The following is a 56,557-nucleotide window of genomic DNA, read 5'->3' as shown; positions in this document are numbered from 1 at the left end:
ATCCGGCTCGCGATGGCAGGAAAGAAGGTCACGCTCGTCGAAACCAAAGGAAAATCCCGGGGGATCGGCGGGCAGTGCCTCCATTTTGGCTGCATGCCGGTCTGTGCCCTCAATGACGTGGCCCGCATCCTGTGTTCGGCACGCAGGTTTTACGAGCTCGGGATGACCGATGCCCTCCCGGCGCTCCGTTTTTCAAACGTGATGGACGAGACGTTCGCCATCCAGCAGAAGATCGCCGGGATCCTTGACGAAGAGACGAGAAACGCCTGCGTGGACGTGGTCTATGGCAAGGCGGGCCGGGTGGATGGTGCGCAGATCTTTATCGGCGATGAGCCGGTTGATGCGGAGGCCACGATTATTGCCACCGGTTCCCGGCCGAACGTCCCTGATGTCCCGGGGGTCGCCCTGCCCGGAGTCTGCACGCCGCATACAATCTGGGGGCTCCGCAAGCTGCCGGAACACCTTACCATCATCGGCGGGAGCGTGATGGCGGCGGAGTTTGCGTATATTTTCCAGGCCTTCGGAAGCAAGGTCACCATTCTTTCCCGCAGCGGTTTTTTGAAAAATCTCGACAGGCACCTCCGCACCATTGCACTCAGGGAACTGGAGGGGGTGGACATCCGGGAGGGAACCGCCATGACCGGTATTTCCGGCACGTCTCGGGTCACGGCCGTCCGGTTCCGGTCAGGGGGCGCCAGTGCCGGTATCGGTGCCGATGCCGTGCTGCTCGCCACCGGACTCGTCCCTAACTCAGGGATGGTGAACGGTGTCGAGAAGGGGCCGGGCGGGGAGATCGTGGTGAACGACCGGATGCAGACGAGCGTTCCCGGTGTCTACGCCTGCGGTGACGTGACCGGGGCCCCCTTCCTCACCCCGGTCGCCCGGCACGAGGGGATCGTAGCGGCCGACAACATCCTCGGGAAAACGCGGCACATGGATTATACCCATGTCCCGCAGGCCATCTTCCTCGCCCATGAACTTGCCTTCTGCGGCGCCAGCGGCGAGGGTGGCGCATCGCTTGCCCTGCCCGGGCCGGCCGGGCCGGGGACGTACTGGTCGGTGCCGTATGGCGATACCGGGCTTGCAAAGATCTTCGCCGATCCGACATCAGGGGAGATCACCGGTATGTGCGCCGCGGGACCGGCGGGCGGCGTCATCGCCGGGTACCTCGCGTTTCTCATGCAGCGACATTCCTCCGTGCACGACTTCGAGGATTTCATTGAGGTCCACCCGTCATCAGACGGGATCTATAGCCTTGCGAAGTACACCTCGGAACTGTTCAGGAAACATAACCCCTCCTGATCCCGCAGGGTTTCCCGGACGCGTATTTTTGATCTCCCCCATATCGGGGACATTTCCATGATTGCGACAGCGGCCATTTTTTACCGTTCTACCGGTTTTTCCAAGGACGTGGCCGTCCGCCGCTGTAGGTATTATTATGCAAGAGGTCGAAGGTATGAGGTACAGTTTAACCACCTGCCCCGGAGCGCCCTGATGACTGATCTCTCTGAAACCCTTGCATTTGACCAGACCCGGCTCGACAAAGTCCGTGCACTGCGGGAAAAAGGCATCGACCTCTATCCGGCCACCTTTGAGCGGAAGGATACGATTGCGGACATCAGGACGAAGTTTGCGGACATCACCCATGACAAGAGCGAAGAGAGCGTGGCAACGGCCGGGCGGCTGTATATCATCCGCAACCATGGCAAGACCATCTTCGCTGACCTCGGGGACGAGAGCGGCAGGATCCAGCTCTACCTGCGCAAAGCGGATCTCGGGGACGAGGCGTTTGGTTTCTTCAACCAGTACATCGAGCGGGGCGACTTTATCGGCGTGACGGGGCACGTCTTCCGGACGAAACTGGGCGAGATCACCATCTGGGTGGACACCATCACGCTGCTCTCGAAGGCGGTCTGTCCCCTGCCGGAGAAATTCCACGGCCTCACCGATGTGGAGAAACGCTACCGGCAGCGGTACGTCGACCTGATCGTGAACGAGGAGAGCAGGCAGGGGTTCCGGGACCGGAGCCGGATCATATCCTCGATCCGGCGGTTCCTCGCCGACCGGGACTTCCTCGAGTTCGAAACCCCGATCCTCCAGCCGGTTTACGGTGGGGCAAATGCCCGGCCGTTCACCACGTTCCACAACTGCCTGGGCCAGAAACTCTTCCTGAGGATAGCCCCCGAACTCTATCTCAAGCGCCTCGTGGTCGGCGGTTTCGAGCGGGTCTTTGAGATTGCACGCAACTTCCGGAACGAGGATATCGATACCCACCACAACCCCGAGTTCACGATGGTGGAGATCTACTGGGCGTACCACGATGTCTACGACATGATGGACCTCACCGAGGACTTCCTTGCATCACTCGTGCGGGAGATCCACGGCTCGCAGGAGATCAAATTCGAGGATACTACGATCTCGTTTAAGAAGCCGTTGCACAGGCTCTCGATGGCGGACGCGGTCAGGGAGTATGCCGGCATCGACATCTTCGCGCATACGGTCGAAGAGCTCCGGACGCTCGCCGTGCAGCACCGGCTCAAAGAAACGGAGAAGCCCCAGACCCAGCGGGAGTTCCTCGTCTATTTCTTCGAGAACATGGTCGAGGAAAAACTGGTACAGCCGACGTTCATCTTCGACTTCCCGGTCGAGAACTCGCCGCTTGCAAAGCGCCACCGGGAGAAAGAGGGCTTCACCGAGCGCTTTGAGCTCTTCATCTGCGGGATGGAGATCGCGAACGGCTTCTCGGAGCTCAACGACCCGCTCGACCAGAAGGAGCGTTTCGAGGCGCAGGACAAAAAGCGGCAGCTCGGCGACCTCGAAGCCCAGATGATCGATTACGATTACATCAACGCGCTCGGCTACGGCATGCCGCCGACCGGGGGCGTGGGCATCGGCATCGACCGGCTCGTGATGCTCCTCACCGGTAACAATTCCATCAAGGAAGTGATCCTCTTCCCATCCATGAAGAGCATGCAGGTGGAAGGGGACGAGGCTGCCGGGAAAGAATCTCCCGCGGCAGAGCCGGCACCGAAGAACTAAAGGGGACGTAGCGGCAAAAGGGCCGCTTACCCCATGTCAGGCCCATCCCACGGGCGGCGCAGTTTCTCCTTATCTTTTTTGAAAAACGAGAGAGTTACCTGATCGTCAGCCTTTTTCAGGGCTCGTGATACCGCCGCTTCATCCAGGGAACCGGCACGATCCGGCACCTTTTCTGCGGGAGGATCGGGATCTTCCCCGGGCTGCAGCGGAGGCATCTCGATCATCGTTGCCGGTTCATCGAGGTCAGCCCTCCCGTACGGGGAGAGCGGGGTCGCATCATCGGCAACAAAATCCTGCTCCTCCGGATAGGGCCGGTCGACCCTGAAGACATGGGGAAACGGATCGTCATCCGCATCCGGAAGCATGGAAGATCATGGGCGCCCCCTGCAGGCATCAACATTATGATCGCACGAAAATGGTGGCTGCCTGCGACCCGGCACACCGAAAAAACAAGAGAGATTTCAGGCCCTGTTCACGGTCGTCGTATAGTACTGCTGGAGGATGAGATCCACATCGTCCGGGCAGGTGTCGCATACTACCTTTGGGGACTGGACGACCATCTTAAAGAGGACGGCATTGCCCGGGTCCGGGGTGAGTGGGATATCGACATCCTTCTGGATGATGTACCGGTACGGGTCGAGCCCGCCGAAGTAGTACGCCTTGAACTGGTGGCGCTGGTCAGCGGTCGCATTGTAGGACCAGTCCGCCGTTTCCGCCGCGGTCACATCGACCGGCACCCAGCCGTAGCCTTCGAGGTAATACTCCGCCCAGAAGTGAGTGCCCGCACTGCCCGGCACGAGCTGGTAGCCACCTACGGAACGGGCAGGGATCCCCAGCGACCGGCAGAGTGCGGCAAAGTACATGCTCTGGCTCCCGCAGTCGCCGATGCCGGTATCGAGGACATACACGGACTCCGGGGTGCCTGAAGCGTCAAGCCAGATATGGGGAGCGTGGCTGTACGGGAGCGTGTCCATGATGTACCAGTAGATCTTCTGGGCCTCGAGATACGGGTTGGTCTCGTTTCCCACGATCTCCTGCGCTTTTGCCTTCATCGCGGGGGTGACAACGATATTTTTGCCGGATGCTGTATACTTCAGGTACTCCGGGCTGGTCGTGTTGTAGGGCTGCACCTTTGCCGGGTCGATAACAAAACGCTGGTCGTGCTGGACGAACCGGAAGGTGGCGGTGACGTTCAGGAACGATCCATTGACGTCCGCCAAGGGGATCTCGAGGTAGGCAAGCCCGAGATCGGCGCCGGTGCCGGTCTCGGATTTGACGTACTGGGCCGGTTCGACCGAGAGGATCGTCACATTGGTCTGGGAGCCGGTCTCAATGGGCTGCGGGAACCAGAGCCGGAGCGTGCCGTTTGCCGGGAGCTGGTCGCGGGGGACGGAGAGCACTTCGGTTCCCTCCCAGGCAACCGGTCCCCCATACGGTCCGGAGGTTGCATTCACCGCGGCAAATGCGTAGTGCGTGAGGGGGTCGTAGAGCGGAGTCTGGTTCATGGCAGCGGTCATGTTCTGCATCAGGTCGAGGTTGTGGTACCGCATGTTTCCCACATTGTCGGCATAATACCAAGTCTCGCCGTCGCTTTGCATGGTGGCGATCATGCTGCCGTTGAGCCAGCCGGCCCGTCGGTCGGCCGGGACAGCCGGGTAGGCATCTGCGATGGCCTGTGCCATGGCGCTCTTGTTGTAGGGAAATTCAATAGTCATGCGTACAGATACAAACCCCCGGTCCCGGGCGGAAAGGGCGTCGGTCGTATCGCCGGCGGCGGTGTAGTTCTCCTGCGCGAGAGCGTAGAGCGTTTCCGCTGCATGATAGTTTCCGGCGGTAAATGCCGTGTCTGCCTGCGCACGTGCGGCATCAGCTGCGGCTTTCGGGGACGATCCGGTTGCCTGCATCGTGCAGCCTGCCACAAGGAGAGTAGCGGCGATAAGGACGATCAGGATATATGCAAGAGGTCGTTGAAATGTCATCGGTCACCTTGGTAAACTAAAAAGGGAACCCGAGGGGGATTAAACTTCGGAAATGCATGGCGGGAACAATGAGGGGGGGGCCGGATCACCGGAACTCCCAGGCGCCCATCCCGAGGTTGCCCCAGTACCAGCTCTGGTGGAGGACCGTGCCTGTGCTCCTCTTTCCCGCAGCCCCGCAGGCCACGAGCAGCGGCATGAAATGATCGGGATAGTGCTGGGCGTGCTCTGCGGCAGGGGCGAGCGACCGGTACGCCGCGAGACTTTTTGTGTCCCCTGTGGCCAGGACGCGGGTGAGCCAGTCGTTGAAGGCAATCGCCCAGTCACTGGTCGGAACCCCGGGGCCGAGCGATACCGTTGGGTCGCCGAGCGGGTGGACCGCCCCGCCGCTGCCAAGGATGAGGACGCCTTCCTTTCGTAAAGGGGCGATCGCTTCCCCGAGTGCGAGGTGCCGCCCCGGGTCGAGGTGCCCCTGGATCGAGAGCTGGACGACCGGCACACCGGCCTCCGGGTACATCAGCATGAGGGGCACCCAGGTCCCGTGGTCGAGCCCCCGTCCCGGATCGCGGTCGCAGGGGAGGCCGGCCGATTCGACAAGATCCGCCGCCCGGGTGGCGAGCTCCTCCGATCCGGGTGCGGGATACGTTATCCGGTACAGGTCGGAAGGGAAGCCCCAGAAGTCGTGGATGGTCTGCGGGTATTCCGCGAGATTGACCGCCGGTCGGGGCGTGTTCCAGTGCGCAGAGACGCAGAGGACTGCCCTGACGCCGGTATAGCGTCCCCCGAGTGTCGTGAGGAATTCCCGGGCCGGCTCGCCCTGTTCGAGAGGCAGGGTCGGCGCACCGTGCGAGACAAAAACGGTGGGAAGGATTGCCGGAGCCATGCAGGGGAGTTGGATGTCCGGGAATAAAGGATTCGGGGTGGGGGCAATGGGGGGCGACCACTACCCGAGGTCAGGCCCATCCCATGGGCGGCGCAGTTTCTCCTTATCCTTTTTGAAAAACGAAAGGGTTACCTGCTCATCAGCTTTTTTCATATCTCTTGACACTGCAGGTTCGTCCAGCGGACCGGCACGACCAGCCACCTTCTCTGCGGGAGGATCGGGATCTTCCCCGGGCAGCAGCGCAGGCAGGTCGATCTTCGTTGCCGGTTCATCGAGATCTGCCATCTCGTACGGGGAGAGCGGGGATATATCATCGGCAACAAAATCCTGCTCTTCGGGATACAGCCGGTCAACCTTAACGACGTGGGGAAACGGATCCTCATCCGCATCCGGAATCATAGAGGATGATGGGCGCCCTGCGGGCAAGAGTTTTGTGATGGGGGAAAATTCCAACTTTACAAAAAAATCCGACACAGTTGCCGGACTTTTACAAAAAAGTTCGTTGCCAGCTGCAAACTTTTTGCGGAAAAGTCTGATGGCAGTGGAGAACACTCTTGAAAAAGTCCCCTGAGGGTACACCTTGGAAACACGATCCTTTTTCTGCGTGAATACTTTCATGCCGGAAATTGTTGCGCTGTACGGGCTTTCGCGCCCAAAAATTCCAAAAAGATCGCCGTGAAAGCCGGAAAAATCTCTCATAACCGCGGGTCTCACAACGGAGGGGCAACATACCTCCGGAAAAATTCCGGCCGATCACGTTCCGCTCGTACGGTACAAAAATTTTTCCGGCCAAAAATGTTCGGCCCGAAAGTTGTACGGCCGGATCGTTTTTGCCGCGAAATTTTTTTGGCCGGATTTTTTCCGGTTCGAAATTTGAAAAACCAAAAAAATTTCCTGTTCGAAAGTTGAAAAATCCAAAAAAATCTGGCGTGAAAGTTGGAAAAAAGGGTGTAAGTTCGGCAACTAACTCACTATTCCGTCGTAAATCACGGGACATGGCCTGGGTCATGGGATCAGAAAACCCGTCCTTTTTTTGGCCGTGAAATTTCCCGGGCCGGAAAATCTTTGCCGCGAAAGTTGAAACTCGGATAAATTTTTGGATTGAAATTTTTCCGGCCGTATTTTTTTTGGTTTGAAAGTTGAAAAACCGGAAATTTTTCCAGCCGAAAGTCCGGACGGCCCGGATTTTTCCGGACTGAATTCTGTTTTGCCGGAAAATTTTGGAAACAAATGAACTTGGGGCAGGAAAACTGCGTGGCTGACAGAAACAATCCAATTCCCAAGTGTCCGCAGCCCCCCTTACGCCATCCCTGCCCCCAAGGGGGCGGGGGCGTATGCGATGTCCCGGTAGTACATTTACAACTATTTTTCATTATTCTGTACAGGTAATACGGCGTCATCGCAACCGGGGGATGCCCACGCGGCGGGGGCGGCAGCACCCAAGAGCGTCTGCTGAGTTAAAACCGTCGGGATTCTATAGTTACCCTATCTCCGACGTGAGAAAATACCCACATTCCGCGTTTTTCCGGCTAAAATAACCCCGTAAAACGGCCGGTTTCCGACCCTGCGATTAAAGGCCCGCCATGGCCCTTTTCTGGGCGGATCGGCACCCTGATGGGCAAAAGTATGCGGGAAATGAAAACACACCCAGATCTTGGGGGTCTTTTTTGAGCGATATAATCAGGTATTTTTCAAATCGGGGCCATTATAAGAGGATTTTCCGGCACCTCCAAATCCGGGCGTTTTACGGGGTTTTCCGGGAGGGGGCCGGGGGGAATCCGGGGCCGATACGGGCCCGGATTTGAGGGGGGAGGAGGCCACTAATTGATCGCGTATGCACCTATTAAAAGGTAATAACATTAAGTGTAGTTCAGTTGTGTATCTTTACAAATCTTTGAAAAGCGACAACCGTTACATAATTTTACTGAAGGATTGGGCAGATAACTTTCAAAATCATATGTTTCATTCATTTTCTTAAAATCTTCAATAATTAACGATTTAGTTTGCTCTAATTCGTCATCGGTAAAATCATACGACCTCATGTTTCCTGTCGACAAATAGATCAATTCGCTATGAATTTTTTCAGCATCTAACGCAAATTTTTCTTTGGCCCACAAAACATAAGTGGCGATTTGGAGATCATTTTCATAATTTTCATTATCTGCACCGGTTTTCCAATCAGAAATCACAAGATGTCCATCAGATTCAGTAACGTAATCTGGCTTTACAGTTACAGGGACATCATCTATTCTAAAATGTTCAAACTCTTCGTGGGCTCAATATTCCAAATCTTTTAAATTGGGCCAGATGACAGAGAAAAATGTCTTTATCTGAGCAACCCCATCTGTTTTGATTTTTCCAAAAAATGCTGTATCAATAGATTCCCCATTCAAAACCTCAACAATATATGCATCTGCAAAGGTTTGCTTTTCATCAACCAATTTCAGATACTGATTAATTGCACTTTCCTCATTAAGCGGTCTTTTAAGTTTATGCTGTCCAAGTTGATTTTTTATAATTTCGTGTACTAGGGATCCTTGAAGGAAAATTTTGGAATTATACTTTTTCAAATCCCAAAGTCGTAAACTGTCATATTCTTTTTTCCCGGTGTAATACGTTCCCATATATTGAAAAAAATAGGCTCTTTTGCATTGCGTCCAAAGGCTATGACGAGAAAATGACCATTCATTTTTCTCAAAAAAGCGTGAATCCAATAAAGAGCTCATTAACATCCACTATAATGGCAGGATATTTATAATTTTGGTTTTTCTAGATTGAAGGACGATTCCACATTTCTCGAATCATTCTGCATTTTTCAATTGCTGCCAAAATTTTGTCTTTGTATTCATCATTTTTTGTGTAAATTGCATCTATTTTCAGAGAGGAATTGGCGAGTTGCTTGATAATTAGCGATTCATCATTAATTAGAAATTTGGGGATATTATTTTCTCCTTCTATGAGAATACTTTCCCCTTTATCTCTTGGACTAATTGGGATTAAGGGACTGATATTTGTAACAGATGTGCTTACTTCTGAAGGAATACACCAATATTTTTCAATATTCGCAGATTCGACAATTTCATCTATTACAGTTGGATTCGTTAGGCAAAGATCAAAATCCAATGAAAGTTCTGGTTCGTTTTTATTCAATATTCGCTGTTTTTCCACTACCAATTTCAACGGCTTGCGCTTGATTATTTTTTCACAGCACCCTTTAATCAGATCTGCATTATAAGTATACTGATCACTATCGACAAGATTATCATTTTTCGCTACAGAGCGAATTTTTTGGAGAAGTGTCAAGTCATTAAAATTATAAAAACTTTCGAGGTCATTAGTGTCAAAATATCTTATTATATCGCAATAAGATGCAATTTCTCCCCGCTCTAGCAAACCCTCATAGATAATATGTGCCATTTTTTGAAATCCAATTGAGGCTTTCTGATAAATCACAGTGCTATATAAGAAATATCGAGCGAGTAAATAATCTTCAACGGCTTTTGCCCCTTTTTTCCGAATAAACAGTCCAGTAGATCCTTCAGGTGCATCAAAAGAAAAATCCAAATTTCGAATTATTTGATCCAAATCAAATAGACCATATGTCACCCCGGTCTGTTTCGAGTCTCGTAATAAATAATCAAATCTATCAGCATCTAGCTCTGAATGGATCAATGCTTTTTCCAAGCAAGGAGTGGTTCCTGCAATAACTTGAGATATTTTTTTTATTTGATCCGGTGAAAAGGAGTCCATTAAAATATCTTTAATTTCTGTTTTTTCGATTACAATACTTGCCAATCTCTCATGATGAGCAAAATCTAATGAGTCATTCCTTGATTCATTAAACGTTTTATTTATAGCGTGACTCTCACTGTTTTCTAGTTGAGTGATTAGGTCATTTCCCCTAGATCCTCTTGAATCGGTCACTATTTGGGTTCCAGAAGTTAAAACAATCTTATCTTCACGTTGAGGCAATGATCGAATTTTTTTCTTTAAGTCCCCAATAACCACAGATTCTGTAACATGTGACCAAGGATAATGACCTATGTCATGTAACAATCCAATCAATCGTATGATTTGGCGATTATCTTGGTTATCCAATAGATACCCCTTCCTTTGAAGGGACTTGACCATTTTATCCACAACATACAATACTCCAAGGGAATGATTGAATCTAGTATGTAAGGCACCAGGGAAAATGTAGTCTAACAATCCCAATTGACGAATATTTCTGAGTCGTTGGAATTCTTGGGTACCAATTATTCGATATTCAATTGCCGTCAGAGGGATAAATCCATGAACGTTATCAAAGATCGTTTGTTGAAATTCTAAATGTTGGGGTTGTTGCGTAGTGGGGGACATTTCTAAGAGGTAAAATAGGAAATTAATTTGGACGCTTTGCTAAAAGCTGATTCAAATTCAGAATTTTCCCCCAATTTTGGTTTTAATTTTAACAATTCCAATTTTAATTTTTCATCACGATTATCGCCATCAATACTTATCGATTTTTGAATAAACACGATTGAGGCTAATATTTCTAAGAATAGATAATTATGGAACTCCCCTTCAAGAATATTCTTGAAAGTAGCAATTTTTTCGATAATTTTTTCATTATCCTTATACACAAACCCACCACTTTCAGCAAAAACAGTAGGGGTGATATTAAAAAGGGTTTTCGCGAGATCAGGAGAATAAGGTCCTTTGACATACCAACTATAGCCATAACCAAGAGATAAACCAAAGTTTTGCATTAAATAAATTACTTTTTGATAGATTAGCCGATTATTGAAATTGTCCATATCCACCCGATCGAACCCAACAAGTTGAAGGGTACGACATAATATTTGCTCCCTTTCATTATCCGGCATGTTCCTAACTCACTTTTTGATTTAGGTAGAGGATTAATCTTTTGATATATATTTTATTGGAGCGCGCTCCGTGAAAGTGAAAAATTCACTCTTTAAATCACTATTTCCCCCACAACCCATATCACCCCCTCCTCTCAACATTCCATAATGATCTCCAGCGAAAAACCCCACAAACACCACGAAGTTTTCTCCGCTGAGAACGCCACCCACCTCGACACCCCGCTCCGGCATTTCCTCTACCGCCCCGACCGGCTTGCCGAGCAGTACGTGAAACCCGGCGACCGGGTCCTCGACTTTGGCTGCGGCCCGGGGTTCTTTACCCGGGAATTTGCAAAACGTGTGGGCGATAACGGCCTTGTGATCGCTGCCGACCTGCAGGAGGAGATGCTTGAGATCCTCCGCGGAAAACTGGGCCCGGATGGCCTGCTGCCCCGGGTAAGGACGCACCGCTGCGAGCCGGATTCTCTCGCCCTCACCCCGGAGCGTGACGGGCAGGTCGATGTCACCTTTGCCATCTTTGTCGTCCACGAAGTCCCGGACCGGGAGAAGCTCTTCCGGGAGATCGCTGCGATGCTCGTGCCCGGCGGACTCTTCTTTTACGCCGAACCCCCGTTCATCGTTTCCGGCAGCGAATTCAGGGAGAGCCTTGCACTTGCAGAAAAAGCAGGGCTCCGGCTCGTTGAGACCCGGTTCTTCTTTGTGAACCGGGCGGCCGTGCTCAAAAAAGTGTAGGAGGGGTGGGGGCCCACCCCCCACCCACTCAGGCTCGTGGCAGGGAGGTACCCCCTACCCTTTGATGGGGGCGACCCTTGTTTAAAACATTTAAAAAAAGAGCGGAGCGGAAAAAATATCCCCCTCCGGTTCAGCTAACCCGCCGGCACTTACTTCGCATGAGCCGGTTTTTCATCCTTGTGGATCAGCCGGCACTTGTTCACGCATTCCCAGTTCTCGGGCAGGAACTTCCCGTCTGACCCGGCTTTCATCGTGGTATGGTATTTTTCGCCGCAGACAAGGCATTCCATCAGGCCGGTCTTCTCATCGACCACTTTCGTGGTGTGTTCCTTGGTACTCATGGGAATAATTTTTCTCCGGAAAGGCTGATATAGGTGCGGATCGGGAACCGCAGGGTCGTCTCCCTGCACCGGGAAACGGGGATGAAGATATCCTCCGGGCAACCCGCCGTTCTCACACCGGACAGGATCCTGTACCAGTACAGACCGCACGGTTATTTATGGTAGGGTTCGCCGCTGTTGATCCGGCAGGCCCGGTAGATCTGCTCGAGAAGGATCAGGCGCACCATCTGGTGAGTAAAGGTCATGGGCGAGATCGAAAGGCAGAGCGCGGCCCGGGCGAGCACAGCCTCGGAAAGCCCGAGATCCCCTCCGATGATTATCGTTATGACGTTCGTCCCCGCCATCTGCCAGTCGTGCATCCGGGCGGCGAGCCCCTCGCTCGACAGCTGGCGGCCCCGCACATCGAGCGCCACCACGTGCGCCCCCTCCGGGATCGCGGCAAGGATCCGGTCACCTTCCCGGTCTTTTATGAGCTGTTCCTGACCGGCCGAAGAATGCACGCCCCGCCTTTCATCGGCGACCTCTACCACGGTAAGTTTCAGGTACGGGGAAAGGCGGCGTTCGTACTCGGCGATACCTTCCGCGAGGAAACGCTCCTTGATCTTTCCGACTGCGATAATGCGTACCTGCATACCGGGTCACTTACAAAACAGGGAGGTGGACGAGCCGGACGCAGGGCTCATAAACGATTCTGGCAGTGATGCAATTGTGGTACTTACGGATTACTATTGCGTTCTTTCGGATCGATCTTCTGGGTCGAGAGCACATCCAGCAATACTTCCTTCATCATATTTTTCATGAGTTCCCGGCCTTCATCTGATGTCATGTAATCCTTAAGGAGCTCTTTGAACTGCCCCATATCGTGGTGATTATCGACGAAAGATAATAAAGCTTGTGTGATGCAATCCGAGACCGTGGAGAACTTCTTTTCCTCATAGACGAGATTATAGACCTTTTCATAGATATTGGGAGGCATTTTGTAGGAGATTGCCACCCGTTCGCCCCGGCTTGCCGGTATTTTCTCCACCATTCTCTATTAGGTGGGTCAAAATCCTATAAATAGCCTGTTGATGCAATTTTCGTAATACCGATATTCCCAACTTATTCCTTATGTGATACTTATGGAATACTATTTATAGCGCGGCCGGTAATAGGAGATTATAACGAGGTGCGTTGGCGTGAACGAACTTCTGCTGTTTATGCTCGGGATTGCCGGGGTGTTCTCCGTTCCCTGCAGCGGAGCACTCCTGTTCCTGGGAAACCTGATCGACCGTTATCCCACGGAGTACGAAGAAAAACGGACCCGGAGTCTGTCAAGCCCTATCGAGTCCACCCGGATTTCCGTGATCGTTTTCTGGGTTCTCTTCCTGTTCGGGACATGGGCCGTCCTGCAGGAGGATCGGTTACTGTTGATCGTCGGGATAACAACGATCTTTGCCATCTGCCTGTTCATGTTCACGGCCATCGCCTTCTCGTTTGCCGTGCTCTGTGCCCTCAGGCGGAAACATGAGGCCGTCCTCACGCTCGAGCGCGAGGTTGCCATCGAGACGGCCCGGGTCCGGCTGGAAACGATCTCCGGGGTGAAGGTGCCGTCGCCGGTTGTACCGGTGGCACAACCCGTCCGGCGTATCCCTTCGTCCGCCATCGAAACCCTGCTCCGGCAGTATTAGCCTTTTTTTTCGGCTCCGCAGAAATCCTTGTTTTTTCACCAAAGGATCCTGCACAGATTGACGGAAGGGACAGTGCCTGTCCCCCCGAACCGCCTCTCCGCTTTTGCGATGACGTCGCATTACATTCACAGGGGTTATCGCTCCATGGGGGATGCCACAAGCATGCGGGGGCGAAGGCATAAAAATGCTGTAACCCGGAAAAAAGCGTTAAGAGAAATATTTTTTAGGATTTCTCCAGAGCGCTTTTTTTGAGAGATTCAGTCCCCCTTACGCCAGCCCAAGAAGAGCGTACGTACAAAACTCATTTTAGGATTTCTCCGGAGCCGATTTTCCCTAAAAACGGGAACCGATCAAAAAGAGGGCGGGTTATTTACCCGAAGATCTTATAGGACTCTTCCAGCGCTTCCACCGCCGGGAGCTTTTTCCCGGTCAAAAACTCGATACAGGCCCCGCCGCCGGTAGAGATGTGGGTAAAATCGTTTTCGATCCCGAGTTTCTCGATCACGGCTGCGGTATGCCCGCCGCCCACGACCGAGAACTCGACCCGGGACGCGGCACGGAGCAGTTCGAAGGTGCCCGTGGCAAAATCCGGCTCTTCAAAAACGCCGGCAGGGCCGTTGAAGACTACGGTCCCGGACTTCTTCAGGGTCGAGACGAGCGCCGCAAGTGCATCCATGCCGAGATCCATCACCGGGGTATCAGCCGGGATCCTGTCGATCGGGTACTCGGCCCGGTGGCCGTTCTGGCGGACGGCAACTGCTGATGGCATGATCACCCGGTCGCCGAACTTTGCAAGGATATCCTGTGCCCTTTTGATCTCGCCCTGGTACTTGAGTTGCCCGACGAGCTGGGTGGAGGGTCTGCCGATATCGTACCCGGCGGCAAGGTAAAAGACATTGGCCACGACACCGATCACGATCACGGTATCGGCAATACCGTTTTCAAGCACATGGGCCGCAACCTCGATCGAGTCGTCGACCTTGGTGCCTCCGAGCACCATGCAGACCGGGCGGGGTGCTCCCGAAAAAACCTTCGAGAGGGTGGAGACCTCTTTTTCCATGAGAAGGCCGGCCGCAGATTTCATCGCGAGCGGAAGGCCCACGACCGTCGGCTGGGACCGGTGGGCAGTCCCGAACGCATCGTTGACGAAAAAATCTGCCATCGCGGAGAGTCTTTTTACGAGGTGGGTCTTTTTGGCCTCCTCAGGTTTCATGGAAAGGTTCTCTTCTGCTGCAAACCGCACGTTCTCGAGCATCAGGATGTCGCCGGGTTTCATCGAATGCACGGCTTCCTTTGCATGCCTCCCGAAAATACTGTCGATGTACGTGACCGGTGTGCCAAGGAGCTCTTCGAGTTTTTCGGCATGGGCCTCAAGCGTGGTGAAATCCTTCTTTCCCGGCCGGCTCTGGTGGGTGACGATCACGACCCGGCTGTCCGAAAGGGCACGAATAGTCGGGAGGTGCTCGCGGAACCGTTTGTCATCGAGAATAAGGTGGGTGGTGGGGTCAATGGGGGAGTTTAAGTCAAGACGGAGAAGTACCGTTTTTTTGCTGCACCCCAGGCCCCCGAGGGTACCGATCGGCATGTGCCACACCCCCGGGGTTACGCCGAACCCCGGGCCTTAATCTTCTTCATCCGGAAAAGTTCCTCGCGTTCCATCTCGTCAAGGCGCATCTTGATGAAATCCCGGGCAGCGGTGAGTTCGGGAATGACCTTGAACTCGAGCGCATTGACCCGGCGCTTGGTCTTTTCAATTTCGTCGAGGAGACGCTTCATCGTGGTCTCGATCTCGGCGCTCTCGATAATCGCTTCAACAAGGTCCTCGAACGCCGATGCGGTTTCATCGATGACCGGTGACGTGCCGAGAACCCCGTATCCCCGGTCGGTGAGACTCTTTTTCACTTTCGATGATTCGATCTCCGGCACGACCACGCCCATGATGTTCTTGCTCCTGAGCGTAATCTCCGGGGTTTCTTTTACCGAGAGGGCTGCGGCCTTGACACCGATCGCTCCTTCGACCGTGTTTGCCACCGCCATCATGTCAACGGCATGCTGGTATTTTCTCAGGAGCTCCCCGCGGCTGTCCTTAGCCTCGGAGAGGATCTTGAAAAATTCTAAGATCAGTCCATCGCGCTTCATCTTGAGGATCTTATAGCCGCGTTCGGATAGCTGGATCTTCCGCTTTAAGTTGATCAGTTCGGAACGGGTTGGCTTGATATCACGCAGCGCCATGGATTCTCTTACTCCTTCTTTGCACCGGCACGGAACTTCGGGTGGTACTTGTTGATCAGGTCGCGATCGATACGGGTGAGCTGTTCCACCGGCAGCGTGGAGAGCAGTTCCCAACCAAGGTTTAAGGTGTCCTCGATGGTACGGTCCTCATCATAACCCTGCCGGACGAAACGGTTCTCGAAAAGGTCGGCGAACTCCAGCAGCAGGCGGTCGCGCTCTGAGAGGGCGTCCTTACCGACGATGGCAACGAGGCCGCGGAGGTCGTTACCTTCCGCATACCCGGCATACATCTGGTCGGAGACCTTCTTGTGGTCCTCACGGGTGTGTCCCTTGCCGATACCCAGGTTCATCAGCCGGGAGAGCGAGGGCAGCACGTTGATGGGCGGGTAGATACCCTTCCGGTGCAGTTCACGGTTGACTACGATCTGGCCTTCCGTGATGTACCCGGTCAGGTCCGGGATCGGGTGGGTGATATCGTCACCGGGCATCGTTAAGATCGGGATCTGGGTGACCGAGCCCTTCTGGCCCTTGATCATACCGGCACGCTCGTAGATGCAGGCGAGGTCCGTGTACATGTACCCGGGATAGCCACGCCGGCCGGGCACCTCTTCACGTGCGGCACCGATCTGGCGGAGCGCTTCGCAGTAGTTGGTCATATCCGTCAGGATGACCAGCACGTGCATGCCCAGTTCGAAAGCGAGGTACTCTGCAGTGGTGAGGGCAAGACGCGGGGTGATAATACGCTCGACGGCCGGGTCATCCGCAAGGTTGAGGAAGACGACAGCACGTTCGAGAGCTCCGGTGCGCTCGAAGTCCTGCATGAAGTAGTTCGCTTCTTCTTTGGTGATACCCATCGCGGCAAAGACCACGGCGAAACTCTCGGTCGAGCCGGGCACCTTTGCCTGCCGGGCGATCTGCAGCGCCACGTTGTTGTGCGGGAGACCTGCACCCGAGAAGATCGGGAGCTTCTGGCCGCGGACAAGGGTATTGGTGCCATCGATGGTGGAGACACCGGTCTGGATGAAATCGGCCGGCATGCCCCGGGCGTACGGGTTGATCGCAGCGCCGGTGATGTCGAGGCGCTTCTCCGGGACAATCTCCGGGCCGCCATCGATCGGCTTGCCGCCTCCCGACAGGATGCGGCCGAGCATTTCGCGGCCGACCGGCATCTTGATGGTCTCACCGGTGAACCGGACGCCGCTGTCCCTGCCGATACCGGTCGTGGTCTCGAAGATCTGGACTACGACCAGTTCGTCGCTCGTGTCCAGCACCTGGCCACGCTTGGTGGTGCCGTCGAAAAGGACAATGTTGACGAGTTCGCCGTAGGCAATCGGCTCGGTCTTCTCGACGAAAACGAGGGGACCGGCAATCTTTGTGATCGTCCTGTATTCCTTCATGCTGCCGACCTCAGTGTGTTGAACTCAGCGTCCATATCCTTCTCGATCTTCGCCAGGGGCTGCTTGTAGTCCTTGATGAACTTGATCTGGGGCAGCTCGTTCTTCGACTTGACACCGTTGATCTGCGCCGGGCTGACGCCGGCCAGCTGGGCGGAATAGGCCAGCTCCGCGAAGAGCTTGATCGCCTTCATCATGTCGTACTGCTTTTTCATGTCGCAGAAGGTGTCGACCGCGTCGTACGCGTTCTGCTGGAGGAAGATCTCACGAATCATGCGGGCGACCTCAATCGTCACCTGCTCCGATTCGGGCAGGGCGTCGGATCCGACGAGCTGCACGATCTCCTGGAGTTCTGCTTCTTTCTGGAGGACTTCCATGGCCCAGGACCGGATCTTGTTCCAGTCGGGAGAGACCTCCTTATCGTACCAGTCGTGGAGGGCGTCAAGGTACAGGGAGTACGAGTTGAGCCAGTTGATCGCCGGGAAATGCCGGCGCTGGGATAACTTTGCATCCAGTGCCCAGAAGACTTTGACGATACGTAGCGTATTCTGGGTGACCGGTTCCGAGAAGTCCCCGCCGGGCGGTGAGACCGCACCAATGACCGAGACCGACCCGGATGCTCCGTTTAAGGTCTCGACAAGACCGGCACGCTCGTAGAACTCGGAGAGCCGGGCTGCAAGGTAGGCCGGGTATCCTTCTTCACCGGGCATCTCTTCAAGACGGGACGAGATTTCTCTCATCGCTTCTGCCCAGCGGGAGGTCGAGTCTGCCATTAAGGAGACATCGTATCCCATATCACGGAAGTACTCCGCGATGGTGATACCGGTGTATACCGATGCTTCACGGGCGGCGACCGGCATGTTCGAGGTGTTTGCAATGAGCACCGTCCGCTCCATGAGGGGTTTCCCGGATTTCGGGTCTTCAAGGTGCGGGAATTCGGTGAGCACTTCGGTCATCTCGTTACCGCGTTCACCGCAGCCGATATAGACCACGATCTCGGCATCCGACCACTTTGCGAGCTGCTGCTGGGTAACGGTCTTGCCGCTCCCGAACGGGCCGGGGATTGCGGCAGTGCCACCTTTTGCGATCGGGAAGAGACCGTCGAGGATACGCTGACCGGTGATCAGCGGGATCGTCGGGTTCTTCTTCTCCTTTACCGGGCGGGGGACACGGACCGGCCAGCGCTGGATCATCGGGTACTCGCGGCCGTCTTCGAGGATACAGATGATCTCGTCGACGGTGAAGTCACCGCTCCTGATAGTCTTGACGATGCCTGCCTTTACGTTGGGCGGGAGCATGACCCGGTGGACGATGTTGGTCTCCTGGACCTCGCCAAGGATTGCGCCCGGCTCGACCTTGTCGCCGGCCTTTACCAGCGGTTTGAACGTCCACTTCTTCTCGTGGGAAAGACCGGGTGCGGACACCCCGCGCTCAATGAAATTTCCCATCTTTTCCACAAGGACAGAGAGCGGGCGCTGGATACCGTCATAGATACTGGTGAGGAGCCCGGGACCGAGTTCAACGGCAAGCGAGAGACCGGTGTTGACGACCGGCTCGCCGGGCCTGATACCCGACGTGTCCTCGTATACCTGGATGATGGTATTATTGCCCTGGATCTTGATGACCTCACCCATCAGCGCTTCTTTTCCGACCTTGACCACATCGTACATGTGGGCGTCAAGATTGACTGCCGTAACGACGGGGCCGGCGATCCTTTTGAGAACGCCCTGTTTTCCCTCTTTGGTTTTTTCGGTTTTCATTTCCACAGATCAACACCCACCGATCTCTTGATTTTCTCTCTCATGGACAGGCCCCCTTCCTCGCCGCCAAGGGCGATTACGGTCGGCTTGACGGAATTTTCGAGCGTGGCGCGGAGCCGGCGCGGGAGCCGTTCCATATCGCTGCTGTTCAGGACCAGGATACCGACCTGCCCGTCCGACAGGGCGCTGGCGATGCATTCGTTGAGTTTCTCGTCGTTCTCCGCGGTGTAGGTCTTGCGGATGCCCGCTAAGCGGAACCCGAGGATGAACTCGCTGTTGCCGATGACTGCAATCTCCATCTTTACATCACCAGGTATTTCCCAATCATCTCCGAGGGGAGCTTGGATTCCTTGCCCCTCGCCAGTGCCCGAAGGTTGAACACTTCGTACTTCTTCTTCTCGAGATACACGAGGATTGGGTAGATGGAGAAGGGGTTGCGTTTGGAGAGTTTCTCCATCTGTTCCATCTGCACCCGCACAAGAAGCGATGCAATTTCATGAACCGGCCGTTCCGTTTCCAGTCCTTTTAAGAGTTCAACCACCGGCTCGGTGCGGACCTTTGCCCTGAGCTGGTCGGTAAACTCCCGGTAGTCCCGGATCGTGTTCAGTGCGGCAAAGTCCGCCGCAGAGAGCGTGCCGCCGGCGATATACATCTCCTTTGTATCTTCCTGGATCTTATCAGCCCGCAACCGGAAGAGCGTCAGGATGTTTTTCACGTCTATATCCAGCCGGATGAACGCGAGGAAGAGCCGGCCGCCGGCATCCCCGCCGCCGGATTCTGCGATGATCTCCGCATAGAACTGCTTGTACAGCTCGTTTTCCATCCGGGCAAAAGACCCGGTCTCCTTTGCTGCCGGGTACTCGCGGGCGAGTACCGGGTAGAGCCGCCTTCCTTTGAGGGCTTCGATAACGCGGTCCGGGCTGTCCTCGGCAAGGAGCCGGTCGAGCACGATCTTGTCAAGGCTCCCGGCGGGAACAAGGACTTCCTTGATCTTACCGGTCTTTTCACCCTGCGACTTCCCGCGGAGGATAGTGAGCACGTTCTGGATGTCCCAGTAGCGGAGGTACGCACGGGTGAACTGCTTGAGCGTCCCGGGCGTGATTTCCTGGATCCGCTGGTACTCCTTTGCAAGATTCCAGCTTAAGGCCACCTCGAGGAGGTCTATTCCCTTGAACGTGGGGCTCAGCTCGTCAATCTCCTGCTTGTAGTTTGTCTCTTCGATGACACGGGTGATCTCGGGGAGGCTCATATTGAGCATCCGCAGGTACTCTTCTCTGGGGAGAAGCTTGGACTTCCTCACCCGCATCCTTGTACAGACATAGATAGTGGGCGCTGAAATTCCTTTCATCCCTGCCATACCTGTACCACCCTATCCGAAGAGGAGATCAGATGCATCCTTGAGCCCGGATTCCCATACTTTGTTCATGAAGGTGCGATAGCTGTAATCTATCTGCAGCTCGTTGCCTTCTCCTTCGATCAGGATCCCGCCGTCGATATCGACCGGTTCACCCAGCGTAAAGCCCGAGAATTCCTTCTCGGAAAGGACGGCTTTCGCTGCCGCGACATCCCGTGCGTTGCAGCGGATACTGCCCTGGGGGATCTCCTTTTTTGCTTCCGAAAGGAGTTTTTTGATGGCTTCCCGATGGAAGCTTTCAGGGAGCCGGGCAATTTCCGAACGGGTGCTCTCGTACACATCGTCGAGAAGCCCTTTCTGCGTGTTTAAGATCTCGCGCTTGACCAGAAGGTTTGCGGCAGAGATATCCTGGGCGATGATCCGGGACTCCTGTTTTGTTGAGGCTTCCTCGGCATCGGTCTTGATCTCCGCGACTTTCCGGTTTGCTTCTGCAAGAATCCTGTCAGAATCCTGTTGCGATTCGGCACGGATCGCTTCCGCTTCTTTTTTGCCTTTTTCCCTGATCTCTGCCAGTACTGCATCCAGTCCCATTGTTCTGCCTCACTTTAGAACAGGAGCAGAAGTGCAATGACAAGACCGAAGATGACGATGGTTTCCGGAATGACCGTAAAGAGCAGGCCAAGCCCGAAGAAGTCCTTGTTCTCCGCGATTGCGCCAACGGCTGCGGCTCCGATACCCATCTCGGCGACACCGGTACCGACACCGGTGAGGCCGACTGCAAGACCGGCTCCGATTGCCTTCATTCCAACCTGCGATGCCTGTACCATTTCAAGAGTCATGTTAACGTCTGCCATAATCTAATCCTCCGTAAATCTTCGTTTCATTCCAAATGGAATATACTTCCTGCCTCCACCCTTATAGAACTTGGTGAAGAATTCGACGTAGTGCAACCTGATTGAGTGGAGTCCGCCACCCAGAATGCCCAGTGCCAGATTGAGTGCGTGACCCAGCAAAAAGACCACAACACCCACAATGATCAGGACAACACTTATGATTGAGAAATTTTTCAATGCGGGGCCGATGAACATCCCGATGGACATATAGTTGACGACCATCGCGATGGCCACGGATGAAAGGCCGACAGCCACCAGACGTGCATACGACAGCACGTGCGAAATAATGGTTGGGAGTTCCACGATCTCAAGGACCGAGTCCCGTGCGATGAAGATGACACCCATCACGATGAGCACGATGGCGGCCACCAGACCCAGCGAGAGCCCCGCTGCGACCACCGGGAGCCCGGTTAAATCCGGCATGAGCGGCATCGCAAACATCGACCAGATGGCGATGATGATACCCCACATTACGGTAATCCAGCCGAAATTCGAGAGCACTGCTTTTACCCGGTGCTTTCCGTGGTCCTGGCGTGCGTGGTTGATCATGCCCAGCACCCGCCCGAGCGTGATATGCAGGATTCCGATCCAGATAGCGACAACCATCAGTTCGGCGATGGCGGGTCCGTGCCCGGCCACCTCGGCACCCCCGATGTTGAGGTGCCGGGAAAAGATGATCGGCTGCCAGGGAAGTTCGAATCCCAGGAATTCGCTGAACAGGATACCAAAGATGATAGTCGACAGGCTTGCGTTTCGGAGAACCACAAGGAACTGACGGGCGTCGTCGCCCTTGAACACTCTCCGGAGTGCAAAGCACATGGCAAGGAGCAGAAGACCGTACCCGACATCCCCGAGGATAAACCCGAAAAAGATCGGGAACACGATAGAGAGCAGCAGGGTGGGGTCCACTTCCGTGTACATCGGGCGGGAGTAGATATCCATGAGCATCTGTGCGGGCTTTGCAAACGACGGATTGTTGTATTCCACCGGTACTGAATCGTGCAATGGATCCACCGGTAGTTCCGAGACAAAAACTTTCCCGCCGGTCACCTTGTCCAGCGCCGCACCGATCTCCTGAGTGCGGTCTGCCGGCACCCATCCTTCTGCCACAAATACCTTTGATGTCGTGGCAAACCGCAGGGGGGCTTCCGTCTGCTCGATCGTTGCCCGGAATGCTTCCTCGCAGGCGACCAGGAGCCCGGTATGAGCCTCCTTGATCTTTGCCAGTTTTTCGTTGATTGCATCCATCTCTTTTTTGAGCGATGCGATCTGCTCTGCGTAATACGCGGTGCGTGCCGGGGCAGTGCCGTTCTCTTCGGGAATGGTTACTGCCTGGAACTGCGCATCCTGCAGGAGGCGCTCAACCTCTGCCCGGTTCTTTTCCGGGACGATGACAAGGACAAACGACCGGTCCTTGCCCTTTACAACCTGCATTTCGTGCGGGACGGTAATGGAAACGTCATGGGTCACGTAGCCGGCAAACACAGAGAAATGCCGGAACCCGCGTAAAAGAGCGAGATCCACCGGGATCTCCAGGAACGGTTCAAGTTCTGCGATCTTCTGCTCGTACTCCTTTACTTTCGTGTCGAGCTTCGAGCGTGCGCCTGTCAGTTCCCCGACTTCTTTTTCGATACCGGGAAGATCCTGTTCGATCCGTAAACGGATCTGCGGCAGGCTCAGTTTCTGTTTTGCATCGATATCCTCGCCACGGATTGCAAAGACATTCTCGATGGCCCTGACCTTGACAAGCTCGGTTGATGCTTCGGTCGCCCCCTCGAGCGGCGTACCGATCTTAAAACCCTCGTATCCCTCGCGTCCCTGTTCCACGTAGTCTTCAATATGGAACAGGTTCTCGCGGTACAGCTCCTGTACGATCGGTACTGCCTGGTCACGGGAGGCAACGATGAGCACCCGGCTCATCGGTTTAGGCGCCAACATGCAGCTGCTCCTTAAACCGAGATACCAGCAGCTGCACTGCCTTTGAAAGGTTCTTTTTGCCCTTCTCCTTCAATGCCGCTGAACGCTGGTTGCCTTCCTTTATGATCTCAGCGTGCTTTTGTGCTGCCTGGTGCCGTGCTTCTTCCAGTTTCAGCTTCCTGTACTGTTCAGCATTGCTCTGCGCCTTTGCGATAAGGTTATCAGCTTCCAGCTCGGCCTGGGCGTGTCTCTTCTTTTTTTCTTCCTGCGCCGTACTGATCATCGACTGATACTCAGATTCAGTTTTCTTGATGTCGTTTAAGACCTCAGTTTTCATCCAACCCTCCACTCACGGCAGTACAATACTTGGTGAAAATCACAATATATGTATTGTTATTTACGATTTCGGGTCTGTTTTAAAAACAGGAAATTCCCCGGGGACACGTATTTTTGAAAATCGGCAGTGCCCCATGGATTTTATCCATTCCCGGGTGAGCGTACCGGGAAGCGGCGAGACCGTAATGCCGTCCCGGGTCCCGCTGACGGTCAGACCGGCAAGTTCGTCGGAGGAACAGATCAGGTGCTGCTCCGGGTGAGTCCCCCGGACGATAGAACAGCTGGTCAGAATTTCCGGTGCTACCGAGACCACATAGGGAATCCGTTTCGATCCCGGGTGGTTGCGGGGAAGGACCATGAGCGGCAGGTGGTATGTCCTGACCAGTTCGAGGAGCATGAGGGCGGGTTCGACCGGGCCCGCTTCAGGAGCGGAGACCACCACCAGATCCCCGGCATGGACTCCCTGGAAGTATTCTTCATGAACGGATTCGATGCACAGGGCAAAATTCTCACGGACGGGTGCCGCGAGCAGAAAAGAATGGGTGCCCTTCACGAGCAGGACATCATTGCAGCCGGAAACGGTCATATCTCAGCAACGTCTTCCGACTGGCACGAAGGGCACATGGGCCGTTTGCCGATCCCTTTGAACCGTTCGCCGCACTCCTTGCACCGGTAATCTTTTGCCGCGACCCGGTCTGCAGGGAGATCGATATCCGTTGGTCCTCCAACACTGCACATGTTCCAATCACCTCACTACTCTAATCTCCCCATGGTATTATTTATGCTTGTTTACGCTTGCCGGGGCTGGCCCTGCCACGTTCAGCGGGGCCTCCCGGTTTTGCCGCTATACTGCAATGAGGAAATTGAAGGTGAATAGTGAGATAATCAGCAGGATACAGGAATGCTTTACACCGGCGGCAAGTGACGATTCTCCCATCAGCCCGGCGATGAGTCCGGAGAAGAGCGCCTGTACCAGGCACGCGTGATAAAGGAGACGATCCAACGTCCTGACCGGCACTGATCCGACACCTGAAAGCGACCCGACTGACGAGAACCCGGTGGTCCCGATATGGGAAAGGACCGGGAGGAACTGGGTGGTGAGCACGGCAACAACGAAGAGAAACACAAAAAACGAGAGATATACAATCGCCGTGTAGATAAACATCTCCGCAAGGCGCTCTTTTTTAAGAGTCTCGCTCATCTTTGCGTCACTCGCAGCAATGGCAAGCACCTCCCCGATCTGCCCGCTCATCTCACTTGCTTTTGTAATGAGCGTGACCGTCCGGGCAATGGCAGGTGTACTGATCCGCTGCTCAAACCGTACCAGGGCTTCGGTAAAATTTACCCCCCAGTCCATATCGCGTTTTATCCGGCGGATCTCATAGCTGAGGAGCCCGAGATTGGTGTTGACCATGATCCCGATAGCCTGCGCGACCGTGAGGCCGACCCGGTTGATACCGGCCAACCTGTCAAGGAAATCCGGTATGAGCGCCTGGATCCCGTTGACCTTCCGCGCCCAGAGCTCATAGAAAATTGCGTAGGGGATGAGCACGATCAGCCCGGCGATGATGATATGGTCGTCCACAACGTCGATAAAGAGTTCAGGATCGGCGTAGTGGGGAACGTTCAATAACACGGCAGTTATGTAGAGGATTGCAATAGGAACCGTTATGTACAGGGTATTATTGACGTTGCTGATAAAACTCTCAAACGGGTGATGGAGGTAATGTACCAGGTTCCGGATCCGATCGTATTTTCTGAGCTGTTCGAAATACTGCTCTTCACCGGCTTTTTTGGCGATCTCCACATCAGCATAGGTATTGAGCATGACTGCCCGGGTGTACCGCTCGGCCTTCTCTGTCCTTGTGGAGATAAGATCGATGAACAGGATAAACATAAACGATCCGATTGGCAGGACGAGATAGACCACAACCGAGAGCTGGAGAACGGCCGCGCCGCCCATCAGCCCCATGACCACCATGATGATGATCAAAAAAAGTGGGCCGGCAACAAAGAGCGTGACATAGGATTCCGCCACCATGGAAAGGACGGTAAGGAACTGCTTCTGTTCAAACCGTGCCTCTTCCTGGTACAATCGAACCCGGGTGGCGAGGAACCCGGTCATGTCCCCCCCGCTCTCGATCACGGAAAGCAGGTCTTCGAGAAAATCCTTGAATTTTTCCGAAGGGGTGGTTTCAGCGAGGTGGTGGATTGCCGTGATGACATCGTTCCCGAAAAAGTCCACGTCCCTTGTTACCTGCCGGAATTCAAGGGCAACCTCGCCGTAAATATGGGCATTTTCGGACAGGGCGGAAAATATGGTCATCAGCTGCGCACCGCCCCGGCGCATCGCGTACATGTACGCGACGGCATTATGAAGCGTCAGGTTGATCGTGACAGCCCGGCTTTTCTTCTCTGTGGCGGGAAACCTGAGCAGGAGAAGGTACGTGAGATATGTCCCGAATGCAAACGAGACCGCGATGCTGATACCTTCGACTATCAGTGCGTTCGACAAGAGCCCCAGTATTCCCGGTACCTGGAAGTTCAGCACATTGTAGACGCCTCTGCCTGACTGGATATCCGTGCTGAGAAACTGGCTTGCAAAAAAGCCGGATATGCCAAAGAGAAGACCGGCAAGAATGGAAATTTTCAGAGAGCGCCAAAGGAACTGTTCAAGGGTCAGGCCGGACCGCGAGGAGATCAGGTCGGCATGGAGTCCGCGGTAACGTATCGGATCGCGCACCATCCAACCCGTGAGCGCGTTCCTGATATTCATCTCAATACCTGTCTGAGATCCGCGCTGTTGGCCAGGACTTCCTCACGCCTGATATGGTAGTTGTGGAAAATCGATGCGACGGAGATGTAATCGATGATCTTCTGTTTTTTCATCTCTTCGAGGAGGTTTTTCCGCACGGCGATCTCGGCATCCAGTTGGTCCCGGGTCCATCCGCGTTTCTCGGCGATCTCGTTATATATCCGGGATCTCCCGGTGAAGGCTGCGCGGTCGCGGATCGGATCGTATATGAATACATTATTGACCTGGAGGTTCCCGGTCGTCTGGTCGATACCGGCAACTTCGACGATCTCCTGGGCGCGGCGGACCCGTTCTGTTCCCCGGTAGATGAGCGCCTGCACGCTGACGATGTTCAATGCCTGCACCATGTTACGCGGGACGTTCAGCGGTTCACTTTCCAGCCGGTGTATGGCCGCGTCGACACTCCCGGCATGCATGGTGGAAAACGTCGTGTGCCCGGTGTTCATTGCCTGGAAGAGCGTCTGCGCCTCGGCACCCCGGACTTCACCGACAATGATGAATTCCGGCCGCTGGCGCATAGCGGCCCGCAGGAGATCGAACATATCGATCGCATTTCCTCCTTCGGTCAGGGCCTCGCGGGTCACGCTTGCGATCCAGTTGTCGTGGTAGAGCGTAATCTCCCGCGTATCCTCGATACTGACCACCTTCGCCGAGGGCGGGATAAACAGGGAGACCGCGTTCAGCGACGTGGTTTTACCGGATGCGGTTCCCCCGATAAAGAGCATACTCATGTTGTTTTCTATCGCCAGCCAGAAATAAGCCAGTTCGTCGCTGGAAAACGTACCATACTCCAGGAGTTCGATGGGAGAGAACGGCTCTTCACGGAATTTCCGGATGGTAAACGAGGTCCCCCGGGTCGTCACCTCGGTCCCAAGGGTCAGCTGAAGCCGGGAGCCGTCAGGAAGGGTGGCGTCCAGCATCGGCGAGCCGGTTGAGATGTGTTTTCCTGAACGCTGGGCAAGCGTTATCGCGAGCGAGTTGAGGACTTCGCTCTCAAACGCAATGTTGGTCCGGATGTTCCGGTATTTCCGGTGGTATAAAAAAATCGGGATCCTGCTTCCGTCACAGGAAATATCTTCGAGCTGCGTGTCTTTCATCAGCGGATCGATACGCGACCAGCCGATGAAATTACGGATAAGATAATACTGGAGTTTAAAGAGCGTGGCGTCTCCGAGAGCAAAGCCGTAATCATTAAGGAGTGCGTACACCTTGTCAAGCAGGATCCTGCGCCGGTCTTTTTTGATCTCATCCGTGGTCAGGACCAGGACATCAAGAAGATCTTCGTGGAGCCGTTCGAGCAGTTCGTATTCAAATTCGGACAGCACGGGTTCAAAGAGAAGGTACTCGGTCTGATTGGTTTTCTTATTCAGGGTGATGTATACCAGTGTCTGGCCGATATCAAGCCAGTACTGGTCCAGCAGCTCGTACCCTTCCGGGACACTCCCGTTTACGAGGGGGCCATGCTTCCCGTAATCGTATTCCTCGCGTGCCGACAGTTTTTTAATGCGGAAAAGGGAGAAATACTGTCGGTAACCCGATCGGAATTTTTTTGCCCCGGCCTCTTCTGGTTTTTCCGCCTGAACCTCTGCGGCATTCCCCGGATCATCTTCATAAGGCTCCCAGGTACCCTTCCCGGCTGCAGCCTCCTGTTCATGGGGCCGGTTTTTTTTGAAGCGTGTAAAGATGTCAGAAAGCCTCATAGACCCATACCCCCGGCAGATGCCTGGTTGTCACCGATAATAATTCGGGATATGATCCTATATATAGTGTGCATGGCAGGGGGGCAGCGTTTTTGCGGCTCTGCCGAACTCTCGTACTGTCTCCCTTAAACGCTTTTCTGTGATACAGCAAGGGTTGCCTCCTCCCCCGCCGCAAAAAGCCGTTCCTCCCGATACTGCACAGAAGGTTTCTAAAAGGTCGACAACTGCGGGGGTCAGGGAGTTGCTCCCCCCGGGTTGCCTTCCCGCCAGATGAGAGGGGGCTCACCCTCATAACGTGTCTGAAAAATTCAGGAAAAATTACCATGAGATTTCGTATGCTGCAGAGCCCGTTTTCGTTTTTATGCGCGACCCGGACACCGGCTTACGGATCTTTTCTGTTTTTATTCCACGAGAAGAACTGGCTATGCATCCATCAAAGGGGGCATATCACTCCAAGAGGGAAATCAGGCAGGGTTGACGTGAAATACTCTTCTCTCACGATCGTTTCATAGTGTAGCCGGTATCCGTGATAAAACCGGAAGATATCTTTATTATAGTACTCGAAGAGAGAATCATCAGACGAATTTTTCCGTAGACCGGAGTGTGGAATGCAGGAACTGGAAACGACGAGGATGCCCACGGGACTCACTACATTCGATCCGATACTTGACGGGGGGGTTCCGGTTGGCACCATGATCCTCCTTCTTGGTGAGCTCGGGGCGGGTCATTATGAATTTGCCTACAGTTCCATTATCAATACCCTTGCGAGAATGGCAAAACTTCCTGAATCCGGACCCCGTTTCCCGGCAAAGATCCTGTACATTACGTTCACCCGGCTCGAGCGCGATGTCCGCCACGAGATCGTCCAGTCGTTTGTGGCAAAAGGGGTGAGCGAGGATTCGGAGAACATTCAGTTTGTTGATCTTTCCGACCTCTATTTCGACCGGAGCTTCGTTCCCGATGAATGGTACAGCCACAGCAATACGCTTACCCGGCTCCAGAAACGCTCAGAGCATTCCAACATTTTTATGAACCTTTCCGAGATCTTCAACTCCGCAGAATCAGGGAGCCTGATCGTCCTTGACTCGATAACAGATATCGCCACCCAGACAAACCTTCCTAATCTCTGGCATGACCTGACCGGGTTCCTGCGGGGTGTCCAGCGGCTCGCAAAACAGAAGAGATGCAACCTCTACCTGCTGCTCAGCAAGGGTATCATCGAGCCGGCCAAAGAGAGCGAAATTGCCGATATTGCCGATGCAGTCTTTTTATTCCGGTGGGAGGAGAGCACCGGTTCACGACGCCAGCGGGTGATGTTCTTTGAAAAGTTCCGGGGAGTCATGCCTCACCTTGAAGAGCAGGACCTGGTGAAGTTTGCCGTTCGGATATCCACGACCGAGGGATTTGAAGTGAGCAATATCAGGATGGTTATATGAACGGGCAACGCGTGAAAGTCGGAATCTCCGGGCTTGACGACATGCTGGGGGGCGGCCTGCTTGCAGGGAGTATCTGTGCCATCATCGGTACGTACGGTACCGGAAAGACAACATTTTCCCTCGATTTTGTCTGGGAGGGGCTCAAGGCCGGGGAACGGGTAATCTACATCAGTCTCGAGGAACGCGAGGACAGGCTGATCCTGTATATGAAACAGAAAGACTGGGAGGTGGAACCGTACCTGAACAAGTCCCTCTACATCCTCAAGCTCGATCCAACGGATTTCAACCTGGCAAACAACCGGATCAAAAATGAACTCCCGAACCTGATCAACGAGATCAACGCAACCCGGGTGGTGATCGACCCGATCTCGCTCTTTGAGGATCTGTTCGGAAGCGATGCGGAACGGCGCCGCGAAATGTTCCGGTTCATCGAGGGGTTGCGGGACAAGAAGTGCACCATCATGATGACCTCTGAGACAGACCAGAACAATGCATTCTCAAGCCGGCATGGCTTGATCGAGTACCTCTCTGATACCGTTATCCTTCTCCGCTACGTCCGTTCGAGCGATCTCACGGACGTGCACCTCGCGCTCGAAGTCGTGAAAATGCGGATGTCTGCTCATTCCCGTGAGATCAAGCCCTACGAGATCGAGCAGACCCAGGTGACGGTATACTCGGAAGCGAACGTGTTTTGATGCGTTTTTATCAATACAGGGAGAAAGATGCTGTATCGATCCCCATGAAAATGTTCACCCCTGCCAGGTGAACTAATTAAAATAATGCGTGAAGGCTCCCCGCCTCGGGCCTCTCCGGAGCACAGATGGGCAGGGAATTTTTTACTCTTGCTTTAAGGCTTCAGGTCGCCTGCGGTCTTTCCCGGGAATGTGCATTCTCCGGAGGCCATGCATGTGGGGGGCAAAGGGAAAAGAATGCAGAAACCCTCAAAGAGCGACCCTGAAAAATGATCTTTCCGGGTCCGTTTATCAGACTGTTACGCCGAAGATGTTGAGCAGGACAAGGACAAGCACGCCCGGCAACCCTCCCACACCGCAGATGAGAAGCGTTGCAAGGCTGTACCCGAGGTCGGGCCTGCCCACCCACTGCATGACCTGGAGTGTGTTTAGCACAAACAAAAAGATGAGGCCCAGGACGGCATTGATGACCAGCACCGCCAGTTTTTTGACCAAGTAATAGGCAATGGCCAGGATGACGACGATAAGAACGACGGCAAGAAGGATATCACTCATAGGTACTTACCAATGTTTTTGGGTAACCCGTTATTATTTATGAAAATTGCCTCTGGATTCCGGATGGTTAAAAACCGGTATTTCATGGAGGTATCTATTCCTCCATTGTTTAAATGATTGCCGTCACTTCACGAAAAATGCAGGATCTGTCATACCGGTATCAGGAACATATGAATGGAATCCCTGTCCTAATCCTTCCTCTCAGGTACCCGATCGGTATTCCCGGGCGCGGACAACAAAGTGTCTCGCTATTTTTAGAACAGAAAAATGGGTCCCCGTGGATAGTATTCCAGGAGGTTTGCAAAAAATCCATTATTATGACCGAACCTGACTAAAAAATCAGAAGTTTCTTCGGTTTTTCTCCCCTTTTCAAAATAAACCGGATATTTTAGTTGCGATCCTTGACTTTGTGTTTTACCTATAGTATTTTAATAACAACGATATCTTACCCCGATTTTTAAAACACTCCCTTTTATTGCCAGACCATCAGAAGGTCACTCAACACTCCTTAGTGCATCGATCGGGTCCATGTTTGATGCCCTCCAGGCCGGGTACACGCCGGAGAGAACACAGACAACTACACCAATTGACATCGCAGCCGGGACATACAGGATACTTGCCGGCTGGAAGAAATACGCTGTGGTGCCAATCATTGCCTCCACCACCGTGTATCCTATGGCTATACTGCAGATCCCGCCAATCCCGGCCCCCAGGAGCCCGAGGATAAATGCCTCGTACATGAACATCCGGCGCACTTCGCCTTTCTCTGTCCCGATGGAGAGCAGGATACCGATCTCTTCTATTCGTTCACTCACGGACATCATCATCACATTAAAAATACTCACGGCTGCAACGAGGAGAGAGATACCGCCGATTGCCATAATGAACGTCGTTACGGTGCTCAAGGCCGATGTCTCTGTCTCAAGCTGCGATGTGGCATCCCTGATCCGGATGATGGGGGATTTCGCATTGGTGTTGAGCTTCGCATTGATTGCCGATTCTATGTCACCGATGTTATCAACGTCGTTGACGATGACATTTACCTGACTCCACTCATCTTCCCCGCCGTACTGGTTGGTATACCATTTACTGTTCACGACGATCCCGTTATCGGTTGACACGCCATCAGCAACAGTTCCCCGTGGCTGGAGGACCCCGGCAATGCGCAGCTCGGGCCGGGACGAGGCGGAGAACGATCCAATCCTGATGCGGCTGCCGACCTTGAGATTAAAGTTTTCGGCAATATCGGCCCCGACCAGTACTTCATTTACCCCAAGATCAGTTGTCCCGTTGCCATACGACTGGTTCAGGGAAAGAAACTTGGGAATATCCATAGGATCGATACCATAGATCGAGCCCCTCCCGGAGACCGAACTGATCGTGAACTCACCGTTTGTTGAATAAAGGGGGATTACCGTACCGTTTGATCCCACGACCGTGTCGATCTTTGTAAGCTCGCTTTTGGTCACCCCTGTAGCCGTAGAAGAGGAGGGTTTAAATCCGACCGGGCCCATCCTGACAGTATCAGACGAAATGACAATGGTGTTCGCGCTGGAGGAAAGCTGGTCCTTTACTTCCAGCTGCATATTGGTGCCGAGCATGCCCATGGAGGCGATGGCGACGACACCGATCACAATGCCGATGGCGGCAAGCATCGATCGCAGGAAGTTCAGCCGGACGCTCCGGACCGAGAGATTAAAGAATATATCCCCTTTGATCATGAGTCTGCAATCCTCCCGTCCACCTGCCTGAGAGTGCGGCCGGCATGCTCCGCGATCTCCGGGTCATGGGTCACGAGGATTCCCGGCCGGTTCATCATGGCCGGCTTACCGGAACCAGACCCTCCCATAAGGGCGATAAACTTGTTTTTCCCGGCGTCAAGTGAGACGTGATCGAGAGTGGTAATGTCTCCGTTTTCCAGGTGAGATGTTCGTGTCACGCCGGCAAGCTCAATAAGGGGGGTATCGGTCATATCCGATCCCTTACTGCTGTTTTTTCAGTTTACGCGAAATCCATTTCCGCTTTGTCCACAAAACAATACCGATTACAACGATGATACTTCCGGCGATGAGAGGGTAGAATGAACTGATGCCGCCGCCTCTGCCGCTGGTTATTCCCCCGAAAATGCCGGTGCTGCTGCTGTGCCCTCCGCCGCCGTATCCCCGACCGGTTCCTCCGTAGGCTCCGCTCATCGTGGAACCGGATGCGGTCCTTGAACTGCCAGCGGGGGTTGCGTTACCTGATCCGGATGACGATGAAAGATCGAGCGTATTTGTGAGACTGTAATCGTCACCGTTTGCGTCTTTCCAGCGGATGACCACAGGTACTGACGACAGATCACTGGAGGTAAAGGTTACTTCAAAACTACCGGAATCGTCAGAGGCTATACTTCCAATGGCATATACCGGGTAGGTTCCTGTTCCTTTTGCAGGAGACCCGACAGTAACTACGACACCATCTGCATCGGAAACCCCGGCGTTGGTGATATCCCCGGTGATGTCATAATCCGAACCTGATGTCGTGAGGGCAACATCGTTGAGAATGGGTACCGCTGCTGCTTTGTCCACACCCAGAGTTACCGGGAGCGTGACATTGACGTTATGATCATTGTCGCCGTTCTGGTAGGTAACGTAGAACGTGACGTTTGAATCCTGGTGGGGCGTGATCTCAAAATTAACTTCCGATGAATTATCAGCCTCCAGTGATGCGATGAATACCTGCTGGGGGCTCACGTCTGCACCGATCCCTTCAGCAGTAACCTCGATATTTTGTAATGAACCATCGCGGCAATTTATGAGGCTCATCGTTACGTTGCCGGGAGTTGAGAGAGAAAAGGGGGCAGGCGAATCCGATATAACGGCCTTGAGGGGGGCTGAACTCACTATTATTGGTATTGGGTAATGGATCGGGCCGCCGCCCACTGTGCCGACGGTAAACAATGCGTAATTAGTCCCATCGGGGGGATCGGCAGTGACGACAAACGAATAGGACACCGTTGAACCGGCACCGATGTACGTCGTTGTACCCAGATTATCCTCCTGAACAATATGCACCTTATTGCTCAGGATAGTCGGATTCGTCAGCCCGATGGCTGATGTTCCGGCATTTGCCAGGGTCACGGTGATCGTCCCTTCTTCATAGGGAAAGAAAACTTCCGGGTTCATAACGACATTCGTCACAGTGACAAGAGCCGAATTATCTATTGACGTGCTGGCCGAGGTACCGGAGCTGGTTGTTGAACTGGAACTGCTGGTTGCTGAACTGCTTGAATCTGAGGCGGCATAGGCTGCCGATACGATGATTGCCAGCAGAATTAAACTGATAATTACCAATCGTTTCTTCATGATATCATCCATGTTTCTTTGAGAGAAATAATCCAGATCCCGGTACTGCAACGAGGTTAATGCACATTGAATATCCCGAATCGGATACGGGATTGATTTATCCGATTATTTCAGGTTGGACCCCCCGTTTTCCGGTTTCATTTTTTATGATTTTGCTATCCAAGGGTTCTGACTATAATTTTAATACGACGAGGGCATGTATTATAAATTTTACTTATTGTTATTTAAGATATACCTCCTCGCGAAAAGGGATTGAAAGCCACCATAAAAACAACGGGTAATGAAAATATCTGAGTATAGGCATTCGGATTCGGGTACAGTGCCTTAAAACCGGTGATCGTGATACCCGAGAGGGGGGGGCGCGATCATGAAGCGGTAAGAGGTATGTACCCTACGGGTAACAGGATCAACCTGAAGTTAATCCCGGTCTCTCCGCACCAGATGCCTGCTCGCTGCTACTCCCCTATTCCCTTAAAACCGCATTTCCGCATTTTAAAAGTCCCCGCGAAAATGTTACTTACCAATGACCCGTACGTTATTAATTTTTACCGGGGGCAGGATGTAGGATCCCACAGCGCGGCTCTCTTTGCCGAGAGCTGTAACCTGCCGGTGGAGATCAAAGAAATTTCCCGTGAGCATCGCTCCCCGGATCGGTTCCGCAAGTTCGCCGTCCCTCACCCAAAACGGGTTGGACATCTCAACCGAGAAGTCCCCGCTCATAGGGTTTGCCGTGTGTGCTCCCACCACGCTGTGGACGTAGATTGCCGGCTCATCGAATATCTCATCCCGCTTCCCGTCCACGACAAAATTGTGGTGGCCGATCGCGGGAAGCCCGGCAAATCCGCCCCGGATGGCACTTCCGGTGGACTGCCGGCCGGCCCGGTACGCGGTCTTGAGATCGTAAGCAAAGCCGGTGAGGGTGCCGTTCCTGACAAAATCGAGCCGCCGGGTGGGGGTTCCCTCGGCATCAAACCACGTGCTCCCGCTTGCCCCCGGCCTGTGGGGATCATCGAACAGGGAGAGCTGCGGTGCAGTGACGGCCTCCCCGATCTTCCCGGCCAGCTTCGACCGGCCCTGCAGCACGTTGCGCCCGTTCAGTGCCGGGACAAAGATCGCTGATAGGAGATCCGCGTATGCCATAGGGGAGAGAATGACATCGTACTCTCCCGAGGGGATATCTTTTCCACCTGATGACCGGGAAGCAAGGAAGGTGGCCCGCTCCCCGACCCGCTGCGGGTTCACCTGCGAAGGCGAGCAAGCATGGTCAAATTCATATCCCGTGGACTGGCCGCTGATCGCCTCCAGCGAGATCGAGACGCCAGACTGCCGGGATGCGTACCGCACGCCGTGGCTGTTCGCAAAAGCGATCTCCCCGACCGAGATCCCTGCCCCCCCTGAGGTGACCGTGGCATCCGGGTATGCCGTAGCCCCGTCAAGCATCCCGCGGAGCAGGTCGTTCGCAGTTTCCGGCTCGACGAAAAGAGCTGGATCGAACGCCAGGTCAGCATCCGGAAGCGCGACCGGGTCCGGCAGCCCCTTCCACACCATCGGCGTGGCAAGCCGGCCGCCGGCAATGGCGGCGTCAAGGCAGGCCTGCCACTGCTGCGGGTCGTTTGTGCTGGATGAACCGATCTTCCCCTTGTCGATGGTGCGGATACAGAGCCCGGTCTCGACAGAGGACGAGCAGAGGCTCACGCGGCGCTGTTTTAGGTCAGCGGAGACTGAAGTCCCGGAAAAAAAATACACTTCCAGCTCGTCAACCTGCTTCCCACCCTGATTTAAGAGTTCTTCAATCCACGCCACTGCCACCCACCACCGCGTCACGCAGGAGCACCAGCGGGGCACCGTCGCTCACCGGCACGCTCTGCCCGCCTTTTCCGCAGTATCCCGGGTGCATGACCCGCTTCTTTCCGCACAGGACGATCCCGTGGAGCGTTGAAAGGATCTCTCCCGAGAGTGAAACGTCCCGAACCATGGATGTCCGCTCCCCCTTCTCGATCAGGTAGCCGTACTCCGCGTTGAACTGGAACACGCCCCGACCCGGATCGACCTGCCCGCCCCGCGAACCGGCAAGGTAAATCCCGTTTTTGCACTCCGAGAAGATCTCGTCATCTGTCGCATCACCGGTTTCGATAAAGGTGTTGCTCATCCGCACGAGCGGGGGTTCGCCGGGCATGGCACGGGCATGACCGGCAACGCCGTTGCCGACTGCGGCAAGCGTCTGCCGGTTGTGGAGAAATGCGTTCACCTTCCCGGCCCGAATGATCTCGGTACGGCCGGCCGCGATCCCTTCGGCATCGACCGGCTCAAACCCGAACTCATAAAGGGATGGGTCATCAACGATCGTCAGGATATCGTTGCCGATCTTCTCGCCGGTCCTGCCCCTGAGGACCGAATTCCCCTCCTCGATGAGGTCGCCTTCGCTCGCATGGCCCACGGCTTCATGGGCAAAAACGCCGGCAAGTTCCGGGTCCAGGACGGCATGCATCTTCCCACCCGTTGCGGCCCTGGCATCCAGCAACGCGACTGCCGTCTCCGCCGCTTTCCTGCCCGTCTCTTCCCGGTGCCGGAGGTTAAAGCCGTGGATGGTGTGATCCGGTTCATAACCCATCTGGACAGTCCCGTTCCGGGAGGCAACTGCCATTACGGAAAATCCCGACCGGCAGATCTCATACGAGTATTCGCTGCCGGAGCTGTCCATGAACCGGACGTTTTCGATCCGTTCAAGGTAATTTGCCCGCCGGCTGGTCACCAGAGGCTGGTCCGCCGCCTTCTCGATGGCAAGGAGCAGCGCGGCTTTCTCTTCTATCCCGACATCCCGGCAGTCCTCCCTGACCGGGGGAATCGGGCGCATCATCCGGGGTGCATCGCCAAGGCTGACCGTATCGTCGGTCGCCCGGGCAAGTTTTTGCGCAGATGCAAGCAGTTCTTCGAATTTTTTACCGTATGCTGGCATATAATTATCGATCTGGAGGACCCCCCACCCCCGGGGGCCGAGAACCCGGATCACCGCTTTGTTGAAAAATGTGGTACCGGCAGATTCTATCACACCCTTATCCACATCGATATGGGTGGACTGCCCGTTCACCTGCCGCAGGTCGTAATACCGGATACCGGGGGTTTCGGTCATGCCGGTGTTTTGCTGATGACCGGCGTTTCCGCAAACACCGATGTTGACCGGACCGCCATTTTCTTAAGCTTGGAGAGGAACCCGTCCATGTTCTCGGGGACGAGTGCGTGCTTGAGCACCTCGTCAATGGTATCGACCGGGATAATCGTCACGAGGGGTTTGTACTGCTCCTCGATCAGGACATCATTCATGTTCATCCGGGGGATGAGCACGGTCTTTATCCCGGCCTTTACTGCCGCCTCAATCTTATAGGTCACTCCGCCGACCGGCAGCACATCCCCGCGGACTGAAAGGGAGCCGGTCATGGCAAGGTCCTGACGGACGGGGATCCCTTCGATAGCACTGATCACGGCGGTTGCAACGCTGATGGATGCGGAGTCCCCCTCCACACCCATATACGTGCCGATAAACTGGATGTGGATATCGATATTCTTCACATCCTTGCCGGTGAATTTTTTCAGGATTGCGGAAACGTTCTTGATGGATTCCTGGGCGATCTCCTTGAGCAACCCGGTTGCAATAACTTCCCCGCCTTCCTTTCCGATAGCTGGTGTCACTTCCGCCATGATCGGCAAGACTGATCCAGCGTCGCTTCCGGTGACCGCAAGCCCGTTCACCCGGCCGATACGGGTCCCCTCGACGACGGTCATCTCGTACTCCCGGAGGTGCCGGGTCACTTCGTCAGAGACCTGGTCTTCGATCGATCGTGCCGTCTTCTTCGCAGTGATGACATGGGCCGCCGTGGTCAGCGTCGCCCCTTCCTGACGGGCGATATCGCCTGCGACCCGGATAAGCCCCCCCATATCACGGAGTTTTAAGGTCAGGTGCCCCTTGCGGTTCGAGCGCCGGCGGGCCTCGCGGATAATCTCGTCTATAGCGCCCTTGTCAAAATGTGGGATCTTGCTGTCATTTTTAACCTCCTGCGCAATGAACCGGACATACTTCTCGCGGTTCTCGGGCGTGTCATCTATGCTTTCGGCCATATAGACTTCGTACCCGTAGCCGCGGATACGGGAACGCAGCGCCGGGTGCATCCCCTGTATCGCATCGAGGTTTCCTGCAGCGACCATGACAAACCTGCAGGGAACGGGTTCGGTTCTTACCATAGCGCCGCTGGACCGTTCGCTCTGGCCGGTAATGGGGAACTCCCCTTCCTGGAGCGCGGTCAGCAGGTTCTGCTGGGAATGGGGGTCGAGTGTATTGATCTCATCGATAAAGAGCACCCCACCATTCGACCGGTGAATCGCGCCGGCCTCTACCCGGTCGTGCGCCGGGGTCTCAAGGCCGCCGCTCTGGAACGGGTCGTGCCGGACATCGCCCAGAAGTGCGCCTGCATGGGTGCCGGTGCCATCAATGAAGGGCGCATTGCTCTTCACATCGTTCGCGACGAGCAGCTTGGGCACCATCCCTTCTTCGCGGGGCATCGTGTACCGGAGTGCCATAAAAACGAATGCGGCCGCGATGATTCCCATGAGCCACTGCATGGTGATAAACGCATATCCTATAATGCCAATGATGAGGATCAGGAGAAGGGTGTTCCTGAACTGGATCTTTTTCTTGGCCTCGATCTTGTGGGCGGCAACGATCTGCTTGCCCCGACCTGCCGCAACTGTCCGTATGATGGGGTTATTGGGGTCGTCGGAATTCGGGTAGACCAGGATGTCCTGGAGCTCCTCTTTTGGCAGGAGCTCGGCCATCGCCTTTGCAAGCATCGACTTGCCTGTACCCGGGCTCCCGATCATCATGACATGCCGGCGCTGGGTTGCGGCTTTCCGGATCACTTCGACCGCACGTTCCTGGCCGATCACCTGGTCGATCAGCTTTGCCGGTACCTCAATCTGGGAGGAGGCTCCTTCCGTAACTACTGCTGCCCGCTCCGATACCTCCGGCTGGGGCTCCGCCGCCCCGGGAGCTGCGGGCTCCGGCTGCGGGACCTGGGGAACTGCTTCTTCCTGCGCCGGTACTGCTGGTTCTGAATTTTCCATTGGAGATTTTACCTCTTTTCACCCTTCAGTGTGCATATAATTTGACGCATGATAGTTTAAGTACTTTGTAGCATCGGCAAAATTCCGGTCCTACTCCTCAAAACCATGCAAAAATAATACAACCAGCAGGGTGCAATAGTAAGACAGGGAAAGGTACGCCCGCACCTGCTCAAGGGAAAGGTACGATATCATGAAAGTGATCAGCACGGAGAAATCCCAGATTCTTGCCGCTCGTATCGCAACAGCGTTAAACACCTCAATCGTTGATGTGAAATTCTCGCGGTTTCCTGACGGCGAGCTTTACCTTGCTGCCGGAAAAACCGATGACGAAACCATCATTGTCGGCAGTGTCACTGACAGTGATGCACTCGTTCAGCTGCTCCTCTTAATCGATACCTGTGAGAACTCAAAAAATCACCTGGTCATTCCCTACATGGGTTATGCCCGCCAGGACAAACGTTTCAGGAGCGGGGAGCCGATCAGCGCCCGTGCTGTCGCCCGCGTCTTCGCGAAAGGGGTTGAGGACTGCATCACGGTCAATATCCACGAGCCGGCTGTACTGAAGTATTTCGATGTATCTACCACCAATCTCTCACTTGCAAAGGATATGGGGGGCTGCATCGGGTCCATGGACCTGTCCGATCCCCTCATCCTCGCTCCCGATGACGGCGCACTTGCCTTCGCACAGGACGTTGCTTCTGCGGGAGGATGGGACTGCGACCACCTGGAAAAGACCCGGCTCTCGGGAGTCGAGGTGAAGATGGCACCAAAGAAACTCTGTGCTGCCTTGCGTTCAGTGATCATTGTGGACGATATCATCTCAACCGGAGGCACGATCGCGACAGCGGCGAACATGCTGTACCAGCAGGGTGCTGCAGAGGTCTATGCGGCTTGCGTCCACGGTGTGCTGATCGGCGGTGCGTATGGCCACCTGAAGGCGAGCGGGATCCGGGAGGTCTTCTGCAGCGATACCATCGAGAGAGGATGCAGCAGGCTCTCCGCTGCCGATTGTATCGTAACCGCCCTGAGGGGCTGACGACAGGCCCGGGGCAGACTCCGGCACAAGTTCAGGTGACCATGAAGAGCGTTCTCGATGCCACGGTCTTTTTTACGGATTACCCGGTCACCGGCGAGTGCTACACGACACCGTCCGTTGTCGCGGAACTCGTGGATCTCAAGAGCAGGTGCCGTTACGACCTGCTCGTGGCTGCCGGGCTCCGGGTTCGTTTGCCGGGTGCTGACGAGCTCGCCCGGGTCCGGGCTGCCGCAGAGAAGACCGGGGACCTTCCGGTGATCTCCGGTACCGATTGTGATGTCCTCGCCCTTGCCGGAGAGCTCGGGGCGACCATCTTTACGGACGACTTTGCGATCCAGAACGTGGCCGGCGGCCTCGGGATTGCCGTGCAGCCCCTCCGGCAGAGGCGGGCAAAAAAGATCGCCTGGAAATACCGGTGCAGCGGCTGCGGCCGCTACTTCAAAACCGACGGGGAATGCCCGGTCTGCGGCTCAAATATTAAACGAAAACTTAAATAGATTACCACAAATCTTTTTTGCATGTCTTCCCTTGACGATCTGATAGCTAGGGCAAAACTCCTGTTATCCGAGGGGCACAGCCCCGGCCAGATTGCAGACGAGCTTTCGCTCTCCATGGAAACCGTGACCTGGCTTTTAACCCAGGCAAAAGGAGGGGCGGCAGCTCCAAAGGACGTACATATCGACTGGACGGCCGTGAGCAGCCATGCTCCCCTCTTGGATGGCATCGCCCTGATGCTGATGAACCGGTATTACGGTGCCCAGAAGGATCCGGCATCGGCTTCCGCAGAAGTCATCGTGGGGATTGCCCTTTCCGGCATCCCCCTTGCGACGGTCATATCGGTACAGGAGGCCGCACAGCTTGCCATCTACCACCCTTCGAAGCAAAACACGAGCGATCACCCGGTCGGGTCAATCAGTGGGAACTTTGCGCCGGTAGCCAATGAGCGCTGCATCATTGTCGATGACGTTATCACCTCGGGAAATACGATGAGGGAGGTTGTGAAGTACCTCAAGAAACACGGGGCGAACCCGGTTGCCATCTGGGTGATCTTCGATAAGCGCGGCATCAGGGACATTGATGGCGTGCCGGTCTATTCGCTCTTCAAAATATCCCGTATAGATTAGCCATTTATTTTTCTGCAGAACCACCAAGGGATCAATATATATAGAAGTTCAATTCCACCTTTTACAGCATTAGAGGATCACCTATGTTATCTGGTCAACCAATTATCATCCTAAGAGACAATGTGGAGCGTAACACCGGCAAGGAGGCACAACGCTCGAATATCATGGCCGCAAAGGCAATTGCCGGTGCGGTTCGGACAACACTGGGTCCCCGGGGCATGGACAAAATGCTCGTAGGGTCTACCGGAGACATTGTCATCACCAATGACGGAGCGACGATATTACAGGAGATCTCGGTCCAGCACCCCGGCGCAAAGATGGTCATCGAAGTTGCAAAGACCCAGGATGACGAGGTCGGCGACGGGACTACCACGGCGGTTGTCATCGCCGGCTCGTTAATGGAGCAGGCAGAGCACCTGCTGGAACAGGGCATCCACCCGACCGTGATCGCACAGGGATACCGGCTGGGTATGCAAAAGGCGCTCGAGATCACAGACTCCCTTTCCCTGAAGGTAGACCCCAAGGACAGGAAGACCCTCTTGAAAATTGCCGATACCGCTATCACCGGCAAATCCATCGAATCGGTCAAGGTAAAACTGGACGAAATCATCGTAGACGCCGTGATGGCCATCGCAGAGAAGGTCAACGGGAAGTACCTGGCAGATGAAGACGATGTGATGATCAAGAAGCAGAAGGGCCGTTCCATGGATGACGCCGAACTGGTCCGGGGTGTTGTCCTTGACAAGAAACGGGTAAGCGAAGACATGCCAAAGAAGATCACAAAGGCCAAAGTCGCGCTTATCGCAACGCCGATGGAGATCACGAAGACCCAGGTAAAAGCGAAGATCAAGATCACGACTGCCGACCAGATTGCAGCCTTCTCCGAGCAGGAGCGGGCGACCTTAAAGAAACTCGCCGATGCCATAATGGACGCCGGTGCGAACGTGGTGTTCTGCCAGAAGGGCATCGCAGACGCAGTCCAGTTCTTCCTTGCAAAGAATGGCATTTTTGCCATTGAGGATGTCCCGGAAAAGGACCTCAAGTACGCCGCCCGGGCGCTGAACGCAAATATTGTCAACAAGCCGGAAGACCTGACTGCAAAGGATCTCGGCCACGCCGAGGTTGTCGAAGAGGACAGTGATATCGATATCACGCGCATCTCCGGCTGCAAGAATCCCAAGACGATCACTATCCTCCTGCGGGGCACGAGCGACTACCTCCTCGACGAGCTCGAGCGTGCGGTTGTCGATGGAACCCGCGTGGTCATGGACGCGATCGAGGATGGTACCTATGTGGTCGGCGGCGGCGCTGTTGAGACCGAGCTTCTCATGAAGATCCGGGACTACGCCGAGACGGTCGGGGGCCGGGTACAGCTTGCTATCGAGGGATACGCAACAGCTTATGAGACCATCCCGCGTACCCTTGCAGAGAACTCCGGCTACAACCCGATCGACAAACTGGTCGCACTCAAGAATGCCCATGCGAAGGGGAAGAAGACAGCCGGCCTCAATGTCTATACAGGTGAGATTATCGATATGCAGGCAGAAGGAGTGCTCGAGCCGCTCCGGTCAAAGCGCCAGTCCATACAGAGCGCATCCGAGACTGCTATTATGCTAATCCGTGTTGACGACATGATGATCACACAGTCCAAGAGTTCCCCGGCTATGCCGCCCATGGCATAGATCGGGGACACGAATATCCTGTCATTTTTTATTTTTTGTTTCCTGACACCGCACAGTGGACTCCGGGTCCAGTACAAGGATCCGATCCGCGCCGGTTGATGCAAGGGCAGATAACTATTAGTGGAATCGCAAAGAAAATGATCTGAACCGGGTGCCGAGGTAGTCTAGCCCGGGAAGGCGGTAGCCTCGAAAGCTACTGGCGCTTTGCGCCTCGGGAGTTCAAATCTCCCCCTCGGCGTAAACAACCACCATTCCTTTTTAGGGCATCTTCTCTCGGGAAATTTTATTTATTTGGATAATTTGACCTCTGATTGCAATTAAATTCCAAATTTTTTATTATTTTTTATTTACCCCAATAAAAAAATATTAAATACGACCTGTTCATAGTATAACGTACCTGCAAACATCGTTTCAGGGGCAATATATCGTATTACCGTGGACGAAACTTCAACGGAAAATACCATGATCCGGATCAAAAAGAACAAACCGAAGATCTCCGCCGATGTAAGATCCTTCCGTACGGTACGGCGCTTAAACCTCAACCGTACCTATACGCCCCTGAAGATAGGAGTGGTAGCCGGGTATATCCTGCTCGGGCTGATGTCGGCATCCTCCTCCATGTTCGGCCTTCTCGTAGGCTCGCTCCTTCGGTTGGCCGGCTTCTGAGGGGAAGAGGAATCTTTCTTGCCTGAAATAACACATTAAACGGAGCCCCGCAGGCCAGCCCGGGTATTCTTTCCTCGTATGTGACTATCGTAAGAAAAGACGCGGATTGAAACGGGCATTTTTGCAGGCGGGCCCCGCGCCAGTAAATTAAAAGAACAGCAGGACGCCCAATATCCCGTGGACAATGGCACACGCAAGGGAAAATACAGCAATGCGGGAGTGCCAGAAAAAAGGTATCACGTGGATTCCGCGCCGGTTCATAACGGCAACAAGCGCGGTAATAAGGAAGCCGGAGAGGGTCAGGATCCCCAGGTACATGATAAGCGGTTTTCCAAAGATAAGATAAAAGGAGATTTCCTCGAGCATCGCTAGGTCACCACGACCGATCCCTGCATCTCGGGGTGCAGGCCGCAGGAATAATTGTAGACACCGGGATTATCCAGTTTTACGGTGAACGCCTGGCCGGAGGAAAGCACAAACGTATCAATCTTTGCCTCCGGGGAAAACACAACTGAATGCGCGACCTTGTCCTTGTTGACCCATCGCACGATTGAGCCGGCATTCACCGTGATCTGCGCCGGGTTAAATGCCATGTTCTGGATGATTACCGTGTTGCCAGAGACCGATGTGGTCATTGTGACCACAGGAGTGGCACTCACGGGAGTGGCACTTACAGTCCCCGCCGGGGTGGTGGGTGTCGCCGTCGCAGCAGGCTGCCCCTGCTGTGCAGTCTGGCTACATCCTGCCATGAGCAGGAAGACAATGACTGTTATGCAGAGAAAAAGGATAGACTTCATTGTAAAACGCTCCTGTGTATCTCTCTAAGGATATGTACAGCCATGGTTTTTTAAAGCTGATCCGGGACTGGGATGGTGCCGGTGTATATCCGATCGGGGATCATCCAACGCCGGGATTCGTTTCCCCTGCGCCGGGTTCTGCATCCGGCATGAGCGTGACGGGTTCCCCGGCAAGGGCCTGCATAAATTCCCCGATACGGTAATAGTCCCAAAGCACCATGTCCCGGAACGCTGAAAGCGGGAGCACTCCTGCAAACTTCCATAAATCCGGGGATGGCAGCGGGAGGTACCCTGCGATCCCAGCCGGGGTGAGATGAGGTATCTTTCGGATCACCCCTGCAACCCTTTCCGCGGCACCGGTCTTTCCGGCACGCACGACCCGTACCCGTTCATCGTCGTACCTGACCTGGACCCGGCCGAGCAGGCCCTTTGCCAGATGCGCCAGAACCCGGTTGAACCGGCTGCCGTGAAAAGAATAGATGACCACCTCCTTTCCGCCAGTTCCCCGCTCCTCCCGGACAAAGATTCCCTGCCCACCGATCCCGGCAGGCAGAGTGCGGAGCGTTTCGCAAAGAGCCTCCGTCTCTCTCTCTCCAAGCGGCAGGGTGGTCCCGCCCCGGGCAACGATCTGCTGCACCGCACCGCAGATCACCGGGGAGAGTGCGGCCACCTCACCTGCTGTCCAGAAGATCCGGGACATGGTGCTTTTCCCGGTCCTGCCCGGCACCACCACCACGAGGTCGTGACTCTCGTCGCACCTGACCACCGACCAGGTCGTCCCCCCCAGGGAAAAATCACCCGGGTCAGAACGGTTCGCAAACCGGGCGTCAAGGCTCCCCACCACCTCGCCGTCCGGTGTCACCGCCCGGTACTCGCCTCCTCCGCGGATCACCGAATACAGCTCCCGGTAATTCGAACGCCCGAAGACCCTTTCAGCTTCTGTTCCCGGCATCAGCATCTCACCGTCCCCGGCCAGATACCCGGATGAAACCAGGTGATCGAGGATCCGATCCACATCCTCACTACAAAGGTGTGCAAATGCGGAGAATGCAAGGAGGTCACGGATGATCATGCTCCGGCCGGCCCGGGATGCGGAGAGGATGTACAGGAAGATCTGCTGGACAAACACGTTATAGGGTTTTGTCAGGGGCTTGAGGGATTCAACTTTTTTTTCCATGGCGCATTCGATCACCGCACAGCTGGTGAGGAGTTCCCCCGGATCGGAAAGGAGCCATGCGACAAACGCGGCCTGTTCCCGCCGGCCACTCCGGCCCATCCGCTGTAAAAACGAAGAGACCGAGTCCGGCGGACCGACCTGCACTACGATATCCAGATCCCCGATATCGATCCCGAGTTCCAGGGTACTTGTGCAAATGATGCACGCCCCCTCCCCGCCATGGAACGCCTCCTCGGCCTCTTTTTTTTTCGCAGGAGCAACCGATGAGTGGTGGACGTGCAGATTTTTTATCCGGCCGGCTGCTTCCTGCATAATCGTTTCTGCCGCGCTCCGGCTGTTGACAAAGACGAGCGCTTTTTTCCCGGCAACAAGTCCTGCGAGCGCATCGATCCGGCGGGCCGGGTCCGGCTCTATGACAAACCGGAACTTTTTTGCGGTTGCCGGCGCAGGGACAACAACGAGCTGGCGGGTGTGGCAACCGCCCGAGAGCCACGCGAGGATCTCCTCCGGGTTCCCGACTGTTGCCGAGAGCCCTATGCGCTGTACCGGGGCCCGTGCGATCCGGTCGAGACGGTCGAGAAGGATAGTGAGGTGGGCGCCCCGTTCCGACTCCACGAACGCGTGCAGTTCGTCCACGATGACGTACCGAAGGTTCGCGAGGTCAACGCCATGCCTTCTTTCGTGCAGGAGCACTTCGAGCGACTCCGGGGTGATCAGCAGGAACTGCGGGGCTTCGTCCGCATTCCACCCCCTCTCACCTTTCGGGACATCCCCATGCCACTTTGCAACGGAAAGGCCGGTGGGTCGGCAGAACGCGGCGATACGCTCTTCCTGATCGTTGATGAGTGCCTTCAAAGGCGACAGGTAAAGGCAGGCAACCCCTTTCGTGCCGGATTTCAGGATATCGTCCAGCACCGGGATCAGGGCGGCCTCGGACTTTCCCCCGGCGGTCGGCGCAATGACGAGCACGTCACTTCCCGCGTGTATTGCCGTATATGCCTGCTCCTGCACTTCGCGGAGCTCGCACCAGCCCAGCCGTTCAGCGAGCACGGCCCGGAGGGACTCGTGCAGGCTGGAGAATACCGATCGCCTGTTCGTAGTACTCCATTGTGCCGTGCGTCTTATGGTCTTTTGGGGACGTCCGCAACCGGTTCCGGCGGTGGTGGAGAATATGAAAATTGTTATATACCATTATATTCATAAAACCGGTCGGTAACACTATGCAGGTGCAACGGGTCTGTTCAAATGCAATAAGGGCAGCCCGGTTTTTCTTTTTCTTCGGTTTTAGTTAGGGGATCCGCTGAAGGTTCCCCGTGTATTGTTGTGGCGTAGAGGTTACCCGAGGTTTTCGCTATGCTTGTGCTTGGAATTCCCGACCCGCAGATATGGATGGGCTATGGACTTGCCATCGGTTTTACGCTGGCGTGTATTGTGTACGGCTTACTGAACTGGAACAAGGGGAGTAACAACGATGGCAGTTGACGCGTTCATGATGGCTGTGCTCGTCATCATCTACCTTGCCATCACCCTGCTGATTGGTTATGCCGGCTATAAAAAAACGAAAACAACTGACGATTACCTGGTCGCCGGGCGGAGCAGCCATCCGTTTATTATCGCCCTTTCCTACGGTGCGACCTTTATCTCCACGTCTGCCATCGTAGGCTTCGGCGGACAGGCAGCAAACCTGGGGATGGGGCTCATCTGGCTGACCGTATTAAACATCGGTCTCGGTATCCTGATTGCATTTGTGTTCTTCGGGAAAAAGACCCGGGAGATTGGGCAGCGTCTTTCCGCCGTCACCTTCCCGGACCTGATGTGTAAGGTGTACCGTTCCCCGCTCCTCCAGTATATCAGCGGGTTTATCATTGTCATCTCCATGCCGCTCTACACGGCGGCAATCCTGATTGGCGGCGCCCGTTTTATCGAGCCGACACTTGGCATCAGCTACACCAGTTCGCTTTTGATCTTTGCCTTCATTACTGCAGTCTACGTAATCTTCGGCGGGCTTATCGCGGTCATGTACACCGATGCCTTTCAGGGTGCGATTATGTTCATCGGGATGTCGGTCCTTCTGGTACTCACGTACATTCTGGTCGGGGGAGTGACGGCCGGGAACACGGCGCTCTCGAACATGGCGGACCTTGTCCCCAAGGCGCTCGCCGGCCAGGGGATGACCGGCTGGACATCGATGCCGCTGCTCGGTTCACCTATCTGGTACACGCTGGTCACCACGATTGTGCTCGGCGTCGGGATCGGGGTGCTCGCCCAGCCGCAGCTGGTGGTCCGGTTCATGACCGCAAAGGACAACCGGTCGCTCAACCGGGCGGTGTTGATCGGCGGGATCTTTATCCTGATGATGACCGGTGTTGCGTTCACCGTGGGAGCGCTCTCGAACGTCTACTTCTTCCAGCATGGCGGGCAGATCGCCATCGATGCTGCCGGGGGGAATGTGGACTCGATCATACCGGTCTTCATCAACGATGCGATGCCGGATATCTTTGTCGCCCTCTTTATGCTCACGCTCCTTGCCGCCGCAATGTCGACGCTCTCCTCGCTCTACCACGCGATGGGTACGGCGCTTATCTGTGATCTCTGGGGCCGGGGCAGGGAATGCGCCCTCTCACTGCGCAATAACCAGTACGGCATCATCCTGATGATGGTAGCCTCGACCCTACTTGCATTCGCGCTCCCCATATCCATCATCGCCCGGGCAACGGCGATGTTCATGGGGCTGTGTGCTGCTGCGTTCCTCCCTGCATTCGCAGTCGGGATTTACGCGAAACGGCCATCCACCCGGGCCGCAATCGCGAGCATGGTCTCCGGGGCAGTGATCTGGTTTGCGTGGACGGCGTTTATTCACACGGCCGAGGCAAAACCGCTCGGGCTCTGCCAGGCGATCTTCGGCACGCCGGCGCTCCTGCCCCTCCCGTGGTCGGTGATCGACCCGCTGGTGATCGCCCTGCCCGTCTCGCTTGTGGTGATGTTCGTTCTCCAGAAACAGTATGAACAACATATTCCCCCCGCGCCGGCCGTGCAGGCCCCGGCCGAATGAAAAAGAACAAAATTCTGCACTTTTTTTTAAGAAAACCTTTTTTGGTTGCAGGGTGGACTAGATAACTATGGAACTCGCGCAGAAGAAATGCACAACCTATAAACCCGGCTCGCCACCCATCACCCGCAAGGATACGGTGGAGATCTTAAAAGAAGTGCCCGGCTGGTCGCTCGAAAACGGGCACCTGACGCGCACGTTCACGTTCGAGGACAGCGAGAGATCCATCGAATTCCTCAACGATGTGCTGACGATGTCGACCGAAGAGGGGCACATCCCCGATCTTGCCATGCGGGAGGGAAAGTTCGTGGACGTGGGATATTACACGTACCCGGCCGGCGGCCTGACCCTCAACGATTTCATCATGGCCGCAAAGATCAACGAGCGCCGGTATAACGAATAAGGCCGGGTGAGGCGGGCTTTTTTTCGGGATGCGCTGTCATCCCCTTTTTTACCCGGATTGCCACCGGTGCGTTCCGGTGGGGATACACGTCCAATCACTCACCACGGGAAAAATCGAGCCCTTATTTGGGCCTAATTAGTTCCTTTTTAGGGCACAATAACCCTATTAATTCAGCAAACGGACGATGAAGTGAGGGTTTCTGAAAACAATAGGCCCCCTTTTTTGTGATTTCGTCCCCCAATATCTCCCGGACCGTACAATCGGGCCTTAAATCATGGAGATCCGGATTGCTCTCTCCTCGGGAATATCCGCTCCGCTGCTACCCTCCACCACGTGAGTCAGGGATATAGAATCTGAGGATATTAAGCAGATTTTCTGTGCTGCAAAAATCCCAAAAAAATTACTGATACTCCGGCGGCTGCACCTTCTGCGGTAACCCACCCTTGAAGTGCTGCTGGATCTTGCCGTAATAGTCCCGGAGGTTGTCGTTCATGGTCGGGTGCACCTTCTTCTGGGCCTCCGAAAAGTGCTGCGGCGTCACGGTCGCGGCATCTTCCCGCAGCGCAAACATCCCGGCCTCGCGGCAGAGCGCTTCGAGATCTGCGCCGACAAAGCCCTCAGTGATCTGCGCAAGGGTTGTAACGTGGCCATTCCGGGCCGGGTCCTCGAACGTAAGGTTCTTCTCCTGCATCAGGTCAACCAGCCTCCGCCGCCTCGCACCCTTCGAAGGCTTTGCATTCGCATGTTTTATGGTGGCTTTTACAATTTCTGCAGTAATTTTTGCATCTCTTCCCAGTTTCTCGACCAACTCACTCAGGGCATCTTTAGTGTAACCTTCAGTCAAGTCGAGAATCATTTCGAACGTCTGATCCTCGAACGTGAGATTCCTCTCACGCATTAGATCGAACAGCCTTCGCCGTCTCTCACCCTTCAATTTTTTTGCTTCTTCATCTATTTCCTTTATCGCAGCTTTTATGGTTTCTGCGGAAATTTTTGTATTTTTTCTCTTTTCTGCATCTTTTTCCAGTTTTTCAACGAGTTCAGCCAGCGTGTCCTCATTGAACCCTTCGGTCATCCCCACGATATCTTCGAGCGCCGAGCCTTCGAGCGGCATGTATCTCGTATGAATTCCGATAATCTTCCGGCGATCATCCAAGGTCGGTTCGCCGATGTACACGAGCCGGTCGAAACGGCCGGCCCGCAGGAGCGCCGGGTCCACGATGTCCGGGCGGTTGGTCGCGCCCATGATCACGACATCCTTAAGCTCCTCGAGGCCATCCATCTCGGTTAAGATCTGGTTGAGCACGTTGTCAATCACGTGCGAGTCGCTCGAGGTCCCCCGTGCCGGGGCAAGCGCATCGATCTCGTCAAAGAAGATGATGGAGGGCGATACCTGCCGGGCCTTCTTGAAGATCTCGCGCACTGCCCGTTCGCTCTCACCCACCCACTTGGAGAGGAGCTGCGGCCCCCGTACCGGGATGAAATTGGCGCCGCTCTCGCTTGCCACCGCCTTTGCGATCAGTGTCTTGCCCGTCCCCGGCGGGCCGTAGAGCAGCACGCCCCGGGGCGGCACGATCCCGAGCTCGTCGAACCGGTCATGGTGGGTCAGGGGATACTCGACTGCCTCGCGGACTTCGGTCTTTGCCGCGTCAAGGCCACCGACAGTGTCCCATTTTACGTGCGAGACCTCGAGCATCACTTCGCGCATCGCGCTCGGGCCCACGTCACGCTGGGCACTCCTGAAATCAGCGGCAAGCACCTTGAGTTTGTCAAGGGTTTCCTGATCGATCTCCTCCTTGTCGAGATCGAGATCGGGCAGGTACCGGCGCAGGGCCCGGATCGCCGCCTCGCGGGCAAGTGCGGCAAGGTCTGCCCCCACAAATCCGTGGGTCTGCTGGCCGAGTACATTCAGGCTCACGTCCTCTGCCAGTGGCATGCCCCGGGTGTGGATCTTCAGGATCTCGATCCGATCCGGTTCGCCCGGCACACCGATCTCGATCTCCCGGTCGAAACGGCCGGGCCGGCGCAGGGCAGCGTCGATCGCATCGACCCGGTTCGTGGCACCGATGACGACGACCTGCCCGCGCTCTTCGAGGCCGTCCATCATGGTCAGGAGCTGGGCAACGACCCGGCGCTCGACCTCCCCGGTCACTTCCTCCCGCCGGGGCGCAATCGAGTCCAGTTCATCGATAAAAATGATCGAGGGCGCGTTCTCCCGCGCCTCTTCGAAAACCTCGCGCAGGCGCTGCTCGCTCTCGCCATAATATTTCGAGATAACCTCGGGACCCGCGATCGAGATGAAGTGCGCACCGCTCTCGCTTGCCACCGCCTTTGCAATCAGGGTCTTCCCGGTCCCCGGCGGGCCGTAGAGGAGCACGCCCTTGGGCGGCTCGATCCCCAGTTTCTGAAAGAGCTCCGGGTGCCGGAGGGGCAGCTCTATCGTCTCGCGGAGCCGCTGGAGCTCATCTTTCAAGCCCCCGATATCCTCGTACGAGAACCGTTTGACCCCCTCGAACCCCGCGGCCGGCTTGTCGGAGAACTCGACCGAGGTGTTCTTGGTGATGATCACGGCCTCCTCGGGCTCGATCTCGACGACCTTGAACGCGACGATCTGCGGCTGGACAAACGGCAGGCCCAGCATGATGGGGATAGAATCGTTTTTCACGACCGGGAAATCCAGGAGGCCGTTTATCACGTGTGGGTTATTGGCAATAGGTATTTTCTTGGGGAGATCTTCGGGAGGGGCGAGCACAACCCGTTTTGCCTCGATCTCTTCTGAGAGCGTCGATATCTTGACGGTGTCCCCGATGCTCACTCCGGCATTCATCCGGGTAAAGTTGTCGATCCGGATCTTGCGCTGGTTCCAGTCCTCGACAAGGGAACGCCACACTTTTGCCACGGTCCGGCGCTTCCCCTCGATTACCACGAGATCCCCTGGTGAAATTTTCAGAAGGAGCATGGTTTCAGGGTCGAGTCTCGCTTTTCCCCCGCCCTGGTCGCCGGGATACGCGGAATCGACTTTCAGTTGCACTTCAGGCATTACCTTAAAGGTCATATACGCAGGGATTTATAAGTACTGTAAATGCGAGTCCTTGTTTTTGACCCGTTCCACGGCGCAGCAGGGGACATGATTACAGCCGCCCTGCTCGATTGCGGAGCCGACCGGGAACGCGTCGTTGCCGCGATGCAGGCCGTTGTCACGGAGCCAACGATCGAAACCGTGAACCGGGCCGGCATCCGGGCCACGAGAGTGCATACCCACGCCACCCCGGAACACCGGTCGCTTTCCGATGTATACAAGCGGCTCGATGATGCAAGCCCCGTTGTGCCTCCCGAAGTGCTTGCGATGGCCCGCCGGGTCTTTTCGCGGCTCAACGCGGCAGAAGAGGAAGTTCACGGGAGCCATGTCCACTTCCACGAAGTCGGGGCCGATGATGCAATCGCCGATGTGATCGGTGCCTGTACCGCTCTCTTTACGCTCCGGGTCGATGGCGTCGCGGTGCTGCCGCTTGCACTGGGGTCGGGCACGGTTACCGGATCGCACGGCACCATACCTCTCCCGGCTCCTGCGACGGTGGCTATCCTTAAAGGATCGGGACTTGTGGCCATAAAGGGGAACGATGAAGGGGAGCTCTGCACACCGACCGGTGCCGCCCTGCTCGCGGAATTTTCCTCGCTTGGGCCGGCCGATCCCGGCGGGTATACGATACGGGCCGTCGGTTACGGGGCCGGGAGCCGGGACACGCCGCATTCCCCCAACGTGCTCCGGGCGATGGTGGTGGACACGACCGGTGCGCTGCCGCAGGATACAGTCGACCTCCTTGAAACGAACGTAGACGATGTGAGCGGGGAAGTGATCGGAGAGGCGCTGGCACGGTTCATGGCCGCCGGGGCGCGGGATGCGAGCGCGACACCAATTATCATGAAAAAAGGCAGGCCGGGATACCTTGTTACCGTTATCGCCCTCCCTGAAACGAGTGCTGCCCTCGCACGGCTCATGGCACGCGAACTGGGTACGCTCGGGATCCGGTGCATCCCGGCCATCCACCGGTTTATCGCAGAGCGCACAACGGCAGAAGTCGACGTGGAGATACAGGGATACAGGAAACACATGCCGGTGAAATGCGGGTGGATGGACGGGCATATCTACACGTACAAGGCCGAGTTCGATGCCGCACGTAACTGGGCGGCGGAACTGGATCTGCCGGTGCGCGATATGCTCCTCGCCGCACAGAAAGCAGCAGAAAAACAGGCAGACAAACTTCAACCGCGGGAACGACCGGGTGACCGATGAAGACCGACCGGCGCAGCAGCGGCAACGCGGCCCTCGACCGCCTGCTCGGCGGCGGGCTCGAACTCCGCACCCTCACCCAGATTTACGGTGGCCCGGCAAGCGGCAAAAGTACGCTCTGCACAGTTGCCGCCGTCTCCTGCCTGAGGGCAGGCGGATCGGTTATTTTCATCGATTCCGAAGGCTTCTCGATCGAGCGGTTCCGGCAGGTTGCTGGCAGCGATACCGAGACTATCGCAGACCGGCTCTTTCTCTTTGAACCCGTCGACTTCGAACAGCAGGGCAGTATGATTGTTGAAGCGGATAAAGTTTTTAAGCAGCACAAGCCCGGGCTGCTCATCCTGGACTCGGCAACTGCACTCTACCGGACTGACCTTGAGAAAGGCAGGGACGCCATGCAGATGCTCACCCGGCAGATGCTCCAGCTCCTCGGGTACGCAAAACGGTATGAACCGGCAGTTCTCATCACCAACCAGGTCTACATGGACACCACGAGAAATACGTTTGCCGGCCTTGGCGGGACCTCGCTCGAACACATATCGAAGGCCATCATCCGGCTGGACCGGCTCGAGGCGCCCGGGTGGCGGCGGGCGACGCTCGTCAAGCACCGGTCCCGTCCTGAGGGCACCTCGTTCGACTTCGAGATCGTGGAAGACGGGATCCGGGCGCGGGAATAACCGGACGATCGACCCACTTCTCTATCTGGCAATAATGTCGGATTATTAATATCCACCCACACAGATATTATTCCGCCCATGGTGCTGATACAGCAGACCGCCGAGCGAATCCGGGAGGTCCTCAAGAAAAACCCGCAGGGTCTGAGCATCACCGATATTGTACGTGAGGTCGGCGTAAACCGGAACACGGCCGGGAGATACCTCGAAAAACTGCTCCTCTCCGGGCAGGTGGAGATGCGCCATTTCGGAATGGCCAAAATTTATTCGCTCGCAAACCGCGTTCCGGTCTCCGCGGTACTCTCCATCTCCTCGGAGCTCATCCTGCAGCTGGACAGCAGCACCCGGATCGTTTTCATCAACGACGCGTTCGCACGCTTCCTGACCGCCCCGATAAACGAGCTGACCGGAAAAAATATCGAGTACTCGCCGCTGGTGACGGCATTCGACGACCTCTTCCCTGATTTCCTGGCCCGGGTCAAAACGGGGCTGGAGGGCATCGAGTGGCAGGGGGAACTGGGACCGGCCCGGGGCGGCGTGATCTTCTCGTGCCGGATTGCGCCGACTGCCCTCGACCACGGGCAGAAAGGCGTCTCGGTCATCCTTGAAGATATCACGGATCGGAAACGGGCTGATGAAGCCTTGCGGGAGAGCGAAGAAAAATTCCGGCGTATTTTTGAAGACGGACCGCTTGGCATGACCCTCATCGACTGCAATTTCCGGTTCTCCCTGGTCAACCGGACATTCTGCGAGATGCTGGGGTATACCGGAGACGAGCTGGCCGGAAAATCATTTGCGGACGTAACGCATCCCGCTCACATCCTCCGGAACAAGGAAAAAATGCGCCTCCTCCATACCGGGAAGATTCCCCTTATCCGGGATGAAAAGCAGTACCTCCGGAAAGACGGATCTGTGCTCTGGGCATCGGTCACCGTGACCCCCCTCAGGGACCGGAAAAACCGGGTTACCTCATCGATCTCCATTGTGGAGGATATCACCGATCGGAAGCAGGCAGAGATGCAGCTTCGGGAAAGTGAGCAAAAATTCCGGGAGTTCGCAGACTTCCTGCCGCAATCGGTCTGGGCATGCGATCTCTCCGGCAACCTGATCTTCGCTAACCGGGGGAGTTTTTCAATGTACCGGTATAACCCTGACGATTTTGAGAGAAATCTGACCATCTGGCAGGTGATATCCCCGGGGGACCGGTCGATAATATCTGCCCTGATTGCCGAGGCGTTGTCAAAACCCATCGACCAGTTCCCCGCGACCGTGGAATATACTGCACTGCGCAAAGACGGGAGCACATTCCCGATAAAAACCTATGTCGCCCCGGTCATCAGCGATGGCGTAATTACCGGCCTGAGGGGGATCGGCATTGACATGACCGATCAAAAGCGTACTGAGGAGGCGCTCCAGGAGAGCGAGGACCGGTTCCGGCGGGTGTTCGAAGACGGACCTCTCGGAATGGTGATCGTGGACAGCGACCACCGGTTTGTCTCGGTGAACCGGATGTGCTGCGAAATGTTCGGCTATTCGGAACAGGATCTGCTGGGAAAAACAATCGAGAAGGTCACCCACCCGGACCACAATGACCAAGATGCCGCCGAGATGCAAAAGCTCTATGCGGGTACGATCTCACGGTACCGCACGCGGAAGCGGTACATCAGGAAGGACGGTTCCGTGATCTGGGGTTCACTGACCGTCAGCCCGCTGAGGGACCGGACGGGAAAAATCGTCTCCACGATGGGGCTGGTAGAAGAGATCGCGGACCAGAGTGAGACCGGGGTAAAAGAGGGTTCATAAAACCGTCACCGATAAGCCGGTGCCCGGGCTATTGTCCGCGCCCGGGCGATCCGCATCCCAAAGGACCTCGGCCTTCCGGCTGCCGCCCCGAAACGGGCGCTGACCGTCAGTCCGCTCATGGACCACCGGGAAGGCCGCATTGCGTCGACACTCTCTCTTGTCGAAGATATAACGAAGTGGAAACAGACCGGGAAATGAGCGGGGCGATCAGGAATGCCAGAGAGCCGGCAGAATGCAGGATCGTTCCCCTGAAATGAACGGATTTTCTTACCTGCAGGTCACTTTCACCCCCCGCCCGCCGCCTCCTTAAATGATGCGCCCGTCAAATGGGCGTATATGCCCGGAAGCGGGGAAAAACTGGCAAAATTGACTTCCGGCAGCCAGTACGATGTCTGCATGCCGGGAGAATGCATGCAGATGCTCGCCTCGGGTGCCTGCATCACGTACAACCAGAACGCGGGCGGCTGCAACCGGATGCTCAAGGTGCTCCTCCACGGAAGCTGTTCGTACGATTGCGCATACTGCTCTGTCCGGCTCGACCGGTCGCGGCTCGCATTTGCGCCCCGCGAACTTGCCGCAATGTTCCTTGCACTGTACCAGAAAAACCTTGCCGGAGGCCTCTTTCTCACCTCAGGGATACCGTATGACACCGATGATGTGATGGGAGAACTCATCGAAACTGCCCGGATTCTCCGGAACGGGGGATACCCCGGGTACCTGCACCTGAAGATCCTGCCCGGGGCCCGGCGGGAGGATATCCGCGAGGCGGCGCGGTTCGCGGACCGGATCAGCCTCAATGTAGAGAC

The 56,557-nt window shown here is 55.4% G+C and carries 54 protein-coding genes, 1 tRNA gene and 1 pseudogene (2 of these 56 running past the window's edge); 19 read left to right on the top strand and 37 right to left on the bottom strand.

The genetic code is table 11. The annotated features are described in order from the left end of the window. Together ACLQMU_RS00560 and lysS are read left to right on the top strand one after the other, a co-directional pair. A protein-coding gene (locus ACLQMU_RS00560; protein WP_424040852.1) for a dihydrolipoyl dehydrogenase family protein crosses the window boundary here: on the top strand, positions 1 to 1,302 show its 3' portion. 45 nt of this gene lie to the left of the window's left edge; 1,302 of the gene's 1,347 nt are visible here — the last part of the coding sequence; its start codon lies off the left edge, out of view; the stop codon is at positions 1,300 to 1,302. 192 nt (positions 1,303 to 1,494) lie between these two features. Further along, positions 1,495 to 3,039 (top strand): lysine--tRNA ligase, encoded by a 1,545-nt coding sequence (lysS, locus tag ACLQMU_RS00555; protein ID WP_422148862.1) that lies wholly within the window; start codon positions 1,495 to 1,497, stop codon positions 3,037 to 3,039. Positions 3,040 to 3,065: 26 nt separating this feature from the next. Here the strand turns inward: lysS and ACLQMU_RS00550 are convergent, their stop codons facing one another. The 9 genes and pseudogenes from ACLQMU_RS00550 to ACLQMU_RS00510 form a co-directional block, all read right to left on the bottom strand. Continuing rightward, the gene (locus ACLQMU_RS00550) at positions 3,066 to 3,404 is read right to left on the bottom strand and encodes a hypothetical protein (protein ID WP_422148863.1); all 339 of its coding nucleotides are present in this window, start codon (positions 3,402 to 3,404) and stop codon (positions 3,066 to 3,068) included. A gap of 96 nt (positions 3,405 to 3,500) precedes the next feature. Beyond that, positions 3,501 to 5,018 (bottom strand): transglutaminase-like domain-containing protein, encoded by a 1,518-nt coding sequence (locus ACLQMU_RS00545; RefSeq protein ID WP_422148864.1) that lies wholly within the window; start codon positions 5,016 to 5,018, stop codon positions 3,501 to 3,503. Between the two features lie 85 nt (positions 5,019 to 5,103). Beyond that, positions 5,104 to 5,898: a DODA-type extradiol aromatic ring-opening family dioxygenase gene (locus ACLQMU_RS00540; RefSeq protein WP_422148865.1), complete on the bottom strand. Its 795-nt coding sequence runs from the start codon at positions 5,896 to 5,898 to the stop codon at positions 5,104 to 5,106. A gap of 60 nt (positions 5,899 to 5,958) precedes the next feature. Continuing rightward, positions 5,959 to 6,297, bottom strand: coding sequence for a hypothetical protein (locus tag ACLQMU_RS00535; protein ID WP_424040855.1), 339 nt, complete (start codon positions 6,295 to 6,297; stop codon positions 5,959 to 5,961). Between the two features lie 88 nt (positions 6,298 to 6,385). Beyond that, on the bottom strand, positions 6,386 to 6,907 hold the full coding sequence (locus tag ACLQMU_RS00530) for a hypothetical protein (protein WP_443673483.1): 522 nt from the start codon (positions 6,905 to 6,907) through the stop codon (positions 6,386 to 6,388). An 850-nt stretch (positions 6,908 to 7,757) separates the two neighbouring features. Continuing rightward, positions 7,758 to 8,153, bottom strand: a pseudogene (locus ACLQMU_RS00525) (PD-(D/E)XK nuclease family protein); the annotation flags it as partial. Between the two features lie 21 nt (positions 8,154 to 8,174). Further along, the gene (locus tag ACLQMU_RS00520; RefSeq protein WP_443673482.1) at positions 8,175 to 8,624 is read right to left on the bottom strand and encodes a hypothetical protein; all 450 of its coding nucleotides are present in this window, start codon (positions 8,622 to 8,624) and stop codon (positions 8,175 to 8,177) included. Positions 8,625 to 8,667: 43 nt separating this feature from the next. Beyond that, positions 8,668 to 10,257: an HD domain-containing protein gene (locus tag ACLQMU_RS00515; protein WP_443673481.1), complete on the bottom strand. Its 1,590-nt coding sequence runs from the start codon at positions 10,255 to 10,257 to the stop codon at positions 8,668 to 8,670. 2 nt (positions 10,258 to 10,259) lie between these two features. Next, the gene (locus tag ACLQMU_RS00510; RefSeq protein ID WP_422150643.1) at positions 10,260 to 10,763 is read right to left on the bottom strand and encodes a hypothetical protein; all 504 of its coding nucleotides are present in this window, start codon (positions 10,761 to 10,763) and stop codon (positions 10,260 to 10,262) included. Positions 10,764 to 10,910: 147 nt separating this feature from the next. Here ACLQMU_RS00510 and ACLQMU_RS00505 point away from each other — a divergent pair, with 147 nt between their 5' ends. After that, positions 10,911 to 11,495 carry a class I SAM-dependent methyltransferase gene (locus ACLQMU_RS00505; RefSeq protein ID WP_443673480.1) on the top strand — a complete coding sequence of 195 codons (585 nt, stop codon included), beginning with the start codon at positions 10,911 to 10,913 and terminating at the stop codon, positions 11,493 to 11,495. Positions 11,496 to 11,644: 149 nt separating this feature from the next. Here ACLQMU_RS00505 and ACLQMU_RS00500 read toward each other — a convergent pair whose 3' ends face one another. The 3 genes from ACLQMU_RS00500 to ACLQMU_RS00490 all read right to left on the bottom strand — a co-directional run bounded on the left by ACLQMU_RS00500 (position 11,645) and on the right by ACLQMU_RS00490 (position 12,866). Continuing rightward, positions 11,645 to 11,836: a hypothetical protein gene (locus ACLQMU_RS00500; RefSeq protein WP_422148940.1), complete on the bottom strand. Its 192-nt coding sequence runs from the start codon at positions 11,834 to 11,836 to the stop codon at positions 11,645 to 11,647. Between the two features lie 152 nt (positions 11,837 to 11,988). Further along, entirely contained in the window at positions 11,989 to 12,468 is a 480-nt protein-coding gene (rlmH, locus tag ACLQMU_RS00495; protein WP_422148939.1) for a 23S rRNA (pseudouridine(1915)-N(3))-methyltransferase RlmH, read from the bottom strand. An 83-nt stretch (positions 12,469 to 12,551) separates the two neighbouring features. Then, on the bottom strand, positions 12,552 to 12,866 hold the full coding sequence (locus ACLQMU_RS00490) for a hypothetical protein (RefSeq protein WP_424040581.1): 315 nt from the start codon (positions 12,864 to 12,866) through the stop codon (positions 12,552 to 12,554). Positions 12,867 to 13,014: 148 nt separating this feature from the next. Between ACLQMU_RS00490 and ACLQMU_RS00485 the strand changes: the two genes are divergently transcribed. Next, positions 13,015 to 13,506 carry a hypothetical protein gene (locus ACLQMU_RS00485; protein ID WP_422149991.1) on the top strand — a complete coding sequence of 164 codons (492 nt, stop codon included), beginning with the start codon at positions 13,015 to 13,017 and terminating at the stop codon, positions 13,504 to 13,506. 370 nt (positions 13,507 to 13,876) lie between these two features. On the opposite strand, the gene ACLQMU_RS00480 is transcribed toward ACLQMU_RS00485, so the two are convergent. From ACLQMU_RS00480 to ACLQMU_RS00415, 14 genes are all read right to left on the bottom strand, one after another. Then, on the bottom strand, positions 13,877 to 15,091 hold the full coding sequence (locus ACLQMU_RS00480) for a phosphoglycerate kinase (protein WP_424039625.1): 1,215 nt from the start codon (positions 15,089 to 15,091) through the stop codon (positions 13,877 to 13,879). Positions 15,092 to 15,108: 17 nt separating this feature from the next. After that, positions 15,109 to 15,738 (bottom strand): V-type ATP synthase subunit D, encoded by a 630-nt coding sequence (locus ACLQMU_RS00475; protein WP_422150637.1) that lies wholly within the window; start codon positions 15,736 to 15,738, stop codon positions 15,109 to 15,111. An 8-nt stretch (positions 15,739 to 15,746) separates the two neighbouring features. Next, positions 15,747 to 17,135 carry an ATP synthase subunit B gene (locus ACLQMU_RS00470; protein ID WP_422150636.1) on the bottom strand — a complete coding sequence of 463 codons (1,389 nt, stop codon included), beginning with the start codon at positions 17,133 to 17,135 and terminating at the stop codon, positions 15,747 to 15,749. Continuing rightward, positions 17,132 to 18,892 (bottom strand): ATP synthase subunit A, encoded by a 1,761-nt coding sequence (locus tag ACLQMU_RS00465; protein WP_424039623.1) that lies wholly within the window; start codon positions 18,890 to 18,892, stop codon positions 17,132 to 17,134. The genes ACLQMU_RS00470 and ACLQMU_RS00465 overlap by 4 nt, the downstream gene beginning before the upstream one ends. Next, positions 18,889 to 19,191, bottom strand: coding sequence for a V-type ATP synthase subunit F (locus tag ACLQMU_RS00460; protein WP_422150634.1), 303 nt, complete (start codon positions 19,189 to 19,191; stop codon positions 18,889 to 18,891). Before ACLQMU_RS00460 ends, ACLQMU_RS00465 begins: the two co-directional genes overlap by 4 nt. A 2-nt stretch (positions 19,192 to 19,193) precedes the next feature. Further along, a complete protein-coding gene (locus ACLQMU_RS00455; protein WP_422150632.1) occupies positions 19,194 to 20,249 on the bottom strand; it encodes a V-type ATP synthase subunit C in 1,056 nt (351 codons plus the stop codon). Positions 20,250 to 20,261: 12 nt separating this feature from the next. Beyond that, on the bottom strand, positions 20,262 to 20,837 hold the full coding sequence (locus tag ACLQMU_RS00450; RefSeq protein WP_422150631.1) for a V-type ATP synthase subunit E family protein: 576 nt from the start codon (positions 20,835 to 20,837) through the stop codon (positions 20,262 to 20,264). Positions 20,838 to 20,851: 14 nt separating this feature from the next. Further along, complete coding sequence (locus ACLQMU_RS00445; protein ID WP_422150630.1) at positions 20,852 to 21,100, bottom strand: ATPase; 249 nt, start codon at positions 21,098 to 21,100, stop codon at positions 20,852 to 20,854. A 3-nt stretch (positions 21,101 to 21,103) separates the two neighbouring features. Beyond that, positions 21,104 to 23,077: a V-type ATP synthase subunit I gene (locus ACLQMU_RS00440; RefSeq protein ID WP_422150629.1), complete on the bottom strand. Its 1,974-nt coding sequence runs from the start codon at positions 23,075 to 23,077 to the stop codon at positions 21,104 to 21,106. Continuing rightward, the gene (locus ACLQMU_RS00435; RefSeq protein WP_422150628.1) at positions 23,064 to 23,393 is read right to left on the bottom strand and encodes an ATPase; all 330 of its coding nucleotides are present in this window, start codon (positions 23,391 to 23,393) and stop codon (positions 23,064 to 23,066) included. The genes ACLQMU_RS00440 and ACLQMU_RS00435 overlap by 14 nt, the downstream gene beginning before the upstream one ends. A 60-nt stretch (positions 23,394 to 23,453) precedes the next feature. Beyond that, positions 23,454 to 23,978, bottom strand: a complete 525-nt coding sequence (locus tag ACLQMU_RS00430) for an alpha/beta hydrolase (RefSeq protein ID WP_422150627.1) — start codon at positions 23,976 to 23,978, stop codon at positions 23,454 to 23,456. Continuing rightward, on the bottom strand, positions 23,975 to 24,130 hold the full coding sequence (locus ACLQMU_RS00425; protein ID WP_422150626.1) for a hypothetical protein: 156 nt from the start codon (positions 24,128 to 24,130) through the stop codon (positions 23,975 to 23,977). The genes ACLQMU_RS00430 and ACLQMU_RS00425 overlap by 4 nt, the downstream gene beginning before the upstream one ends. 106 nt (positions 24,131 to 24,236) lie before the next feature. Continuing rightward, positions 24,237 to 26,168 (bottom strand): type II secretion system F family protein, encoded by a 1,932-nt coding sequence (locus ACLQMU_RS00420; RefSeq protein ID WP_422150625.1) that lies wholly within the window; start codon positions 26,166 to 26,168, stop codon positions 24,237 to 24,239. After that, complete coding sequence (locus tag ACLQMU_RS00415; protein WP_422150624.1) at positions 26,165 to 27,907, bottom strand: type II/IV secretion system ATPase subunit; 1,743 nt, start codon at positions 27,905 to 27,907, stop codon at positions 26,165 to 26,167. The genes ACLQMU_RS00420 and ACLQMU_RS00415 overlap by 4 nt, the downstream gene beginning before the upstream one ends. A 608-nt stretch (positions 27,908 to 28,515) precedes the next feature. Between ACLQMU_RS00415 and ACLQMU_RS00410 the strand changes: the two genes are divergently transcribed. Both ACLQMU_RS00410 and ACLQMU_RS00405 read left to right on the top strand, forming a co-directional pair. After that, entirely contained in the window at positions 28,516 to 29,343 is an 828-nt protein-coding gene (locus ACLQMU_RS00410) for an RAD55 family ATPase (protein ID WP_422150623.1), read from the top strand. Then, on the top strand, positions 29,340 to 30,038 hold the full coding sequence (locus tag ACLQMU_RS00405; protein WP_422150622.1) for a KaiC domain-containing protein: 699 nt from the start codon (positions 29,340 to 29,342) through the stop codon (positions 30,036 to 30,038). Before ACLQMU_RS00410 ends, ACLQMU_RS00405 begins: the two co-directional genes overlap by 4 nt. 288 nt (positions 30,039 to 30,326) lie before the next feature. On the opposite strand, the gene ACLQMU_RS00400 is transcribed toward ACLQMU_RS00405, so the two are convergent. From ACLQMU_RS00400 to lonB, 7 genes are all read right to left on the bottom strand, one after another. Further along, entirely contained in the window at positions 30,327 to 30,590 is a 264-nt protein-coding gene (locus ACLQMU_RS00400) for a pro-sigmaK processing inhibitor BofA family protein (protein WP_422150621.1), read from the bottom strand. A 494-nt stretch (positions 30,591 to 31,084) separates the two neighbouring features. Continuing rightward, positions 31,085 to 32,311: an ABC transporter permease gene (locus tag ACLQMU_RS00395; protein WP_424039940.1), complete on the bottom strand. Its 1,227-nt coding sequence runs from the start codon at positions 32,309 to 32,311 to the stop codon at positions 31,085 to 31,087. Then, positions 32,308 to 32,562 carry a hypothetical protein gene (locus ACLQMU_RS00390; RefSeq protein ID WP_422150619.1) on the bottom strand — a complete coding sequence of 85 codons (255 nt, stop codon included), beginning with the start codon at positions 32,560 to 32,562 and terminating at the stop codon, positions 32,308 to 32,310. Before ACLQMU_RS00390 ends, ACLQMU_RS00395 begins: the two co-directional genes overlap by 4 nt. A gap of 10 nt (positions 32,563 to 32,572) precedes the next feature. Then, positions 32,573 to 33,934, bottom strand: a complete 1,362-nt coding sequence (locus tag ACLQMU_RS00385) for a hypothetical protein (protein WP_422150618.1) — start codon at positions 33,932 to 33,934, stop codon at positions 32,573 to 32,575. Positions 33,935 to 34,447: 513 nt separating this feature from the next. Then, complete coding sequence (locus tag ACLQMU_RS00380) at positions 34,448 to 35,758, bottom strand: TldD/PmbA family protein (RefSeq protein ID WP_422174818.1); 1,311 nt, start codon at positions 35,756 to 35,758, stop codon at positions 34,448 to 34,450. Next, on the bottom strand, positions 35,724 to 37,064 hold the full coding sequence (locus ACLQMU_RS00375; protein WP_422150616.1) for a TldD/PmbA family protein: 1,341 nt from the start codon (positions 37,062 to 37,064) through the stop codon (positions 35,724 to 35,726). The genes ACLQMU_RS00380 and ACLQMU_RS00375 overlap by 35 nt, the downstream gene beginning before the upstream one ends. After that, positions 37,061 to 39,049, bottom strand: coding sequence for an ATP-dependent protease LonB (gene lonB, locus ACLQMU_RS00370; protein ID WP_443673479.1), 1,989 nt, complete (start codon positions 39,047 to 39,049; stop codon positions 37,061 to 37,063). The genes ACLQMU_RS00375 and lonB overlap by 4 nt, the downstream gene beginning before the upstream one ends. A gap of 190 nt (positions 39,050 to 39,239) precedes the next feature. On the opposite strand from lonB, the gene ACLQMU_RS00365 reads away from it, so the two are divergent. The 6 genes from ACLQMU_RS00365 to ACLQMU_RS00340 all read left to right on the top strand — a co-directional run bounded on the left by ACLQMU_RS00365 (position 39,240) and on the right by ACLQMU_RS00340 (position 43,557). Beyond that, entirely contained in the window at positions 39,240 to 40,085 is an 846-nt protein-coding gene (locus tag ACLQMU_RS00365) for a ribose-phosphate diphosphokinase (RefSeq protein ID WP_422150615.1), read from the top strand. 41 nt (positions 40,086 to 40,126) lie between these two features. Beyond that, positions 40,127 to 40,582: an NOB1 family endonuclease gene (locus ACLQMU_RS00360; protein ID WP_423988104.1), complete on the top strand. Its 456-nt coding sequence runs from the start codon at positions 40,127 to 40,129 to the stop codon at positions 40,580 to 40,582. A gap of 21 nt (positions 40,583 to 40,603) precedes the next feature. Then, entirely contained in the window at positions 40,604 to 41,209 is a 606-nt protein-coding gene (locus tag ACLQMU_RS00355; RefSeq protein ID WP_422150613.1) for an orotate phosphoribosyltransferase-like protein, read from the top strand. A gap of 83 nt (positions 41,210 to 41,292) precedes the next feature. Then, complete coding sequence (gene thsA / locus ACLQMU_RS00350; RefSeq protein WP_422150612.1) at positions 41,293 to 42,891, top strand: thermosome subunit alpha; 1,599 nt, start codon at positions 41,293 to 41,295, stop codon at positions 42,889 to 42,891. A gap of 153 nt (positions 42,892 to 43,044) precedes the next feature. Beyond that, positions 43,045 to 43,129 (top strand) — tRNA-Ser (locus ACLQMU_RS00345). Positions 43,130 to 43,326: 197 nt separating this feature from the next. Beyond that, positions 43,327 to 43,557 carry a hypothetical protein gene (locus ACLQMU_RS00340; RefSeq protein WP_422150611.1) on the top strand — a complete coding sequence of 77 codons (231 nt, stop codon included), beginning with the start codon at positions 43,327 to 43,329 and terminating at the stop codon, positions 43,555 to 43,557. A 147-nt stretch (positions 43,558 to 43,704) separates the two neighbouring features. On the opposite strand, the gene ACLQMU_RS00335 is transcribed toward ACLQMU_RS00340, so the two are convergent. From ACLQMU_RS00335 to ACLQMU_RS00325, 3 genes are all read right to left on the bottom strand, one after another. Beyond that, positions 43,705 to 43,923, bottom strand: a complete 219-nt coding sequence (locus ACLQMU_RS00335) for a hypothetical protein (protein ID WP_422150610.1) — start codon at positions 43,921 to 43,923, stop codon at positions 43,705 to 43,707. A gap of 2 nt (positions 43,924 to 43,925) precedes the next feature. Continuing rightward, entirely contained in the window at positions 43,926 to 44,354 is a 429-nt protein-coding gene (locus tag ACLQMU_RS00330) for a plastocyanin/azurin family copper-binding protein (protein WP_423988099.1), read from the bottom strand. Between the two features lie 100 nt (positions 44,355 to 44,454). After that, positions 44,455 to 46,581: a DEAD/DEAH box helicase gene (locus tag ACLQMU_RS00325; RefSeq protein ID WP_422150608.1), complete on the bottom strand. Its 2,127-nt coding sequence runs from the start codon at positions 46,579 to 46,581 to the stop codon at positions 44,455 to 44,457. Between the two features lie 303 nt (positions 46,582 to 46,884). Between ACLQMU_RS00325 and ACLQMU_RS00320 the strand changes: the two genes are divergently transcribed. From ACLQMU_RS00320 to ACLQMU_RS00310, 3 genes are all read left to right on the top strand, one after another. Beyond that, positions 46,885 to 47,013, top strand: a complete 129-nt coding sequence (locus ACLQMU_RS00320; protein WP_422150607.1) for a symporter small accessory protein — start codon at positions 46,885 to 46,887, stop codon at positions 47,011 to 47,013. Then, positions 47,003 to 48,583: a sodium:solute symporter family protein gene (locus ACLQMU_RS00315; protein ID WP_422150606.1), complete on the top strand. Its 1,581-nt coding sequence runs from the start codon at positions 47,003 to 47,005 to the stop codon at positions 48,581 to 48,583. The genes ACLQMU_RS00320 and ACLQMU_RS00315 overlap by 11 nt, the downstream gene beginning before the upstream one ends. A 67-nt stretch (positions 48,584 to 48,650) precedes the next feature. Next, positions 48,651 to 48,983 carry a 4a-hydroxytetrahydrobiopterin dehydratase gene (locus ACLQMU_RS00310; RefSeq protein WP_422150605.1) on the top strand — a complete coding sequence of 111 codons (333 nt, stop codon included), beginning with the start codon at positions 48,651 to 48,653 and terminating at the stop codon, positions 48,981 to 48,983. A 400-nt stretch (positions 48,984 to 49,383) separates the two neighbouring features. Here the strand turns inward: ACLQMU_RS00310 and ACLQMU_RS00305 are convergent, their stop codons facing one another. Beyond that, positions 49,384 to 52,023 carry a CDC48 family AAA ATPase gene (locus ACLQMU_RS00305; protein WP_423988096.1) on the bottom strand — a complete coding sequence of 880 codons (2,640 nt, stop codon included), beginning with the start codon at positions 52,021 to 52,023 and terminating at the stop codon, positions 49,384 to 49,386. Between the two features lie 42 nt (positions 52,024 to 52,065). Between ACLQMU_RS00305 and larC the strand changes: the two genes are divergently transcribed. The 4 genes from larC to ACLQMU_RS00285 all read left to right on the top strand — a co-directional run. Then, complete coding sequence (gene larC, locus ACLQMU_RS00300; RefSeq protein WP_422150603.1) at positions 52,066 to 53,277, top strand: nickel pincer cofactor biosynthesis protein LarC; 1,212 nt, start codon at positions 52,066 to 52,068, stop codon at positions 53,275 to 53,277. Then, positions 53,274 to 53,951, top strand: coding sequence for a DNA repair and recombination protein RadB (gene radB, locus ACLQMU_RS00295; protein WP_422150602.1), 678 nt, complete (start codon positions 53,274 to 53,276; stop codon positions 53,949 to 53,951). The genes larC and radB overlap by 4 nt, the downstream gene beginning before the upstream one ends. A gap of 78 nt (positions 53,952 to 54,029) precedes the next feature. Next, positions 54,030 to 55,751 carry a PAS domain S-box protein gene (locus ACLQMU_RS00290; protein WP_422150601.1) on the top strand — a complete coding sequence of 574 codons (1,722 nt, stop codon included), beginning with the start codon at positions 54,030 to 54,032 and terminating at the stop codon, positions 55,749 to 55,751. 336 nt (positions 55,752 to 56,087) lie between these two features. Beyond that, on the top strand, positions 56,088 to 56,557 hold the 5' end (the start) of the coding sequence (locus ACLQMU_RS00285; protein ID WP_422150600.1) for a radical SAM protein. The gene runs 616 nt beyond the window's last position; 470 of the gene's 1,086 nt are visible here — the first part of the coding sequence; it begins with the start codon at positions 56,088 to 56,090; the stop codon falls past the right edge of the window.

Source organism: Methanoregula sp., assembly GCF_052325125.1.
Taxonomy (GTDB): Archaea; Halobacteriota; Methanomicrobia; order Methanomicrobiales; family Methanospirillaceae; genus Methanoregula.
This window is presented reverse-complemented; position numbering and strand designations above follow the sequence as displayed.

What these genes read in the sequence shown, in the direction of transcription:
- lysS (WP_422148862.1), top strand. Translation starts at nt 1,495, where the DNA reads ATGACTGATCTCTCTGAAACCCTTGCATTTGACCAGACCCGGCTCGAC.
- ACLQMU_RS00550 (WP_422148863.1), bottom strand. Translation starts at nt 3,404, where the DNA reads ATGCTTCCGGATGCGGATGACGATCCGTTTCCCCATGTCTTCAGGGTC.
- ACLQMU_RS00545 (WP_422148864.1), bottom strand. Translation starts at nt 5,018, where the DNA reads ATGACATTTCAACGACCTCTTGCATATATCCTGATCGTCCTTATCGCC.
- ACLQMU_RS00540 (WP_422148865.1), bottom strand. Translation starts at nt 5,898, where the DNA reads ATGGCTCCGGCAATCCTTCCCACCGTTTTTGTCTCGCACGGTGCGCCG.
- ACLQMU_RS00535 (WP_424040855.1), bottom strand. Translation starts at nt 6,297, where the DNA reads ATGATTCCGGATGCGGATGAGGATCCGTTTCCCCACGTCGTTAAGGTT.
- ACLQMU_RS00530 (WP_443673483.1), bottom strand. Translation starts at nt 6,907, where the DNA reads ATGACCCAGGCCATGTCCCGTGATTTACGACGGAATAGTGAGTTAGTT.
- ACLQMU_RS00520 (WP_443673482.1), bottom strand. Translation starts at nt 8,624, where the DNA reads ATGAGCTCTTTATTGGATTCACGCTTTTTTGAGAAAAATGAATGGTCA.
- ACLQMU_RS00515 (WP_443673481.1), bottom strand. Translation starts at nt 10,257, where the DNA reads ATGTCCCCCACTACGCAACAACCCCAACATTTAGAATTTCAACAAACG.
- ACLQMU_RS00510 (WP_422150643.1), bottom strand. Translation starts at nt 10,763, where the DNA reads ATGCCGGATAATGAAAGGGAGCAAATATTATGTCGTACCCTTCAACTT.
- ACLQMU_RS00505 (WP_443673480.1), top strand. Translation starts at nt 10,911, where the DNA reads ATGATCTCCAGCGAAAAACCCCACAAACACCACGAAGTTTTCTCCGCT.
- ACLQMU_RS00500 (WP_422148940.1), bottom strand. Translation starts at nt 11,836, where the DNA reads ATGAGTACCAAGGAACACACCACGAAAGTGGTCGATGAGAAGACCGGC.
- rlmH (WP_422148939.1), bottom strand. Translation starts at nt 12,468, where the DNA reads ATGCAGGTACGCATTATCGCAGTCGGAAAGATCAAGGAGCGTTTCCTC.
- ACLQMU_RS00490 (WP_424040581.1), bottom strand. Translation starts at nt 12,866, where the DNA reads ATGGTGGAGAAAATACCGGCAAGCCGGGGCGAACGGGTGGCAATCTCC.
- ACLQMU_RS00480 (WP_424039625.1), bottom strand. Translation starts at nt 15,091, where the DNA reads ATGCCGATCGGTACCCTCGGGGGCCTGGGGTGCAGCAAAAAAACGGTA.
- ACLQMU_RS00475 (WP_422150637.1), bottom strand. Translation starts at nt 15,738, where the DNA reads ATGGCGCTGCGTGATATCAAGCCAACCCGTTCCGAACTGATCAACTTA.
- ACLQMU_RS00470 (WP_422150636.1), bottom strand. Translation starts at nt 17,135, where the DNA reads ATGAAGGAATACAGGACGATCACAAAGATTGCCGGTCCCCTCGTTTTC.
- ACLQMU_RS00465 (WP_424039623.1), bottom strand. Translation starts at nt 18,892, where the DNA reads ATGAAAACCGAAAAAACCAAAGAGGGAAAACAGGGCGTTCTCAAAAGG.
- ACLQMU_RS00460 (WP_422150634.1), bottom strand. Translation starts at nt 19,191, where the DNA reads ATGGAGATTGCAGTCATCGGCAACAGCGAGTTCATCCTCGGGTTCCGC.
- ACLQMU_RS00455 (WP_422150632.1), bottom strand. Translation starts at nt 20,249, where the DNA reads ATGGCAGGGATGAAAGGAATTTCAGCGCCCACTATCTATGTCTGTACA.
- ACLQMU_RS00450 (WP_422150631.1), bottom strand. Translation starts at nt 20,837, where the DNA reads ATGGGACTGGATGCAGTACTGGCAGAGATCAGGGAAAAAGGCAAAAAA.
- ACLQMU_RS00445 (WP_422150630.1), bottom strand. Translation starts at nt 21,100, where the DNA reads ATGGCAGACGTTAACATGACTCTTGAAATGGTACAGGCATCGCAGGTT.
- ACLQMU_RS00440 (WP_422150629.1), bottom strand. Translation starts at nt 23,077, where the DNA reads ATGTTGGCGCCTAAACCGATGAGCCGGGTGCTCATCGTTGCCTCCCGT.
- ACLQMU_RS00435 (WP_422150628.1), bottom strand. Translation starts at nt 23,393, where the DNA reads ATGAAAACTGAGGTCTTAAACGACATCAAGAAAACTGAATCTGAGTAT.
- ACLQMU_RS00430 (WP_422150627.1), bottom strand. Translation starts at nt 23,978, where the DNA reads ATGACCGTTTCCGGCTGCAATGATGTCCTGCTCGTGAAGGGCACCCAT.
- ACLQMU_RS00425 (WP_422150626.1), bottom strand. Translation starts at nt 24,130, where the DNA reads ATGTGCAGTGTTGGAGGACCAACGGATATCGATCTCCCTGCAGACCGG.
- ACLQMU_RS00420 (WP_422150625.1), bottom strand. Translation starts at nt 26,168, where the DNA reads ATGAATATCAGGAACGCGCTCACGGGTTGGATGGTGCGCGATCCGATA.
- ACLQMU_RS00415 (WP_422150624.1), bottom strand. Translation starts at nt 27,907, where the DNA reads ATGAGGCTTTCTGACATCTTTACACGCTTCAAAAAAAACCGGCCCCAT.
- ACLQMU_RS00410 (WP_422150623.1), top strand. Translation starts at nt 28,516, where the DNA reads ATGCAGGAACTGGAAACGACGAGGATGCCCACGGGACTCACTACATTC.
- ACLQMU_RS00405 (WP_422150622.1), top strand. Translation starts at nt 29,340, where the DNA reads ATGAACGGGCAACGCGTGAAAGTCGGAATCTCCGGGCTTGACGACATG.
- ACLQMU_RS00400 (WP_422150621.1), bottom strand. Translation starts at nt 30,590, where the DNA reads ATGAGTGATATCCTTCTTGCCGTCGTTCTTATCGTCGTCATCCTGGCC.
- ACLQMU_RS00395 (WP_424039940.1), bottom strand. Translation starts at nt 32,311, where the DNA reads ATGATCAAAGGGGATATATTCTTTAATCTCTCGGTCCGGAGCGTCCGG.
- ACLQMU_RS00390 (WP_422150619.1), bottom strand. Translation starts at nt 32,562, where the DNA reads ATGACCGATACCCCCCTTATTGAGCTTGCCGGCGTGACACGAACATCT.
- ACLQMU_RS00385 (WP_422150618.1), bottom strand. Translation starts at nt 33,934, where the DNA reads ATGAAGAAACGATTGGTAATTATCAGTTTAATTCTGCTGGCAATCATC.
- ACLQMU_RS00375 (WP_422150616.1), bottom strand. Translation starts at nt 37,064, where the DNA reads ATGACCGAAACCCCCGGTATCCGGTATTACGACCTGCGGCAGGTGAAC.
- lonB (WP_443673479.1), bottom strand. Translation starts at nt 39,049, where the DNA reads ATGGAAAATTCAGAACCAGCAGTACCGGCGCAGGAAGAAGCAGTTCCC.
- ACLQMU_RS00365 (WP_422150615.1), top strand. Translation starts at nt 39,240, where the DNA reads ATGAAAGTGATCAGCACGGAGAAATCCCAGATTCTTGCCGCTCGTATC.
- ACLQMU_RS00360 (WP_423988104.1), top strand. Translation starts at nt 40,127, where the DNA reads ATGAAGAGCGTTCTCGATGCCACGGTCTTTTTTACGGATTACCCGGTC.
- ACLQMU_RS00355 (WP_422150613.1), top strand. Translation starts at nt 40,604, where the DNA reads ATGTCTTCCCTTGACGATCTGATAGCTAGGGCAAAACTCCTGTTATCC.
- thsA (WP_422150612.1), top strand. Translation starts at nt 41,293, where the DNA reads ATGTTATCTGGTCAACCAATTATCATCCTAAGAGACAATGTGGAGCGT.
- ACLQMU_RS00335 (WP_422150610.1), bottom strand. Translation starts at nt 43,923, where the DNA reads ATGCTCGAGGAAATCTCCTTTTATCTTATCTTTGGAAAACCGCTTATC.
- ACLQMU_RS00330 (WP_423988099.1), bottom strand. Translation starts at nt 44,354, where the DNA reads ATGAAGTCTATCCTTTTTCTCTGCATAACAGTCATTGTCTTCCTGCTC.
- ACLQMU_RS00320 (WP_422150607.1), top strand. Translation starts at nt 46,885, where the DNA reads ATGCTTGTGCTTGGAATTCCCGACCCGCAGATATGGATGGGCTATGGA.
- ACLQMU_RS00315 (WP_422150606.1), top strand. Translation starts at nt 47,003, where the DNA reads ATGGCAGTTGACGCGTTCATGATGGCTGTGCTCGTCATCATCTACCTT.
- ACLQMU_RS00310 (WP_422150605.1), top strand. Translation starts at nt 48,651, where the DNA reads ATGGAACTCGCGCAGAAGAAATGCACAACCTATAAACCCGGCTCGCCA.
- ACLQMU_RS00305 (WP_423988096.1), bottom strand. Translation starts at nt 52,023, where the DNA reads ATGCCTGAAGTGCAACTGAAAGTCGATTCCGCGTATCCCGGCGACCAG.
- larC (WP_422150603.1), top strand. Translation starts at nt 52,066, where the DNA reads ATGCGAGTCCTTGTTTTTGACCCGTTCCACGGCGCAGCAGGGGACATG.
- radB (WP_422150602.1), top strand. Translation starts at nt 53,274, where the DNA reads ATGAAGACCGACCGGCGCAGCAGCGGCAACGCGGCCCTCGACCGCCTG.
- ACLQMU_RS00290 (WP_422150601.1), top strand. Translation starts at nt 54,030, where the DNA reads ATGGTGCTGATACAGCAGACCGCCGAGCGAATCCGGGAGGTCCTCAAG.